The 56006-nt window shown below is 58.7% G+C and carries 53 protein-coding genes (2 of these 53 running past the window's edge); 37 read left to right on the forward strand and 16 right to left on the reverse strand.

The features are described from left to right. The 4 genes from dnaE to ACEWMW_RS10650 form a co-directional block, all read left to right on the forward strand. Positions 1 to 2640: the 3' portion of a DNA polymerase III subunit alpha gene (gene dnaE, locus ACEWMW_RS10635; protein ID WP_409413907.1), read on the forward strand. It extends 870 nt beyond the left edge of the window; the window shows 2640 of its 3510 coding nt (coding positions 871-3510); the start codon falls outside the window, past its left edge; it ends in the stop codon at positions 2638 to 2640. Between the two features lie 24 nt (positions 2641 to 2664). After that, positions 2665 to 4263, forward strand: a complete 1599-nt coding sequence (locus tag ACEWMW_RS10640; protein ID WP_409413908.1) for a long-chain fatty acid--CoA ligase — start codon at positions 2665 to 2667, stop codon at positions 4261 to 4263. 2 nt (positions 4264 to 4265) lie between these two features. After that, positions 4266 to 4706, forward strand: a complete 441-nt coding sequence (locus tag ACEWMW_RS10645; RefSeq protein WP_409413909.1) for a DUF1330 domain-containing protein — start codon at positions 4266 to 4268, stop codon at positions 4704 to 4706. 76 nt (positions 4707 to 4782) lie between these two features. Beyond that, positions 4783 to 6033: an aromatic ring-hydroxylating oxygenase subunit alpha gene (locus tag ACEWMW_RS10650; protein ID WP_409413910.1), complete on the forward strand. Its 1251-nt coding sequence runs from the start codon at positions 4783 to 4785 to the stop codon at positions 6031 to 6033. On the opposite strand, the gene ACEWMW_RS10655 is transcribed toward ACEWMW_RS10650, so the two are convergent. After that, positions 6030 to 6773 (reverse strand): hypothetical protein, encoded by a 744-nt coding sequence (locus tag ACEWMW_RS10655; protein ID WP_409413911.1) that lies wholly within the window; start codon positions 6771 to 6773, stop codon positions 6030 to 6032. The genes ACEWMW_RS10650 and ACEWMW_RS10655 overlap by 4 nt on opposite strands. 46 nt (positions 6774 to 6819) lie before the next feature. Further along, the gene (locus ACEWMW_RS10660; protein WP_409413912.1) at positions 6820 to 7899 is read right to left on the reverse strand and encodes a PA0069 family radical SAM protein; all 1080 of its coding nucleotides are present in this window, start codon (positions 7897 to 7899) and stop codon (positions 6820 to 6822) included. A gap of 78 nt (positions 7900 to 7977) precedes the next feature. Between ACEWMW_RS10660 and ACEWMW_RS10665 the strand changes: the two genes are divergently transcribed. Beyond that, a complete protein-coding gene (locus ACEWMW_RS10665) occupies positions 7978 to 8496 on the forward strand; it encodes a YcxB family protein (protein ID WP_409413913.1) in 519 nt (172 codons plus the stop codon). Positions 8497 to 8505: 9 nt separating this feature from the next. Here the strand turns inward: ACEWMW_RS10665 and moaB are convergent, their stop codons facing one another. Genes moaB through ACEWMW_RS10680 form a run of 3 tightly spaced genes read right to left on the reverse strand, consistent with a single transcriptional unit; the run spans position 8506 to position 11584 of the window. Further along, complete coding sequence (gene moaB / locus ACEWMW_RS10670) at positions 8506 to 9033, reverse strand: molybdenum cofactor biosynthesis protein B (RefSeq protein ID WP_409413914.1); 528 nt, start codon at positions 9031 to 9033, stop codon at positions 8506 to 8508. Continuing rightward, positions 9033 to 10808, reverse strand: a complete 1776-nt coding sequence (locus ACEWMW_RS10675; RefSeq protein ID WP_409413915.1) for a transglycosylase SLT domain-containing protein — start codon at positions 10806 to 10808, stop codon at positions 9033 to 9035. The genes moaB and ACEWMW_RS10675 overlap by 1 nt, the downstream gene beginning before the upstream one ends. Further along, positions 10781 to 11584, reverse strand: coding sequence for a uracil-DNA glycosylase family protein (locus tag ACEWMW_RS10680; protein WP_409413916.1), 804 nt, complete (start codon positions 11582 to 11584; stop codon positions 10781 to 10783). Before ACEWMW_RS10680 ends, ACEWMW_RS10675 begins: the two co-directional genes overlap by 28 nt. A gap of 82 nt (positions 11585 to 11666) precedes the next feature. Here ACEWMW_RS10680 and ACEWMW_RS10685 point away from each other — a divergent pair, with 82 nt between their 5' ends. From ACEWMW_RS10685 to ACEWMW_RS10710, 6 genes are all read left to right on the forward strand, one after another. Next, complete coding sequence (locus tag ACEWMW_RS10685; RefSeq protein WP_409413917.1) at positions 11667 to 13328, forward strand: electron transfer flavoprotein-ubiquinone oxidoreductase; 1662 nt, start codon at positions 11667 to 11669, stop codon at positions 13326 to 13328. Positions 13329 to 13545: 217 nt separating this feature from the next. Continuing rightward, a complete protein-coding gene (locus ACEWMW_RS10690) occupies positions 13546 to 14358 on the forward strand; it encodes a 4-(cytidine 5'-diphospho)-2-C-methyl-D-erythritol kinase (protein WP_409413918.1) in 813 nt (270 codons plus the stop codon). Continuing rightward, positions 14358 to 15092 carry an N-formylglutamate amidohydrolase gene (locus ACEWMW_RS10695; protein WP_409414453.1) on the forward strand — a complete coding sequence of 245 codons (735 nt, stop codon included), beginning with the start codon at positions 14358 to 14360 and terminating at the stop codon, positions 15090 to 15092. Before ACEWMW_RS10690 ends, ACEWMW_RS10695 begins: the two co-directional genes overlap by 1 nt. Positions 15093 to 15186: 94 nt before the next feature. Then, a complete protein-coding gene (gene ilvD, locus ACEWMW_RS10700) occupies positions 15187 to 17028 on the forward strand; it encodes a dihydroxy-acid dehydratase (protein WP_409413919.1) in 1842 nt (613 codons plus the stop codon). Positions 17029 to 17030: 2 nt separating this feature from the next. Beyond that, a complete protein-coding gene (locus ACEWMW_RS10705; RefSeq protein ID WP_409413920.1) occupies positions 17031 to 18434 on the forward strand; it encodes an NAD(P)H-hydrate dehydratase in 1404 nt (467 codons plus the stop codon). Then, positions 18431 to 19627 (forward strand): class I SAM-dependent RNA methyltransferase, encoded by a 1197-nt coding sequence (locus ACEWMW_RS10710; protein ID WP_409413921.1) that lies wholly within the window; start codon positions 18431 to 18433, stop codon positions 19625 to 19627. Before ACEWMW_RS10705 ends, ACEWMW_RS10710 begins: the two co-directional genes overlap by 4 nt. On the opposite strand, the gene ACEWMW_RS10715 is transcribed toward ACEWMW_RS10710, so the two are convergent. After that, positions 19617 to 19925 (reverse strand): acyl carrier protein, encoded by a 309-nt coding sequence (locus ACEWMW_RS10715; protein WP_409413922.1) that lies wholly within the window; start codon positions 19923 to 19925, stop codon positions 19617 to 19619. The two genes, ACEWMW_RS10710 and ACEWMW_RS10715, sit on opposite strands and share 11 nt — an antisense overlap. Positions 19926 to 20026: 101 nt before the next feature. Between ACEWMW_RS10715 and ACEWMW_RS10720 the strand changes: the two genes are divergently transcribed. Genes ACEWMW_RS10720 through ACEWMW_RS10730 form a run of 3 tightly spaced genes read left to right on the forward strand, consistent with a single transcriptional unit; the run spans position 20027 to position 23048 of the window. Further along, positions 20027 to 21556: an acyl-CoA ligase (AMP-forming), exosortase A system-associated gene (locus tag ACEWMW_RS10720; RefSeq protein ID WP_409413923.1), complete on the forward strand. Its 1530-nt coding sequence runs from the start codon at positions 20027 to 20029 to the stop codon at positions 21554 to 21556. Continuing rightward, positions 21553 to 22779: a pyridoxal-dependent decarboxylase, exosortase A system-associated gene (locus ACEWMW_RS10725; protein WP_409413924.1), complete on the forward strand. Its 1227-nt coding sequence runs from the start codon at positions 21553 to 21555 to the stop codon at positions 22777 to 22779. The genes ACEWMW_RS10720 and ACEWMW_RS10725 overlap by 4 nt, the downstream gene beginning before the upstream one ends. 53 nt (positions 22780 to 22832) lie before the next feature. Next, positions 22833 to 23048 carry a hypothetical protein gene (locus ACEWMW_RS10730; RefSeq protein WP_409413925.1) on the forward strand — a complete coding sequence of 72 codons (216 nt, stop codon included), beginning with the start codon at positions 22833 to 22835 and terminating at the stop codon, positions 23046 to 23048. On the opposite strand, the gene zapE is transcribed toward ACEWMW_RS10730, so the two are convergent. Genes zapE through ACEWMW_RS10745 form a run of 3 tightly spaced genes read right to left on the reverse strand, consistent with a single transcriptional unit; the run spans position 23045 to position 25426 of the window. Next, on the reverse strand, positions 23045 to 24163 hold the full coding sequence (gene zapE / locus ACEWMW_RS10735) for a cell division protein ZapE (protein ID WP_409414454.1): 1119 nt from the start codon (positions 24161 to 24163) through the stop codon (positions 23045 to 23047). The genes ACEWMW_RS10730 and zapE overlap by 4 nt on opposite strands. A gap of 4 nt (positions 24164 to 24167) precedes the next feature. Next, positions 24168 to 24635, reverse strand: coding sequence for a PaaI family thioesterase (locus ACEWMW_RS10740; RefSeq protein WP_409413926.1), 468 nt, complete (start codon positions 24633 to 24635; stop codon positions 24168 to 24170). 8 nt (positions 24636 to 24643) lie between these two features. Further along, complete coding sequence (locus tag ACEWMW_RS10745; protein WP_409413927.1) at positions 24644 to 25426, reverse strand: succinate dehydrogenase iron-sulfur subunit; 783 nt, start codon at positions 25424 to 25426, stop codon at positions 24644 to 24646. 173 nt (positions 25427 to 25599) lie between these two features. Here ACEWMW_RS10745 and ACEWMW_RS10750 point away from each other — a divergent pair, with 173 nt between their 5' ends. Beyond that, positions 25600 to 26343, forward strand: a complete 744-nt coding sequence (locus ACEWMW_RS10750) for an SDR family NAD(P)-dependent oxidoreductase (protein WP_409413928.1) — start codon at positions 25600 to 25602, stop codon at positions 26341 to 26343. A 19-nt stretch (positions 26344 to 26362) separates the two neighbouring features. Here the strand turns inward: ACEWMW_RS10750 and ACEWMW_RS10755 are convergent, their stop codons facing one another. Next, the gene (locus ACEWMW_RS10755) at positions 26363 to 27367 is read right to left on the reverse strand and encodes a D-alanine--D-alanine ligase family protein (protein WP_409413929.1); all 1005 of its coding nucleotides are present in this window, start codon (positions 27365 to 27367) and stop codon (positions 26363 to 26365) included. Positions 27368 to 27461: 94 nt separating this feature from the next. Between ACEWMW_RS10755 and ACEWMW_RS10760 the strand changes: the two genes are divergently transcribed. Next, positions 27462 to 28946, forward strand: coding sequence for a hypothetical protein (locus ACEWMW_RS10760; RefSeq protein WP_409413930.1), 1485 nt, complete (start codon positions 27462 to 27464; stop codon positions 28944 to 28946). Positions 28947 to 29100: 154 nt separating this feature from the next. Continuing rightward, the gene (locus ACEWMW_RS10765; protein ID WP_409413931.1) at positions 29101 to 29691 is read left to right on the forward strand and encodes a class I SAM-dependent methyltransferase; all 591 of its coding nucleotides are present in this window, start codon (positions 29101 to 29103) and stop codon (positions 29689 to 29691) included. A gap of 70 nt (positions 29692 to 29761) precedes the next feature. Here ACEWMW_RS10765 and ACEWMW_RS10770 read toward each other — a convergent pair whose 3' ends face one another. Beyond that, on the reverse strand, positions 29762 to 32425 hold the full coding sequence (locus ACEWMW_RS10770; RefSeq protein WP_409413932.1) for an Rne/Rng family ribonuclease: 2664 nt from the start codon (positions 32423 to 32425) through the stop codon (positions 29762 to 29764). Between the two features lie 395 nt (positions 32426 to 32820). Here ACEWMW_RS10770 and ACEWMW_RS10775 point away from each other — a divergent pair, with 395 nt between their 5' ends. The 5 genes from ACEWMW_RS10775 to ACEWMW_RS10795 all read left to right on the forward strand — a co-directional run bounded on the left by ACEWMW_RS10775 (position 32821) and on the right by ACEWMW_RS10795 (position 39620). After that, the gene (locus ACEWMW_RS10775) at positions 32821 to 33708 is read left to right on the forward strand and encodes an N-acetylmuramoyl-L-alanine amidase family protein (protein WP_409413933.1); all 888 of its coding nucleotides are present in this window, start codon (positions 32821 to 32823) and stop codon (positions 33706 to 33708) included. Between the two features lie 29 nt (positions 33709 to 33737). Further along, positions 33738 to 36248 carry a penicillin-binding protein 1A gene (locus tag ACEWMW_RS10780; RefSeq protein WP_409413934.1) on the forward strand — a complete coding sequence of 837 codons (2511 nt, stop codon included), beginning with the start codon at positions 33738 to 33740 and terminating at the stop codon, positions 36246 to 36248. An 83-nt stretch (positions 36249 to 36331) separates the two neighbouring features. After that, on the forward strand, positions 36332 to 37459 hold the full coding sequence (gene prfB, locus ACEWMW_RS10785) for a peptide chain release factor 2 (protein WP_409413935.1): 1128 nt from the start codon (positions 36332 to 36334) through the stop codon (positions 37457 to 37459). Then, positions 37456 to 38208, forward strand: coding sequence for a class I SAM-dependent methyltransferase (locus ACEWMW_RS10790; protein WP_409413936.1), 753 nt, complete (start codon positions 37456 to 37458; stop codon positions 38206 to 38208). Before prfB ends, ACEWMW_RS10790 begins: the two co-directional genes overlap by 4 nt. A gap of 5 nt (positions 38209 to 38213) precedes the next feature. Beyond that, positions 38214 to 39620, forward strand: coding sequence for an NAD(P)H-dependent flavin oxidoreductase (locus ACEWMW_RS10795; RefSeq protein WP_409413937.1), 1407 nt, complete (start codon positions 38214 to 38216; stop codon positions 39618 to 39620). Here ACEWMW_RS10795 and ACEWMW_RS10800 read toward each other — a convergent pair. The 3 genes from ACEWMW_RS10800 to ACEWMW_RS10810 form a co-directional block, all read right to left on the reverse strand. Continuing rightward, the gene (locus tag ACEWMW_RS10800) at positions 39617 to 40066 is read right to left on the reverse strand and encodes a response regulator (RefSeq protein WP_409413938.1); all 450 of its coding nucleotides are present in this window, start codon (positions 40064 to 40066) and stop codon (positions 39617 to 39619) included. The genes ACEWMW_RS10795 and ACEWMW_RS10800 overlap by 4 nt on opposite strands. 14 nt (positions 40067 to 40080) lie before the next feature. Beyond that, positions 40081 to 40410, reverse strand: a complete 330-nt coding sequence (locus tag ACEWMW_RS10805) for a hypothetical protein (RefSeq protein WP_409413939.1) — start codon at positions 40408 to 40410, stop codon at positions 40081 to 40083. 166 nt (positions 40411 to 40576) lie between these two features. Continuing rightward, a complete protein-coding gene (locus tag ACEWMW_RS10810; RefSeq protein WP_409413940.1) occupies positions 40577 to 41593 on the reverse strand; it encodes a 2-hydroxyacid dehydrogenase in 1017 nt (338 codons plus the stop codon). A gap of 139 nt (positions 41594 to 41732) precedes the next feature. Between ACEWMW_RS10810 and ACEWMW_RS10815 the strand changes: the two genes are divergently transcribed. Beyond that, on the forward strand, positions 41733 to 42149 hold the full coding sequence (locus ACEWMW_RS10815) for an SH3 domain-containing protein (RefSeq protein ID WP_409413941.1): 417 nt from the start codon (positions 41733 to 41735) through the stop codon (positions 42147 to 42149). Between the two features lie 64 nt (positions 42150 to 42213). Here ACEWMW_RS10815 and ACEWMW_RS10820 read toward each other — a convergent pair whose 3' ends face one another. Both ACEWMW_RS10820 and ACEWMW_RS10825 read right to left on the reverse strand, forming a co-directional pair. After that, positions 42214 to 42603: a hypothetical protein gene (locus ACEWMW_RS10820; RefSeq protein ID WP_409413942.1), complete on the reverse strand. Its 390-nt coding sequence runs from the start codon at positions 42601 to 42603 to the stop codon at positions 42214 to 42216. 74 nt (positions 42604 to 42677) lie between these two features. Beyond that, a complete protein-coding gene (locus ACEWMW_RS10825; RefSeq protein WP_409413943.1) occupies positions 42678 to 43874 on the reverse strand; it encodes a thiolase family protein in 1197 nt (398 codons plus the stop codon). A 143-nt stretch (positions 43875 to 44017) separates the two neighbouring features. Here ACEWMW_RS10825 and ACEWMW_RS10830 point away from each other — a divergent pair, with 143 nt between their 5' ends. From ACEWMW_RS10830 to nuoI, 14 genes are all read left to right on the forward strand, one after another. After that, positions 44018 to 45448 carry a coniferyl aldehyde dehydrogenase gene (locus ACEWMW_RS10830; RefSeq protein WP_409413944.1) on the forward strand — a complete coding sequence of 477 codons (1431 nt, stop codon included), beginning with the start codon at positions 44018 to 44020 and terminating at the stop codon, positions 45446 to 45448. After that, the gene (locus ACEWMW_RS10835) at positions 45445 to 46707 is read left to right on the forward strand and encodes an SMP-30/gluconolactonase/LRE family protein (protein ID WP_409413945.1); all 1263 of its coding nucleotides are present in this window, start codon (positions 45445 to 45447) and stop codon (positions 46705 to 46707) included. The genes ACEWMW_RS10830 and ACEWMW_RS10835 overlap by 4 nt, the downstream gene beginning before the upstream one ends. 138 nt (positions 46708 to 46845) lie before the next feature. After that, positions 46846 to 47220: an NADH-quinone oxidoreductase subunit A gene (locus ACEWMW_RS10840; RefSeq protein WP_409413946.1), complete on the forward strand. Its 375-nt coding sequence runs from the start codon at positions 46846 to 46848 to the stop codon at positions 47218 to 47220. Next, entirely contained in the window at positions 47211 to 47762 is a 552-nt protein-coding gene (locus ACEWMW_RS10845) for a NuoB/complex I 20 kDa subunit family protein (RefSeq protein ID WP_409413947.1), read from the forward strand. The genes ACEWMW_RS10840 and ACEWMW_RS10845 overlap by 10 nt, the downstream gene beginning before the upstream one ends. 1 nt (position 47763) lies before the next feature. Next, positions 47764 to 48615, forward strand: a complete 852-nt coding sequence (locus ACEWMW_RS10850; RefSeq protein WP_409413948.1) for an NADH-quinone oxidoreductase subunit C — start codon at positions 47764 to 47766, stop codon at positions 48613 to 48615. Then, the gene (locus ACEWMW_RS10855) at positions 48612 to 49823 is read left to right on the forward strand and encodes an NADH-quinone oxidoreductase subunit D (RefSeq protein ID WP_409413949.1); all 1212 of its coding nucleotides are present in this window, start codon (positions 48612 to 48614) and stop codon (positions 49821 to 49823) included. The genes ACEWMW_RS10850 and ACEWMW_RS10855 overlap by 4 nt, the downstream gene beginning before the upstream one ends. Then, entirely contained in the window at positions 49820 to 50002 is a 183-nt protein-coding gene (locus ACEWMW_RS10860) for a hypothetical protein (protein WP_409413950.1), read from the forward strand. Before ACEWMW_RS10855 ends, ACEWMW_RS10860 begins: the two co-directional genes overlap by 4 nt. Continuing rightward, on the forward strand, positions 49995 to 50663 hold the full coding sequence (gene nuoE, locus ACEWMW_RS10865) for an NADH-quinone oxidoreductase subunit NuoE (protein WP_409413951.1): 669 nt from the start codon (positions 49995 to 49997) through the stop codon (positions 50661 to 50663). Before ACEWMW_RS10860 ends, nuoE begins: the two co-directional genes overlap by 8 nt. After that, a complete protein-coding gene (locus ACEWMW_RS10870; RefSeq protein WP_409413952.1) occupies positions 50663 to 50806 on the forward strand; it encodes a hypothetical protein in 144 nt (47 codons plus the stop codon). The genes nuoE and ACEWMW_RS10870 overlap by 1 nt, the downstream gene beginning before the upstream one ends. Further along, complete coding sequence (gene nuoF, locus ACEWMW_RS10875; protein ID WP_409413953.1) at positions 50803 to 52089, forward strand: NADH-quinone oxidoreductase subunit NuoF; 1287 nt, start codon at positions 50803 to 50805, stop codon at positions 52087 to 52089. The genes ACEWMW_RS10870 and nuoF overlap by 4 nt, the downstream gene beginning before the upstream one ends. Then, complete coding sequence (gene nuoG, locus ACEWMW_RS10880) at positions 52089 to 54077, forward strand: NADH-quinone oxidoreductase subunit NuoG (protein WP_409413954.1); 1989 nt, start codon at positions 52089 to 52091, stop codon at positions 54075 to 54077. The genes nuoF and nuoG overlap by 1 nt, the downstream gene beginning before the upstream one ends. Beyond that, positions 54074 to 55120 (forward strand): NADH-quinone oxidoreductase subunit NuoH, encoded by a 1047-nt coding sequence (gene nuoH, locus ACEWMW_RS10885; RefSeq protein ID WP_409413955.1) that lies wholly within the window; start codon positions 54074 to 54076, stop codon positions 55118 to 55120. Before nuoG ends, nuoH begins: the two co-directional genes overlap by 4 nt. Next, positions 55117 to 55623, forward strand: coding sequence for a hypothetical protein (locus ACEWMW_RS10890; protein WP_409413956.1), 507 nt, complete (start codon positions 55117 to 55119; stop codon positions 55621 to 55623). Before nuoH ends, ACEWMW_RS10890 begins: the two co-directional genes overlap by 4 nt. Next, positions 55620 to 56006: the 5' portion of an NADH-quinone oxidoreductase subunit NuoI gene (gene nuoI / locus ACEWMW_RS10895; protein WP_409413957.1), read on the forward strand. Its footprint extends 102 nt past the window's final position; the window shows 387 of its 489 coding nt (coding positions 1-387); it begins with the start codon at positions 55620 to 55622; its stop codon lies beyond the right edge, outside the window. The genes ACEWMW_RS10890 and nuoI overlap by 4 nt, the downstream gene beginning before the upstream one ends.

Here is a 56006-nt window from a genome sequence, read left to right on the forward strand (position 1 = left end):
GAGGGCGAGGCGCGCATGCTCGAAGAAGACGCGCGCCGCGGGCTTGCCAAACGGCTTGAGCCCTATGGCGAGATGTCGGATGAGGAGCTGAAAGTATATGTCGACCGGTTGGAGTATGAAGTCGGCATCATCAACCAGATGGGCTTCCCCGGCTACTTCCTGATCGTTGCCGATTTCATCAAATGGGCCAAGGATCAGGGCATTCCGGTGGGGCCGGGGCGCGGTTCAGGTGCAGGCTCGCTTGTCGCTTGGTCGCTTACCATTACCGATCTCGATCCGATCAAGTTCGGACTTCTGTTCGAGCGTTTCCTCAATCCGGAACGCGTCTCGATGCCGGACTTCGATATCGACTTCTGCGAAACGCGGCGCGGTGAGGTGATCCGCTACGTCCAGCAGAAGTACGGTGACGATCACGTCGCGCAGATCATCACTTTTGGTAAGCTCAAGGCGCGCGCAGTGCTGCGCGATTGCGGCCGCATCCTGCAGATGAGCTACGGCCACGTCGATCGGCTGTGCAAGATGATCCCGAACCATCCGACCGATCCGTGGACGTTGCCGCGCGCGCTCAACGGAGCGTCGGACTTCAAGCGCGAATACACCAACGACAATGAAGTGAAACGGCTAGTCGATCTGGCGATGCAGCTTGAAGGATTCCCGCGCAATTCCTCGACCCATGCGGCGGGCGTTGTGATTGGAGATCGGCCGCTCGCGCAGCTCGTCCCGCTCTATCGCGATCCGCGCTCGGACATGCCGGTGACCCAGTTCGACATGAAGCACGTTGAGAGCAGCGGGCTGGTAAAGTTTGATTTCCTTGGTCTGAAGACGCTGTCGGTACTGCAAAAGGCCGTCGACCTCCTGGCCAAGCGAGAAATCGATATCGACTTGTCAGCGCTGCCGCTTGATGATCCGACCGTCTACGAGCTGATGAAATCGGGCAATACTGTCGGCGTGTTCCAGCTGGAATCCGAAGGCATGCGGCGTACCCTGACTGCGGTGAAGCCAACCAAGTTCGAAGACATTATCGCGCTTGTCTCCCTTTATCGCCCCGGTCCGATGGACAACATCCCCCTGTTCGGCAAGCGCAAGGCTGGCGAGGTGCCGATCGAATATCCGCATCCAAAGCTCGAAGGGATATTGTCCGAGACGTATGGCATTTTCGTCTACCAGGAACAGGTGATGCAGGCGGCGCAGATCCTCGCGGGCTATTCGCTTGGAGACGCCGACTTGCTCCGCCGCGCGATGGGCAAGAAAGTCCAGGCGGAAATGGATGTGCAGCGCGACAGGTTTGTCGATGGCTGCAAGGAAGTGTCTGGTATCGATGCGAAGCAGGCCAATGAGCTGTTCGACTTGATCGACAAGTTCGCCGGTTACGGCTTCAACAAATCTCACGCGGCCGCTTACGCCCTGCTGGCGTATCAAACCGCCTGGTTGAAGACGCATTATCCAGAAGAATTTTTCGCCGCATCGATGTGTTTCGACCTGCATCACTCAGAAAAGCTGGCGGTTTTCGTAGACGATGCGCGCCGCTATCCTGCGAGCATGGGCGGACCGGTCGAGGTGCTTGCGCCATGCATCAATGTCTCACAAGCGCAATTCACGGTTGAAGAAGCCGACGGTGTTTTGGCAGTCCGCTATGCGCTCGCGGGCATCCGCAACGTCGGTGAGAAGGCGATGGATGCGATCGCGCAGGAACGTGAGGAGAACGGTACCTTCATCAGTCTGCAGGACCTGTTCGAACGGCTCCCGAAGGGTGCAATGAACTCGCGCCAGCTCGAAGGCCTGATCTGCGCAGGGGCTCTCGACGAGCTGGAACAGGATCGCGCCAAGCTGTTCGCCAATATCGACCTCCTACTGGCGGTGGCCGATCATGCCGAGCGCGAGCGGGAAAGCGGGCAGGCGGGTCTCTTCTTTACCGAGGAGAAAGAGGCCGACACGCTACGGCTCGCGGAAGCAGAGCCTTGGTCCCGGGCCGAGATGATGGCGAAAGAGCGCGAGAATTTCGGGTTCTATTTCTCCGCCCATCCGGTGCAGCAATTCTGGTCAATCGCCAGTGCCAATGGTGCGCGGAGCCATGCCTCGCTGATGGAAGGCGGGGCGCCTGCAGGAGGGCGATCACCGGCAGTTATGGCGGCGATGGTCGAGAATGTCAGACGGGGTAAGACCAGGCGCGGCAAGGATTTTGTACGAGCGGATTTCTCCGATAATTCGGGCCAGTTCAGCGCGGCCTGTTTCGAGGAAGCTATGGTGGAGAAGTTCGAGCAGTGGGCAGCCGACGGCACCTGCATCCTGCTCAATGTCGAACTCGACAGCCCCAGTCCCGATGAACCGCCGAGAATCACTGTGCGCGGCGGCCGCCCGCTTTCCGAAGTGACAGAAAGCTCGCGAATGATGCTGAAGCTCGATGTGCAAACGCCCGAAGCTCTGCTCGATCTGGAAAGAGAGCTGACGACAGGCAAGCAAGGACAGGGCGAAGTGCTCATCCGCCTCATGACGATGACTTCGGAAGAGCCAGTTATCAGGCTTGGCCGCGACTTCGCACTCGATGGCGAAATCGCTGAACGCTTGGCAAACATCGATGGGCTTGCCAATGTATCGCTAACCACACGGCGAGGAGCGAGCCATTTGCGTCTCGTCGCCTAGTTAGGAAAGATTGAGGAGAGAAGCATGCTCGGAGCCATGCAGGACTGGACCATGCGCGTGACGCACGTGATCGACCATGCCGCGCGAGAAGCGGGTGAGCGTGAGATTGTCTCGCGCTGGGCCGATGGTAGCGAAACGCGCACAAATTGGGCCGGAATCAGGGCCGACGCGCTCAAGATGGCGCAGGCGTTGCAGGCGCTTGGTCTAAAGCCGGGCGACAAGGTTGCGAGCCTTGCCATGAATCACTCGCGCCATTTGGTCAGCTGGTACGGCGTCGCAGGAATGGGCGGGGTGCTCCATACGGTCAATCCGCGGCTGTTCGACGACCAGCTCGAATACATCGTCAATCACGCTGAAGACAAAGTTCTGTGTTATGACGCAGCCTTCCAGCCCATTGTCGACAAAATGCGCGAAAGGTGGACCACGGTCGAGCACTACATTTGTTACGACTCAGGTGAGCATTCGCCCGCCTTCGAGGACTGGATCGGCGAACAGGATGGCAATTTCGAATGGGTAACTGGCGCTGAAACCGATCCCTGCATGATCTGCTACACAAGCGGGACAACGGGCAATCCCAAGGGTGTGCAGTACGAACACCGCTCGACGGTCCTGCATGCGATGGCATCGCTCCAGCCATCGGTATTCAATTTCAACGCGTCCTCGGTGATGTTGCCAGTGGTCCCGATGTTCCATGCCGCGAGTTGGGGCCTGCCTTATGGTGGCGCTATGGCGGGCATCAAATTCGTCTTTTCGGCAGTCAACGATCCAGCCGTGCTGCATGAGCTAATGCTGCGTGAAGGGGTGACGGACAGTGCTGGTGTGCCTACAGTCTGGCTCGCGCATTTCCAATACTGCGACAAAGAGGGCATCGACCTGCCGCCGCTGAAGGCCGCAACCATCGGCGGATCGGCCTGTCCCCGCTTTATGATCGAACGGTTGATGAAGAATGGTACGCGAGTGCAGCATGCCTGGGGGATGACCGAAACCTCGCCGATAGGCACCGTTGGCGGACCCACGGCGAACTGGGACCAGCTAAGCTTCGAGGAGAAAGTCGATGTCACAGCGATGCAGGGCCGCCCGGTCTTCGGGGTAGAACTGCGTATTGTCGATCTAGATGATATGGCCACCGAACTGCCACGCGATGGCAAGCATTCCGGCGCGCTCCAGATCCGCGGGCCCTGGGTTCTCAAACGCTATTTCAAGGCCGAGCAGGATGCCGCCAACAATGAAGGCTGGTTCGATACCGGCGATGTCGGCATCATTCATCCCGATGGAACGCTTCAGCTGACCGACCGGACCAAGGATGTGATCAAGTCCGGCGGCGAATGGATCAGTTCGGTCGAGCTTGAGAATGCTGCCGTCGGCCATCCCGGAGTTGCCGAAGCCGCGGCCGTGGGCATGCCTCACCCCAAATGGGACGAGCGCCCGGTCCTGTTCGTGGTCAAGGCGGATGGCTCCGATGTGAGCGCGGCGGATGTCACCGAATACCTTACCGACAAGGTCGCCAAATGGTGGCTGCCCGATGCAGTCGAGTTTGTCGACGAGATACCGCACACCGCGACGGGAAAAATTTCCAAGAAAGACCTCCGCGATCAGTTTGCTGACTATAAACTGGAGGCCTGAGGGTGCCAGACGTCTACATCGATCCCAGCCCGGAGAACTTCCAGGCTTTCAAGGATCTGCCGCGCGATGAGCCGATCCATATGCTCAATCTGCTCCGCTATCGCGAGCTGGCAGAGTATCCCGAGGAGCATGAGCATCACGGCAATGGCTGGAGCGGCAGACGGGCCTACGAGGAATACGGCAAGACCAGCGGGCCGATTTTCCAGCGCGTCGGCGGCAAGATTGTCTGGCGCGGCGCATTCCAGACCATGGTCACCGGACCCATGCCGGACGACAAGCTGTGGCACGATGGATTCGTCGCGGAGTATCCCAACTCGGGCGCATTCTTTGAGATGATCAAAGACCCAGACTACCAGGTCGCGGTCCAGAACCGTACCGCAGCTCTGGTCGACAGCCGCTTGATGCGATTCAAGCCATGCCAAGCCGGAGAAGGATTCGGCTAGAGGCGCAGTGTCGCATTTGTACGTTGCATCCCTATTGGATTGACTTAGGCTCCCGCTCGACGGTGGGAGAAAGTCGATGAAGCATTCGAAGCAGGTGGAAATCCTCAAGGAGCTGATGAGTCAGCTCGACGAGAACCGCAATGTAGACGCCGGTGCCCAGTATCGATTGCCGACCTCAGACTATATCTGCCCCGATCTGGCGCAGCGGGAATGGAACGCTTTCTTCCGCGAGCATCCGCAGATCATCGGGTTGAGCGGCGATCTGCCTGAAAATAGCAGCTTCTTCACGATTGACGATTTCGGCGCACCAGTGTTGGCAACGCGCGGCAAGGACGGAGTTTTCCGCGCTTTCCTCAACGCCTGCCGCCACCGCGGCGCGCGGGTCGCGCAGGAGCCGAAGGGCAAAGCCGCGCGCTTCACTTGCCCGTTCCACAGCTGGACCTTCGCCAATGATGGGAAGCTGCTGGCGATCCCGGAGCAGGATCATTTCGGCCCGGTCGACAAGAGCTGCATGGGGCTGGTCGAACTGCCCGCCGCCGAAGTTGCCGGGATGCTGTTCGTCCATCCGCAGCCTGCGGCAACGCTCGATGTCGAAGCGCTTTTGGGCGAGGAACTGCTGGAAGAGCTCGAGGGGTGGGGCTTCAAGGACTACATCCATGTCGCCGATCTCGACATAGACAAGAAGCTGAACTGGAAGCTGGCCAATGACACATTCGGGGAAACCTACCACTTTCCCAAGCTGCATAAGAACACGCTGGGGCACGTCTTTTATGGTAATAATTTGGCTTACGAGGAGTTTGGCCGCCATCACCGCTTTGTCACTGCGAGCAAGCTGATCGATGCCCTGCGCGGCCTGCCGGAAGACCAATGGACGATCACCCCGGCCACGTTTGTCCTCTACTACCTGTTCCCCAACATACAGGCGGTGTGCGTCAGCACGGGAATGAATATGGCGCGGATCTATCCGGATCCCAACAATCCCGGCCGCTCTCTAACGCGCGTTGCGGGATATTTTTCGCCGCAAGCACTTGCCATATATGAGGAACAGGTTGCCAATGGTGGGAGTGAAGGCAAGTTGCTCAAGATTGAAGAATTTTATGCCCGGGCGGCTGAGCCCGACATCATCCGGACTCCCGAAACCGCTGTAGAGGCGTTCTCTAGTACCGTCTCAGCCGAAGACTATGTGATGGGCGAGCATCAGCAGTTCGCGGCCTCGTCAGGCCAACTCGAATATTCGCTATTCGGACGTAACGAAGCACCGTTGCACCATTTCCACTCGAACTACCGTGATGCCTTGGGCAGGCCGCCGCTGGAGAAGATTGGCTAGCCGTCCGTCGGGATAACGATCCTGTCAGCGCTTGGATCGTAGCGAATATCCACCCCGAGATCGCGCAGCCGGTTGAAACTCAAATAATCATCGCCTGATGCCGTGCGGATCTTCTCCGCCTTGGCCGTGTCATTCTTTGCAACCAGCTCGGCAATTTGTCCGCGGTCGGCAAAAATTTGCGCGGCTCCGTCGATCCGGATCGCCAGCTTGCCGCTCGGCGCACCGCCTATGGCCACAGGCTTGTCGACGCTGATCGCGTTGGAGGATTTCGCACCGCCTTCGAGGTCGAACTTGACATTGATCAAGCCGTTCTTGCCAGGTTTGGGGATTGGCGTCAGGTTAGCTGTGCGCACGCCGCGTTGGGTTATGCCAAATGCCCGGTCAAACTCACCTGGCTGAAGCCTTCTTGATAGGTTCTGGGGTGTGCCCGTCTCTGCTCGCTCTGCGAGGGCAGCAGAGACTAACTCGACATTCTCGCCCATCAATACCGGGGGAGGGCGACGAACTACTTCTGCTAGCCTTTCAGGAATGATCAGCCGAACCGGATAGCCATTCTCGTCGGCTTCCATGGTTTGTGCCGTCACGACGATGTCGATACCGAGCACTGTTACGCCCAAACCGAGGACGCCCACGGTAAAGACACCGAGGCGCTTGTCCTCACCGCCTTCGAGGCGATCCCGTCTTTTGAGCCAGCCGATCACTGTTCGTGCCCCGGTTCCTTCGCATGCAATCGCGCGCACTATATCCAAGATCGCTGAACTTGGCGCTACAAATTTGCAAAGTGTCTCAAAGCAGGAGCAACTGCCCGTCGATCGATGGCCTGCGGAATCGTGAGCAATCCAGGTTGATTACGGGTTTGGGCAAGCCGGCGCGTTTTCGTGCAAGTGCAAAGCGCGCGCGGAAGAGCTCGGCCCACACACCTTTCGGACGCATCCGACTGAAAAAATTGGGATCGTTGTCGTGCCCGTCGCGGATCGAGCGAATGATGCTCATAACCTTGGATGCGCGATCCGGGAAATGTACTTCGAGCCATTCCCGGAATAGCGGCGCGACCTCATGCGGGAGCCTGAGTGGTATCCAGCCGGCCGAACCCACGCCTGTTTTCGCCGCAAGTGCGACAATCTGCTCCATAAATTGGTCGGTAATCGCCGGAATGATGGGAGAGATTGAGCAATGGGTTTGGATCCCCGCGTCCGACAATTTTCTCAATGCATCAAGACGCTTAAGCGGTGAAGCTGCTCGCGGTTCCAATTTGCTGGAAAGCACAGGATCGAGGGTAGTTACCGAGATTGCCGCAGCGACGAGGTTGCGCTTTGCCATCTCTCTCAGGATGTCGAGATCGTGCAGGATCCGGTCGGATTTGGTGGTGACAGTGATCGGGTGCCGGGTTTCGAGGCAGATTTCGAGTATCTGACGGGTAATTTTGTAGCGTGATTCGATCGGTTGGTAGGGATCGGTGTTGGTACCCATGGCGATCGGCGCTGGCCGATATTTCGGGCGCGCGAAAGTGTGCCGCAACAAGTTAGGCGCATTCGGCTTGGCGAAAAGCTTGGTCTCGAAATCGAGACCGGGCGAAAGATCGTGATAGGCGTGGGTCGGGCGAGCGAAACAGTAGATGCAGCCGTGTTCACAGCCGCGATACGCATTGATAGATCGATCGAACGGAATATCAGGTGAGGAATTGAAAGTGATGATCGTCTTTGGGCGTTCCTCGGTTACTATGGTCCGGAGCTTCGGTGGAGTTCCGCCAAGAATTGCTACGTGATCACGCCACTCACCATCGGCCTCTCGTTCGGCAAGGCCGAAGCGTTGTGATACTGCGCCGGATTGCGCGCCTCGACCGGCTATCTTTTCGCGGATTGGCATGAGTTGCAGATAGAACAAATACGGAACATAGCAAGCGCCGCTGATTGAAAAGCCGTAGCAAACGGGTATGCAGGGGAAATGGATGAGCAAGTCGGAAACCGCGCCGAGTTCACGATCACGGAAGCTCAGGTCATCGCGGGCACTCGTGAGGCGATGAAGCGCCACTTCACCCGCATGCCTTATAGCGGGATCTTAACGGCTACCTATGTCCTCGTGGTGGCGCTCCTGGCGTTTCTGCTTGATTCTCGCAGCCTCGTGCCGCTGCTGGCGGCGGCGGTTATAGCGCCGCCAATCGCCTACTGGCTCATCATGAAATTTTCCGTACCGTGGCAAGCAAGGCGGCATTTTCGACAAGCCGCTTTGCTATCGGATCGATCCTATGTCGAATGGGATAGTGAAGGCATTACCTTGGGCGGGCCCAAGGGACAGGCGCGGCTAGGGTGGCACGATTTCTATGCCTGGGACCGCATCGCGGAATTGGTAATGCTCTACCAGAGCGAGGCGATGTTCAACATGATCCCGGTTGAAGCGATTGGTGAGGTTGGAGCCGACCAGATTGAGGGCTATTTGCGCGCTTCAGGTGTGAAGTGGCGCTGATGTAGCGCGTCAAACCTCTTTCAGGCGCGGCATCAACTCAACGAAGTTACACGGGCGGTTGCGGCTATCGAGTTGCTCGTCGAGGATATTGTCCCAGCCATCCTTCACCGCTCCGTTCGATCCGGGCAGGGCGAAGATATATGTCCCGCCGGCCAGCACCGCCAAAGCACGGGATTGCACCGTGCTGGTACCGATCGTGTTGAAGCTGACCCATCGAAACAGCTCTCCGAACCCTGGAATTTCCTTGTCCTTGATCCGCTCCAGCGCTTCCGGAGTCACGTCGCGGCCCGTCAGCCCCGTGCCGCCAGTGCTGACGATCGCATCGATATCGGGATCGGAAATCCAGCCATAAAGATGTTCGACGAGCACATCCGCGTCGTCCTTCACGATAGAGCGAGCGGCAAGATTGTGGCCCTTGTCGGTGATCCGCTGAGCAAGGATATCACCCGAAGTATCATCGGCTTCGGTGCGGGTGTCGGACACCGTCAGCACCGCGATATTGATCGGCTTGAATTCCCGGCTTTCATCGATTGCCATCAGTAGCGTCGTCCCGTCGTTTGCATCCCGGATCGGGCTGCGCCGGGGAAGCCCGGCCATTCATTTTCCGCCATGCTCTTACGCGCCGGCGAGTCCTGACCGGCATTGCGCTGGTACATCCAGTAATTTCGCATCACGATCGCTACATAGCTGCGCGTTTCCCAATAGGGGATCGATTCCATGTAGAGCAATGGATCATCAAGATCGCGGACTTCGCTGTTCCAGCGTGTCACCGGCGTAAGGCCTGCGTTGTATGCGGCCATGATTTTGGGGAGTTTGCCCTCGGTAGCGCGCGTATCACGCAGCATTTCGAGGTTCTGCTGCCCGAACGCCAGGTTGATGCGCGGATCGTCGAGGTCACCGTAATCGGCATTGAGGTTGAGGCGCGGGGCATGCTCGCGCACGGTTATGGGTGTGATCTGCATCAGTCCGCGCGCCTGGGCGGGACTAATCGCGCCGGTGTGGAAGCGCGATTCCTGCAATGCATGGGCGAAGGCGAGCGAGGGATCGACCCGCCAGCCATTGGCCGGCTGCCATTTGGCGACAGGATAGCGCAGCGCCCGATTGGTGCTCGAGCCCCGCGGGCGGTTGTGGGCGAGATAGAGTTGGGTCGATGGCAGGCCCATCGCGCGGGCCAACTTGGCGATTTCATTGACGTCCCTAGCATCGCCGATGCGCGCCTGGTGACGCAATACCTCGTCCGCGAGCACATCCTCGCCGATTTCGGACAAGGCAGCGGCGATCCGCACGTTTTGGTCGCGCGAAATGGCGCGCCAATCATCGCCGTCAAACTCGAGGCCAGAACCGCGATCGGGCAAGCGCTGCCCCAACTGCTCGGCGGCGAGCATGCCATAGAGCGTTTCGTCGTTGCTGGCCGCCTTGCGAAGCGCTTCCTGTGCCTCGCCCGGCTTGCGGCAGCGCACCAGCGCACGGCTCGCCCAGTAGTTGGCCGCACCTCTCAGTTCGACATTCTCAGCGCCAGCTGCTGCGCGCTGAAATCCGGCGGCAGCATTAGCACAGTCGCTGAGCCGCCATGCTGCAAGTCCGGCCGTCCAATCGGCTTCGGCCACCCACGGCCCCGAGCCTTCGCGCGCCTGCAAAGCCATCGCATAAGCTGAAGCATCCTGGTTCTCGATATAGTAGCTCCATGCCACTTTCTGGCGCCATTCAGCGCGCGCTGCCATGCTGAGCGAGGCGTCGATCCCGTCAAGCAGCAGACGCGCACCGGACGGATCGTCATTGACGATATGTTCCTGGATCGCCTGCGCGATATCTCCCGGCATTGACCCGTCATCTACCGATTTCGGGCGTACACGCAGCGGGGCGCTGCCTTGCCAGGTGAAGCGATTGACTTCGGGCAAATTGGGCTGGCTTGTGAGACCCCGCCTCTGGCCGAGCCGCATAATCTGTTCAGCCTGCGGGAGATCGTAATGGCTCTCCAGCCAGCTTTCGATTTGTGGCAGTTCGATTCGCGGGCTATTGGCGTGGAGATAGTATTCGGCGAGCGCCAACCCCGTCAGCAGACCGCTTGGCCGTTTCTCCAGCTCGGAGAGGAGCGTATCCCAATCCTCGCGATCCAGCGCTGCAAACACCGCGCGATAATAAGCACGCTCGTCGTTGGACAGGACCACCGGAACTTGGGCGTTCACCCGCACCTGCGCGCTCGACAAGTCGGGCGCCTGCGCCAGCGCGATTTGGGCGCTTGCCGCCAGAACCCCCCCGATGATTGCGAAACCGATACGACCCATCATCCGCTCCGTTGCGTGGCTGTCCATTCGAGCCAATCATGCCACAATCGCTTCCTGCGCTGGGCCGAGCGAAACAATTCCTCCAGCCCGGGCACCGCAAGCACCGGCAATTCGCGATTCATGCCCTGAGCGCCGTCAAGTGCGTGAGCCCCTTGCGCCTGATCGTGGCCAAGCAGCGGCAGGACGTTGCGCGCGAACACCAGCAGTCGTTTCGGCTGGACCAGATTGATATGATGGGCAGTCAAACCGCCCAATCCTGCCGCCTTGAGCGCGTTCCAGTCAGGCAGGGCAACTGCGCGCGGTAGAGCACTAGCAAGGCAGCAATCCTCGATCGCCAAGCCCGCAGCGCGCAGGAAACCTGCCAGCAGCTTGCCTTGCTGCCCGGAGAGCAGGGTTTCCCGATCGACTTCCTCAGGCTGCGAGACGATCACCATCAATTCAGGTTGTGCGCGGCCCCGAGGCGCAATTCTTGGCCCCGTGCCCCCCAGCTCCACCGACTTCTCGTCGAGCCACCATTCCGCGAATTCGTCAAGCGATTGCGGCCAATGCTCGCTTGCCATGACTTTCGCGATCGCGGCACTGGGTGCGGGCGCAAGCTTTGCTTTCGCGGTTGCCACAACCGGCTTCTCTTCGGGCTGGACAGGGTTCTCCTGAGCCCGCTGTTCCTCCGCCTCGGCAATACGATCGACCGGATCATCAACGAAATCGCCGTCTATCCCCGCCTCGCGCCACCATTCGATCGCGCCTTCCAGCTCGCTTTTCAGGCTGCGTTTGTCGCGGTTTTGGGAGTTTTCAGGTGTCATCGCGCGTGCAACTGGTCTTGACCTGAGAAACGCCAGCAATCAAGGCATTGCAGCAAATCAGATGGTGGAAGGACCGGACCGAATGAGCACCGAAACTGTTGAACGCGAATCGATGCCCTGCGACGTGGTGATTGTCGGCGGCGGACCTGCGGGCCTTGCTGCGGCAATCCGGCTCAAGCAGATCAACGATGCGCTCGAAGTCGTGGTGCTGGAGAAGGGCTCCGAGATCGGAGCGCATATCCTGTCCGGCGCGGTGGTCGATCCCAAGGCGCTCGACGAACTGCTGCCCGAATGGCGCGAGCAGGGCTGCCCGATGGCCGAGACCCCTGTCACCGATAACTGGCATTGGGTGCTTACCAAGAATGGCAGCTATTCGATGCCGCACCTGATGATGCCGCCATTCATGTCGAACCATGGCTGCTACACCGGCTCGCTCGGCAGCATGACGCGCTGGCTGGGCGAACAGGCCGAAGCGCTGGGCGTGATGGTTTTTCCCGGCTTTCCCGCCGCCGATGTTATCATTGGCGAGGATGGCGCAGTCGGCGGCGTGATAACGCAGGACATGGGTATTGCCGAGGATGGATCGCACAAGGGCGATTACCAGCCCGGAATGGAAATCCATGCAAAGTACACCGTGTTTGCCGAGGGCGCGCGTGGCAACCTCACCAAGCAGATGAAAGCCAGGTTCGATCTGGAGGCCGATTGCTGCCCGCAGGTCTACGGTCTCGGCATCAAGGAATTGTGGGATATCGATCCGGACAAACATGTTCCGGGCCGCGTGCTCCACACGCAGGGCTGGCCGCTTTCCGAAAGCGATACTTGGGGCGGAGGCTTCCTCTATCACCAGGCCAATGGCCAGGTCGCGCTCGGCTTCGTGACCGCGCTTGATTACGCCAATCCCTATGTCTCGCCTTACCAGGAATTCCAGCGCTGGAAGCAGCATCCGGCGATCCGCGAATATCTCGCAGGCGGCAAGCGCGTCGCCTATGGCGCGCGCGCCATCAACGAGGGCGGGTGGCAGAGCGTGCCCAAGCTGGCGTTCCCGGGCGGCGCGCTGATTGGCTGCGCCGCAGGCTTCGTCAACGTACCCCGGATCAAGGGCAGCCATACCGCGATGAAAAGCGGGATGCTGGCTGCGGAAAGCATTGCCGCTGCCATTGCCGACGGCAAGGAGAAGACCGAGCTGGCCGATTATGATGCTGCTGTGCGTTCTAGCTGGATCGCTGATGAGCTGAAGCTGGTCCAGAACGCGCAGCCGGTGATTGCCAAGTTCGGTGGCGATTACGGCACGGTGCTGGCGGGTATCGACATGTGGATGCGTACGCTCAAGATCGGGCTACCGATCTCGATGAAGCACACGCCCGACTATGCGCATACCGGACGCGCCGATCTCTACAGCCCGATTGCATATCCCAAGCCCGATGGCGTGATCAGCTTTGACCGGCTGACCAACGTGGCCTTCAGCTTCACCAACCATGCCGAGGACCAGCCTTCGCATCTCAAGGTGAAGGATCGCGAGCTCCAGAAGGAAAGCGAACTGGCGGTCTATGCCGGTCCGTCAACGCGCTACTGCCCCGCGGGCGTCTACGAATGGCTCGAGGACGAGGATTCGGGCGAGATGCGTTTCCAGATCAACTCGCAGAACTGCGTCCACTGCAAGACCTGCGACATCAAGGACCCGAACCAGAATATCAATTGGACGACGCCCGAAGGCGGCGGCGGCCCGAACTATCCGAATATGTGATGGGCGATACTGAATTTGGTTTCATCTGCGTCGCAGCATGCGTAGTGGGCGTTTGGATGGCGCAGTACAGTCTTAGGACTGGAGAGAGTGTCACTCCCTGGCCCATCGGGCCTGTTACCCGAGGAGAAAGGCCGGTACTTTTCTGGTTTGATTTCATCACTTATTGCATCATAATCCTGCTGACTGGCTACATTGCAGTACGATTGCTGGCCTGAGTTTGACCATCAAAGAAACCGCTTACGCCAAGATCAACCTTGCGCTGCATGTCCGCAGGCGGCGCGAGGACGGCTATCACGAGCTTGAGACATTGTTCGCATTCGTGGATTGCGGCGATTTCCTGACCGCTCGTAGTGCCCAGCACGACAGCGTGGAGACGATTGGTGAGTTCGCGGGCGGAATCGAGAACCCGTTCGACAACCTTGTCGCCAAGGCGCTCAGTGTCTTGCCGCACCCCGATGGACTCGCGATCACCCTTGAAAAGAACCTGCCCATCGCAGCGGGTCTCGGAGGCGGTTCGGCCGATGCTGGCGCTGTGTTCCGGATTGTCCGCGAGCGCCACGGCCTGCCCGATGACTGGCGCGAGCGCGCCGCAAAGCTCGGCGCAGATGTCCCGGCCTGCGTCGAGAGCGTTGCCTGCATTGGTCGCGGCACCGGCACGGAACTTCTGCCGGTCAAGAACGATCTGTCAGGGATGCCCGTCTTGCTCGTCAATCCGCGAAAGCCGGTGTCAACCGGGCCTGTCTTCGCCGCATGGGACGGGGTGGATCGTGGCCCGATGCCGGAAGGAACGGTCGATGACATCACGCGCAAAGGTCGCAACGATCTGTTGTTTCCGGCGCAGCAATTCTGTCCCGAAATCGCGCAAGTGCTGGAAGACATGAACGATAGCGATCCCTATCGTGTAGGGATGTCGGGCTCTGGGGCAACGTGCTGGGCGATCTACAAGACGGCGGATCACCGCGACAAGGCGGCGAGAGAGCTTGCGGAGCAGGAACCCCAATGGTGGATGATGAGAGGTAACTTGCGATGATGATGGACGGACTGCCCTATCGCCAGGTGGGCGAGGTGATCCCGGGGCGGATCGTATGCGTGGCCGATCATGCGTCGAATTACGTGCCGGAAGACATCAACTTGGGCGTCCCTTCCAGCCTGCTGGAAGAGCATATCGGATGGGATATCGGGGTTGAAGGTATCGCCGACCGTCTCTCACGCAGGCATAATATCCCGGCCCATATCGCGACGGTCAGCCGTCTCGTGTGCGATATGCACCGCGAGGAAGAGCATCCCAATGTCGTTCCGATGTCGAGCGACGGGCATACGATCGCAGGCAATATCGGCGCGGATGTCGAAGCTCGGCTCGATCGCTTTCACCGGCCTTACCACAAGGCGCTGGGCGAATGGCTGGAGACAGCAAATCCTGCGCTGATCCTGTCGCTTCACAGCTTTACGCCGAAGCTCAAGACCGAGCCCGATGAGGAGCGTCCGTGGGAAGTCGCGCTTCTTTACAACGAGCGGGGCGAACCGGCGCAGCACGCAATCCGCCTGCTGCGCGAAGAAGGCCTCACAGTCGGCGAGAATGAGCCTTATTCGGGCAAGGATCTCAATGCGACGATGAACCGCCATGCCGAGGCACACGGGCGGCCATATCTGGCGATCGAGATCCGTCAGGACGAGATCATCAATGAAGCGCAACAGGCGCGCTGGGCGGCGCTGATCGTAGATATTGCCAACCGAACATTGCTAGCGATGAACGCTACAGCCTAGCGAACCTCTGGCGCTGCCAAGATTTCCCTTTTTGCAGCGCGCTCCGCTTGGTCTAAGACGGGGGCAAGCGATTTATTGAGCAAGGCCCAAGAATATGCCCGAACTGCGTTCCAAGACATCGACCCACGGCCGGAACATGGCCGGTGCCCGCGGATTATGGCGCGCGACGGGTATGAAAGACGAGGACTTCGGCAAGCCAATCGTCGCCATCGTCAATAGTTTTACGCAGTTCGTGCCGGGGCATGTCCATCTCAAGGACCTCGGCCAGCTGGTTGCGCGCCAGGTCGAAGCTGCAGGCGGTGTAGCCAAGGAATTCAATACGATAGCGGTGGATGACGGTATCGCTATGGGTCACGATGGCATGCTCTATTCGTTGCCCAGTCGGGACCTGATCGCCGACAGCGTCGAGTACATGGTCAATGCGCACTGCGCTGACGCGATGGTGTGTATCTCGAATTGCGACAAGATCACCCCTGGCATGCTGATGGCCGCGATGCGCCTCAATGTGCCGTGCGTGTTCGTTTCCGGTGGCCCGATGGAAGCGGGCAAGGTCGTGCTCAAGGGCAAAGAAGTCGCCTTGGATCTCGTAGATGCGATGGTTGCGGCGGCAGACGAATCGTATACCGACGAAGAAGTGACCGAGATCGAGCAGAATGCCTGCCCGACTTGTGGCTCATGCAGCGGAATGTTCACCGCCAATTCGATGAATTGCCTGACCGAAGCGCTTGGTCTGTCATTGCCCGGCAATGGGTCGACTCTCGCCACGCATGCCGATCGCCAGCAGCTCTTCGAGCGGGCTGGGCGGCTCGTCGTCGCGCTGGCCAAGCGCTACTACCACGAAGACGATGAAAGCGTGCTGCCGCGTTCGATCGCGAGTTTCCAGGCGTTCGAAAATGCAATGAGCCTCGATATTGCGATGGGCGGATCGACAAACACGGTACTGCACCTGCTGGCGGCCGCATATGAAGCCGGGATCGATTTCACGATGGAGGACATCGACCGGCTGAGCCGCAAAGTGCCGTGCCTTTCCAAAGTCGCACCTGCAAAAGACGATGTGCACATGGAGGACGTCCACCGCGCTGGCGGGATCATGGCAATCCTTGGCGAGCTTGAAAAAGCCGGATTGCTTCACACGGCGCTACCCACCGTTCACAGCCCGACCATGGGTGATGCGCTAGATGATTGGGACATTGGCCGCACGCAGAACAACAAGGTGCGCGAATTCTACTCGGCAGCGCCGGGCGGTGTTCCGACCCAGACAGCATTCAGCCAGTCGCGCCGGTGGGAATCACTCGATCTCGACCGCGAGAATGGCGTCATCCGCAGCAAGGAGCACGCTTTCAGCCAGGATGGCGGACTTGCCGTACTCTACGGCAACGTCGCGCGCGATGGCTGTATCGTTAAGACTGCAGGTGTCGATGAGAAAATATTGAAATTCTCTGGTCCGGCTGTTGTGTTCGAGAGCCAAGACGATGCGGTAACAAGCATCCTTACCGAGCAGGTGAAAGAAGGGGATGTCGTCGTCATTCGCTATGAGGGGCCAAAGGGCGGGCCGGGCATGCAGGAAATGCTCTATCCAACGAGTTATCTCAAATCGAAGGGATTGGGCGCAGCCTGCGCGCTACTGACAGATGGGCGTTTCTCAGGCGGTACTTCGGGACTTTCCATCGGGCATGTTTCGCCCGAAGCGGCCGAAGGCGGCGAAATCGGCCTGGTTGAGAATGGCGATATCATCGAGATCGACATCCCGAATCGGACGATCCATCTGGCCGTAAGCGACGAGGATCTTGCATCCCGCCGCGCAGATCGGGACGCCACAGGCTGGCAGCCCGCGCATCAACGAAAGCGCAAAATAACCCCAGCATTGAGAGCTTACGCGGCGATGACTACCAGCGCCGCCCGCGGCGCAATCCGCGACGTCGATCAGCTGGGCTGACTGTGCCCGAAGCACACGATCAGATACTCACCGTCGCGCAGATGCAGGCGGCGGAGCAAACGCTGATCGATGCCGGGACAGACGTGCATGCCTTGATGCGCATTGCCGGTTCGGGCGCAGCCGAATGGATATGGCGGATGGCTGCCGGTCGATCGGTCACGGTGTTGTGCGGGCCAGGCAATAATGGCGGTGACGGCTACGTGATTGCACAACGCCTTGCCGAACGCCGGCTTGCCGTGAGAGTAGTGGCTCCGATCGATCCAAAGACCGATGCTGCGAAGCGTGCGCGAAAAGAATTCGGCGGTGAGGTATCGTCTTCGGGCAAGGATGTCAGCGGCGAAATACTGGTCGATTGCCTTTTCGGCTCGGGGCTGACGCGGTCGTTGTCGGCTGAATTGGAATTGATGTTGCGCGATCTGGCGCAGCGCCATCCCTTCCGCATCGCTGTCGATTGCCCCTCTGGGGTTGAGAGCGACAGCGGGAAACTGCTCAACGAGGGACTGCCGCAATACGATCTCACACTGGCACTTGGCGCTTGGAAATCCGCGCATTGGCGAATGCCTTCACGGGCGAAGATGGGTCAATTGCGACTGGTTCCTATTGGCGTTCAGTCAGTCGGCGGCGCAGCCCTGGCGGCTGTCAGACCCCTATTGTCTGCTCCGGCTGCTGATAGTCACAAATACCGGCGCGGACTGCTTGCCATTATCGGTGGTGAGATGGCCGGCGCAGCGATGCTCTCAGCGCAATCGGCGATGCGCGCAGGGGCAGGATATGTGAAATTGTTCAGCGAGCATTCGCATCCCGATGCACCCGCAGGACTGGTCGTGGACGATGCTGCGCTGAACGATGCACTGTCAGACGAAAGGATCAACGCTCTGCTAGTCGGCCCGGGCCTCGGACGCGGTGAGCAATCCCGTAAGCGCCTCGCTGCGGCGCTTGAGACCGATTGCGCAAAGGTGCTCGACGCGGATGCTTTGCACTTGCTTGATTCCGATGCTCTTGCAGACTGCAATGCGAGCCGTATCCTTGTCACGCCGCACGAAGGTGAACTGGTGCAGCTATGTAAGGCGTTCGGGGTGATTGGGGATGACAAGCTTGGCAGGGCGCAAAGTCTCGCGAACATAACGGGATTAACAGTACTGGCAAAGGGCTCCGACACGATCCTGTGCGCACCGAGTGAGCCACCCACTTTCTTTCCTGCAGCACCGAGTTGGCTATCCGTCGCGGGCACCGGTGATGTTCTCGCCGGAATTGCCGCAAGCCGGATGGCTAATGGTTCCGATCCGGCGCAAGCTGCGGAAGAAGCTGTCTGGATTCACGGCGAAGCTGCGCGCCTGTGCGGACCACCCTTTACGGCGGACGACCAAGCCGCGCAGGTCTCCACTGCGTTCGCCAGGTTCTTGTGAGCGAAGGCGAACCCATAGTCCGCATCGCAGCGCGCGGAGACGGCGTGACAGCGGATGGCAAACATGTTGCTGGCGGCGCGCCGCAGGACCGTCTTCTTGCCGATGGTACTTTGGCTTACGGTCTGCATCACGTCGAACCACCTTGCCCCCACTTCGGCAAATGTGGCGGCTGCCAGCTGCAGCATTGCGACGAGGAGGTGCTGCGTGAATTCGTGACATCAAGGGTTCTCAACGCCGCAGCATCACAAGGGCTTGAGCCCGCCCATGTGTTGCCAACGCATCTTTCGCCCCCGATGAGCCGTCGCCGGGCTACCTTGCATGCGGCAATTGTCGCCGGAATACCTGTATTGGGCTTCCGCGAAGAGGGTTCGCACAAGATCGTCGGAATGCAGGAGTGCCATATCCTGCGCCCCGAACTCCTTGTCCTGATCGGACCACTCAAAAAGCTATTGCGAGCCAGGACAGGCCGCTTCGCTGCCGATATCACTCTTACGTTGGTAGATCAGGGGGTCGATTGCGCAATCAAGGGTCTCTCGATGGAAGGCCTGGAGGAAACCGAGGCGATGCTCGATTTCGCTCGCGAAACCGGATTAGCCCGATTGACGCTCGATCAGGGCTACGGTCCGGAAGCCCTTTGGGAACCTGACCAAGTTACGGTGACCATGTCCGGTGTGAAGGTCGGCTTTCCCGTCGGCAGTTTCCTCCAGGCGACAATGGACGGCGAGCAGGTGCTGGTAGAGCAGACGCTTGAGTGGTTAGGCGAAGCGGGGCTTACTGCGGACTTGTTTTCGGGCCTCGGGACTTTCGCATTCGCAATGCGGGATGGACGCCGAGTCCTCGCAGTCGAGGCCGCGCGAGATGCGCATCTGGCCTGCAAATCGGCTTCGGGTTTGGCCGGAAACACGGTTCATGCCTTGCACCGCGATTTGTTCAGAAATCCGCTCCTCCCCCAAGAACTGGCGAAGTTCGAAGCGGTCGTACTCGATCCTCCGCGCGCCGGGGCCAAAGATCAGACTGTGCGCCTCGCCGAAAGCGAAGTCCTCAAGGTGATCTACGTCAGTTGCAATCCATCAAGCTGGGCGCGCGATGCAGCGCGACTGATCGAGGGAGGTTTTCGGTTGGAAGCGGTTCGTCCGGTCGGGCAATTCCGCTGGTCGACGCATGTCGAGTTGGTGAGCCTGTTCACCCGGTGACGAGCTTCGCTTCGATGAAAGCGAACAAAGCACCGTAGGTTTCGAGCATTTCTGCATCGACGTCGTCGTCATCGATATGGAAGCCGTAGCGATCCTCGATCTCCGTCAAAAGCGTTGCGACGGCCATCGAATCGAGCTCGGGCAAATGGCCGAACAGGCCGGTGTCACCATCGAATTCGGCAACTGCCTTCGGATCGAGCGCCAATGTATCTACAAGTATAGCGCGCAGGGTCTCGTCCGCTTCGCTGCGGCTAGGGGGCAAAGACGACTTACCCGCGAGATTCTGGCTTGTAGTCATTTACAGACTGGCTCCTGCTCCATCGCGGGGACCGCTTAGCTATCGTTGGTTGCCGCCGCAAGGCGCTTGCATCCTCGCTATCGCGCGGGAATAGCGCTGCAATGACCGATTTGCCCGATCCCCGGCCATTGCCCCTCGATCATCTCTCGCTTCGTGGCAAGGATGGTGCGCCTGCACTGGTGCTGAAAGATCGGTTGCTGACGTTTACGGAGCTCGATCAGCGGGTCGGCCAATTGGCCACTTGGCTGACCGAAGCGGTTCCCGAGAAGGGAGCACGGGTTGCCAGTTGGGCTGCGAAGGGGGAAGCGACTTGCCTGCTGCCGTTGGCCGCCGCACGGGCAGGGTTAGTACATGTGCCAATCAACCCCCTGCTCAAGCGTGCGCAGGCGGCACATATCCTCGCCGATAGCGGGGCGGCGATGTTGATTGGCACCGAATCGCGCCTCGCATCGCTGGAAGATGGTGATCTGCCTGTTTCCTGTAATGCTATCGGAGAGAAAGAAATCTGGGGAAGGGTCGGCGCGGTTGCAGGAAGCTTGGGCCCTTGCGACGCCGATCCTGACGATCTGGTCGCGATCCTCTATACAAGTGGCTCGACGGGACGGCCCAAAGGCGTGATGCTCAGTCATGCGAACCTATGGCTCGGAGCGGCCAGCGTGGCTCACTACCTCAAGTTGGAGCCGGACGATGTGACACTCGCGGTTCTTCCGCTGAGTTTCGATTACGGTCAGAACCAGTTGCTATCGACCTGGTACGCGGGAGCAAAAGCGGCGCCGCTCGATTATCTCTTCCCAAAGGACGTTGCCAAGGCTTGCGCGCGTCACGGTGTCACAACGCTCGCTGCTGTCCCTCCGCTGTGGGTCCAGCTGACCGAGATCGATTGGCCGGATGACGCTACATCCAATATGCGGCGCCTGACCAATAGCGGTGGGGCGTTGACGCCGACCCTGATAGAATCGCTCTGCACAATCTTTCCGACCAGCCAGATCTATCCGATGTACGGTCTGACAGAGGCATTCCGTTCAACTTATCTTGATCCATCGCTGGTCGCCAAGCACCCTGCATCGATGGGCAAGGCGATACCTTTCGCCGAGATACTAGTGGTCAACGACAGTGGTCAGATTACAGCCGACGGCGAAGAAGGTGAGTTGGTACATTGCGGACCGCTCGTGGCCCAAGGCTATTGGCAAGACCCGGAGCGGACCGCCGAACGCTTCAAACCCGCACCGCAGGCCTCTGAATATGGCGGCACGGCGGTTTGGTCAGGCGACCGTGTGGTCCGCGACGATACGGGATTGCTCTATTTTTCCGGACGCCGCGATGCCATGATCAAGAGTGCGGGCAACCGGATCAGTCCGCAGGAGATCGAGGAAGCAGCTCTGACGAGTGGAATAGCCAAGCAGGCAGTTGCCTTGGGATTGCCCGATAATCGACTTGGCCATGCGATCCATCTGGTCCTGCGCGGCGATGCAAGCGGCGAGGATGAACTGCGCAAGAAACTCAAGTCCGATCTGCCGAACTTCATGCAGCCGTCGGTGATCCATTGGCGAGACGCCATGCCGACCAATCCCAACGGGAAGATCGATCGCGTAGCGCTCGCGCGTGAACTGCAAACGGAAGATGCAGGATGAAACCGATTGGACCCATTCCCCCCGGCTTCGAAGCCATCGATGGAGAACTTGCCATCGGCGGGTACAAGGCGTCGGCCCTGGTCGAGCAGGCGGTACGTACGCCATTGTTTGTGTACTCACAGGAGAGAATAGCAGCGCGCATCAGTCACCTACGTGCCGCGATGCCCGCCGCCATACGGATCCATTATGCCGTCAAGGCTAATCCCTACTTGCCGCTGCTCGAATTCATGCGCGGCCAGGTCGATGGCTTCGATATTGCGTCGAGCGGCGAACTATCGCTGGTCCAGACTGCCGGGATCGATCCCGCCATAGTCAGCTTTGCAGGCCCGGGGAAACGTGACGAAGAGCTCGAAGCGGCTGTTGTCGCAGGTGTGACACTGAACTGTGAGAGCGAAGGCGAGGGACGGCGCATAATTTCCTGCGCTGAGCGCATGGGCGTTACACCGCGCGTGGCCGTCAGGGTTAATCCGGATTTCGAGCTGCGCGGCTCGGGCATGAAGATGGGGGGCGGAGCCAAACCGTTCGGTGTTGATGCCGACCGGGTACCGGATCTGGCTCGGCAATTGATAGACGCCGGCGTGAAGTGGCGAGGGTTCCATATTTTCACCGGCAGCCAAGCACTGTCTTCCAAAGCGATTATTGAAGCACAAGCGAATGTTCTAGAACTTGCAGGGAGGCTCGCCAGCGAGCTTGGGCACGCAATTCCCAAGCTCAATATGGGCGGCGGCTTCGGTATTCCCTATTTTGACGGCGATGCAGCGATCGAGCTCGCGCAAATTGGCGAGGCACTGCATGCGCGGCTCGGCGACCTGCCGGATGAGCTGCAAAATACCGAACTATGCCTCGAACTGGGGCGTTACCTCGTTGGGGAGGCCGGAGTCTACCTGACACGCATTGTTGATCGTAAGCAGAGCCACGATGCGACCTTCCTCGTCACCGACGGGGGGCTGCATCACCAGCTCGCCGCTTCTGGCAATTTCGGAACTGTCGTGCGCCGCAACTACCCCGTCGCGATAGCTACGCGCTTCGGTGCCGAACCGGAAGAGGAAGTCAACGTGGTGGGATGCCTTTGCACCCCCCTTGATCGCCTCGCCGACAATGCGATGATGCCAAAAGCCGAGGTGGGCGATCTGGTCGCGGTTTTCTGTGCGGGTGCTTACGGCGCGACGGCATCTCCAGCGGCCTTCCTTGGCCATGGAGCCGCAGCAGAATTGCTCGTTTGACCGAACCTCAAGCCTAATCGGATGTTTACCCTTGGCTGCTAGCTCTTGGCGCCATGGAACTCGATCCGGCCACACTCGACACCATGCTCGCAGAGGGCGAAGCCCAGCTTGAAGAGCTGCGGCGCGGCGTGCCCGCCGGGCGTTCGGATCCCCGTATCGATGCTTTGGAAGACCGGCTCGATCAGCAGGAATCCGTCATCCGGCATACCCTGACAATGCTGATCGAATGGATCGAGAGCCAAGACCGGGACGCGGCCAACCCTAACTAGGCAGTCTCTCCATGACCCAACGCCATATACTCGGCGCTTTGCATCTCATTTAGCCTGCTAACCGTCCGTTCGAATTCGAAGGCGCCGTCGCCCTTCATATACAGTTCTTCGGGCGCAGTTGCGGCGGTGGCGAACAGCTTGACCCTGTTTTCGTATAGCGCGTCGATCAGCTTGATGAAGCGGATAGCTTCATTGCGGTTTTCAGGGCCCATGCGCGGAATGCCAACAACAATGATGGTGTGATAGTGTTGCGCAATGCTCAGGTAGTCAGCCGCACCGCGATTCTCGCCGCACAATCTTTTGAAACTGAACACCCCCACGCCTTTGAGGCTTTTGGGAACATGCAGGGCGCGGCCGCCGCCCAGATCGAGTTCGGCGGATGGGACGTTATCGGCATCTTCCGGTTTGTAGTCTGTAAGGCGGAAGAAGGCTTCCCGGACTTGCGCAGTGGCTTCATCTCCGAGTGGGCTGTGCCATGTGCCAAGGTCGCCGAGCCGGTCGAGGCGATAGTCGGTCGGCCCGTTAAGCTCGACTACATCGAGTTGCGCGTGCACCAAGTCGATGAAGGGCAGGAATAGCGATCGGTTGAGCCCATCCTTGTATAGGTCGGATGGCGGCCGGTTCGAAGTTGTGACGATTGTGACATGGTGCTCGACGATCAATGCAGTGAAGAGCCGTGCCATGATCGCTGCGTCTGCGGTGTTGGTAACGACCATTTCGTCGAAAGCGAGGCAACGGATGCCCTGCGCAAGCTCGGCGGCGACCAGACCGATCGCGTCCTGCACCTCCTTGCTCCGCTGCTCCCGGATCATTTGATCCACTTCGAGCATGAATGCATGGAAATGGACGCGGCGTTTGGCTTTCAGCGCCAGCGTCTCGATGAACAAGTCCATCAGCATCGATTTGCCGCGCCCCACGCCGCCCCACATATAGATTCCGCGCGGCGGTTTGGTCTTGTCGCCGAATAGGGAAGAGAGGAATCCGCTTTTCTGCTGGCTCGATTCCAGCTGGTTCTGCAAGTCGTTGAGTTGTCTGACAGCGTTTCTCTGCGCAGGATCAGGCTGCAATTCTCCCGCAGCGATCAGCGATTCGTATCGGGCGAGAACGCCGCTCATCATATCACCGTGGAACGAACTTGCGGATGATGCCGGAAAAAGCGCATATACGGTCGTCTTCCTGTACGACTTCACCGCGCACGAAAACGAGCTTTCCCGTCTCGCGGATGATCTCGGTCACGGCATCGAGTGGCCGTTTGGGGTCGCCGCCGCCCACAAACTGGGTGGACAGCTCCAACGTCACCGATGGGCCTGCATTTCCAGTCCCGATGATGTGCATGGTGGTGAAGAGCGAGATGTCGATCAGTGCCAAGCTCACCGCACCGTGTATGATGCCCTGCAGGTTCTCGTGCTTGCGCTCAGGGAACATCCGCAAGCGACATTGTTCGCCTGTGGGACCTTGCTCGCGGCGCGTGATGAGTTTGCCCATCACCGCACCGTTGAACAGCGTGTCGTCTTTCAGATTCCAGTGATGCCAACCCGGATTTTCTGGATCCGGCTTGTGATCGAACACATCGTCGCGAAGCGCCATGATGCGCCTCAGATGGCTCGCTCGGCCATCATCTTCTTGGTTTCAGCGATTGCCTTGGCGGGCGAGAGGCCTTTGGGGCAGACATTCGCGCAGTTCATGATCGTGTGGCAACGGTAGAGGCGGAACGGGTCTTCTAACTCGTTAAGGCGTTCGCCCGTCATCTCGTCACGGCTGTCCGCTAGCCAGCGATAGGCCTGGAGCAGGATCGCCGGGCCGAGGAATTTATCCGAATTCCACCAGTAGCTCGGGCAAGCGGTCGAGCAGCAAGCACAGAGGATGCACTCGTACAAGCCGTCGAGCTTTTCGCGCTGTTCAGGGGACTGCAGGCGTTCCTTGCCGCTCGGCGTCGGGCTGACGGTTTGCAGCCAGGGACGGATTGAGGCGTATTGCGCGTAGAAGTGGGTAAAGTCCGGAACCAGGTCCTTGATCACATCCATGCTGGGCAAGGGGGTGATGCGAATATCGCCAGGGAGATCCTCTATCGCAGTGGTGCAGGCCAAGCCGTTTTTGCCGTTGAGGTTCATCGAGCACGAACCGCAAATGCCTTCACGGCACGAGCGGCGAAAAGTCAGCGTGGGATCGATCTCGTTCTTGATCTTGAACAATGCATCGAGAACCATCGGGCCGCATTCATCGAGATCGATCTCGAAAGTGTCGTAACGCGGATTCTCGCCGCTATCGGGATCGTAGCGATAGATCTTGAACTTGCGAATACGAGCTCCGCCGGAAGCCTTGTATTCGCGGCTTTTGCCGGTGATCTTCGAATTCTTGGGTAGCGTGATTTGCGCCATCTGTTCATTATCCTGCGAAAGCCTGCGCACTATCTAGCGGCTCGTTCAGCAAGGGCAAGTCGCGGAATGTTGAGAGTTCTGCCAGGGCCCTTGCGGATATCGCGATTGATCGGCCAGAGTGCCTGACTAGGGTTTCGGAACCATCGACCTGAACCGTTCGTCTCACTGGGGTCATGTCAACACTAAGCAAACCTATTAATTGGCCCAATTCTGCGGTGGTTTTCGGTGCCTCGGGCGGCATCGGGGCATCCTTTTGCGAGCATTTGGTGCGAGAGGGAACCGCACTCGTCTACGCTGGAAGCAGGGGGGAGTTGGCTCATAAGCATCCCTCGATCCGACACTTTAGTTTTGATTTGGCAGAGGAGACGACAATCGCTCGGTCAGCGGAGATGCTGGCAAATGACCCTCCATCGCTCGTCATCGTTTCAACAGGCGTCCTCACCCACGATAACGGGGTGGGCCCTGAAAAGAGCTTCAAGCAAATCGATCAAGATGCGATGTTGCAGTCTTTCCGCCTCAATACCGTCGGACCGGCCCTCATCGCGAAGCATGTTTTGCCGATCCTGCCGCGGGACAGAAGAGCGGTATTTGCTGTGCTTTCGGCGCGGGTCGGATCGATTCGGGACAACCGCCTTGGAGGCTGGCACAGCTATCGTGCCTCGAAGGCTGCGCTCAACATGTTGGTGCGCACCTTCGCAATCGAGATGCGACGGACGCACCCAGAAACCATTATCAGTGGGTTGCATCCCGGCACGGTCGACACGGGACTTTCTCGACCGTTTCAATCAAATTTGGCGGATGGCCAATTGACTGAGCCGAGCGAGGCTGCCGCTAATTTGCTCTCTGTCATCGCCAGCCTAACAAGTGAGAACAGCGGCTATGTATTCGATTGGAAGGGCGATCGCATCCCGGATTAGGGTGTGTCGGAATCCCAGATCAGCTCATCAACCCCTGCCTGCGATAGCTGTCGGCCAGGATGGTTTCGATCAATTCTTCCTGCGTCCAGCCAAATCGCTCCGCTGCTAGGCCGAACACCTTCTTGGACCAGAGGTTACAGTTGAGATTGACCTCCAAGTAGGTGATCTCACCGGTTTCCTCATTCACCCTGAACTCGAACCGACCGTAATCGAACGGACGATACTCGTCCCAAAGCCGCCTGGTGTACTCGGCAATCTTCTCTTCAAGTGTCGGGTTCTCGAAGAAATCGAGCGAGTATTTCTGACTGCGGTCAACGAGATCGCGCTTTTCGTAGTAGTTTCGCAGGTGGCTGGGATCGGCTTGGCGAAAGATCATCATCGGCAGGATCACAGGATCGCCGACTGTGACGACTGGAACTTCAACGTCGCTACCTTTCAAAAACGGCTCGACGATCGCATCGTGTCCGAGTTCGTGCACGGCATCGATTGCTTCGGCGACTTGATCTAGCGAATGTGCGTCGTGCACGCCCCAGCTGGCCGAAGACGCGTTGGGCTTGATAACGAAACGTTCGCCCTCTGGCACCTTTGCGAGATCGACAGGACCACCGTTGCGAAAAATCGCCCAGGGTGCAGTCGGAACTCCGACTTGCTCCGCCGCACGTTTGGCTAAGTGTTTGTCATCGGAAAGCCCTCGCAGGATCGGGCTAGCCCCTAGGTAGGGAATTCCCGCGCGCTCGCACAGCAATGGGCACAGCATTTCAGAATTGAAGAATCCTGCACGGTTCAGCAAAGGAAAGACGAAATCGAACTCGGGTTTCCCATAGAGAATGTCGAACTTATCAGTCACCGTGAGATTGAGCTTCAGGGCCTCAAGGACCTGCCGCATCTCACGATGGTAATAGGCGTGATTGCCGTCCTCGGGCTGACCTTCGCCGTTCCACAGCGCATTCTTTGCAAGAAACAAAACCTTCAGGCGTGCCCGAGTTTCCTCATCGATCTTGAGGGGGGCGATTTCCGCGCTCATTGGAGGCCTTTCAGAATTGCAAGCTGGCGTGGCCCCATAAATCCGCTATCGCGCGCAACCAAGGCAAAAAGAGACCGTTCTTCGAAAGATTTCCATGGTTGAGAGCAGCGGAACGCCAGATTTCCCTGATATGGACAAGAGTGCCTTGTCTTTGCGGCATGCGCGTGAAGCGATTGCGCTGCTCTCGAGTGGTGGAGATGCACGCATTGCCATAGATTCGGATACGGGGCTCAATCGCTATCTGTCCGCTCCCTATCCCCGTCAAACATTGGCTTATGCCTCATCAACCGCAAATGATTTGAGTGGGGCTGCCTTCGAACATGCTTGCCGGAGGATTGGGCAGGGGCTTCCCTGCTACGAGGAAGCACTCGACAGCATCAGGCAGCAGATCACCGATGCATATGGGCTCGATGCGTCGCAATCAGTCGTCTTTGCCGCGTCGGGTACCGATTTGGAGTATGTCGCGTTGGCGGCGATCTATGATCGAGCCGAAGCCGGAGTGCACAACGTCCTTCTAGGCGCCGATGAAGTCGGAAGCGGTTGTCCGTTTTCCGCGGCCGGGAAGTACTTTGCGGAGCAGACTTCACTTGGCATCGAGACAGTCAAAGGTGAGCCGGTTCCAGGACTTGAACACGTAAGCCTCGCGGATATCGCCGTGCGTTGCGAACAAGGTAGGGCGCTTGCGTCTGCGCAAATCAGTGCGGCCATTGAAACCGAGCTCGAGCTTGCACGATCGATGCGGCAACATGCGCTGGTACATGTGGTCCATGGGTCAAAGACAGGCCTCATCCTCCCGGATATGGCGCATCTCGACTACCTGAAGGCCAAGTGGGGCAGTCAACTTACCTTCGTGGTCGATGCATGCCAGGCGCGGATCACACCTCAGGCAGTACGAGATTACCTAGACAGAGGTGCGATTGTTTTCGTCACCGGGTCCAAATTCATGGGCGGTGCGCCGTTCAGTGGCTTCGCTCTGATTCCACCCGCAATTATGGAAGAAGTGATCACTTTGCAGGAAGGATTGCGGGGGATCTTTCGCAGAGGTGAGTGGCCATCGTGCTGGCCGGGGCGTGATGCATTGAACAACAGCGAGAACCCGGGTCTCGCCCTTCGTCTCGATGCAGCAGTTTTCGAACTGCAGCGATTTCAGCAGCTAACGCTCCCTCAGGTCGAGCGAGTTATTGTCGCTTTTGAGGCCTCGCTTAAAGCACGCTTGCTCGATGCCCACGATATGTCGCTCGTCAAACCATACGCTTTGGGCGCGCGCGAAGAAGCGGTCACCCATCCGATCGAAATGCGTACGCTTGCCACCCTGGATGTGTCCCGGCTTTCGGGCCTTCGCACCTTTGATGAATGCCAAGATTTCCACCGTCGAATGGCGCTGGCGGGTGTCCGCCTAGGCCAGCCGGTCAAATGTGTTCACCTGGATGATGGACGCTGGGGCGGAACGCTCAGGATCGGGCTGTCGATGCCTCAGATCGTCGAGTTCTCGGCGCTTGAAGACGCGGAGCTGAAGGCGCGGTTCGACAGCGATATGCAGCGCCTCGCAAATGCTCTCGTTACTGAGTACGCGGAATAGTCGAGGGAAATATTGTTCTGCTTCAGTTGTCTCCGTTGCAATTTTGTTTGTGTTTCTCAAAGGCTCGGCTAGCTTTCCGCAATTCCGTAGCCGGGGATCGGAGAGGGTTGCGATGGGATTGGCGAGTTGGTGGGATCGGCATGGGGCCCCGCGCATGATCGAGCTGTGCTGCGGCATGCCTGCGATCGAGAAGCTGCGCGGCAAAGTTGTTCCTTTGGCCACAGGGCGCATATTCGAAATCGGATGCGGTGGAGGGCTCAACCAACCTTTCTATGACACGAACCAAGTGACCGAATATTGCGGAATTGATCCAAACGAACGGTTGCTCGAGAGCGCGCGGCGCAGGGCAAGGGAGAATGGCTGGGCCAGTGAGATCAAAGAGGGAGTAGGGGAAGATATCCCGTTCGCCTCATCCAGTTTTGACATGGTCGTGTGCACTTACACGCTGTGCTCGGTGCAGGACCATTCGAGAGTCATTTCAGAGCTCAAGCGTATCCTGAAGCCAGAGGGGCGATTGCTGTTCCTCGAACATGGTCGATCGCCGGACGCAAGCGTGGCGAAATGGCAGGACAGAATCGAACCGATATGGAAGCCTGTTGCCGGTGGCTGCCATTTGACCAGACCGATCGGTCCAGCGCTCAGGGCGGCACGCTTTGCGGTCGAGCCACTGGGCCAACGCTACATTCCGAAAACGCCAAAGTTTGCAGGTTGGATGGAGTGGGGCATCGCCCACAAGCGGCATTGAGCCGTCATAGCTTTTTCAGAGCTAGTTGACGAGGCGGCGGAGCGTGTGTCGCTCCGCCGATCACTCTTGCTTAGCTTTCTTCGCCGAAAGTGCGCTGCCACCATCCGCGGCGTGGCGCTACTCCGCTGGCGTCGCTTGAATCCTTGGCAGGTTCAGCAACCGGTTCAGGGCTAGATTCTTCGGTTGCGGTCGCACTTTCCGCTTCCTTGGCCGCAGCCTTCTTGGCGGTGGCTTTGCGAGGTTTCCTGGCCGGCTTTTCTTCAGCAATATCTGTCTCGGCTTCGGCAGGTTTGGCCTCGGCCTTCTTCGCCCGGCTCTTGCGCTTGGGCTTTGGTTTCGCCGCCGCTTCTTCTTCAGCCTCGCTTTCCGGAGTTGCTTCCTCAGCCGATTCTGAATCTACCTTCTTCTTGCGAGGAGCGCGCTTCTTCTTTGGCTTCTTTTCCTCGTCATCGTCTGATGGGGCTGGTTCAGGCAGTTCGGTTCCGACAACCGGCATGTCTTCTTCGACCTGTTCTGCCACCTCCTCGAAAGCTTCGGCATCTTCATCTGACGGCACGACATTCTCGTCTTTGCCCTTGCCGCGCCGACCCCGGCCACCTCTGCGGCGACGCTTCTTGGGCTTGTCTTCTTCATCAGCTCCGGCATCCGCTTCTTCCGCGGAATCCTCGGCATCATCATCCCGGTCATGATCTTCCGAATCGCTCGGACGTTTTTTGTTACGTCCGCGGCCACCGCGCCGGCGACGTTTACGCTTCTTCGGACGATCATCGTCGTCGTCGGCGAAATCCGAAGCATTGTCATCGATCTCGTCTTCGTCGTCCTGATCATCGACGATCGGTTCGAATTTGGGGGCAGATGTAGGCCGCGGCCCACTACTCCGCACGCTCATCTTTGCGCCTTCGTCCTCGCCTTCGGGAATGACTTCAACGGCTACCGCGTAGCGCTCTTCGATTTCACGCAAATCCGCACGCTTTGAGTTCAGCATATAGATTGCTGCCTCGGTGCTTGCCGACAAAGTGATGACGCTGCCTCTGCCCTTTGCGGCTTCGTCCTCGATCAGGCGTAGCGCCGACAATCCGGCGCTCGAAGCGGTACGAACCAGGCCAGTGCCATCACAATGCGGGCACTCGCGCGTCGTCGCCTCAAGCACTCCTGTCCGCAGCCGTTGTCGGCTCATCTCCATGAGTCCGAAGCTGGAAATGCGGCCAATCTGGATACGTGCACGGTCGTTCTTGAGTGCATCCTTCATCGCGCGTTCGACTTTGCGGATGTTGGAGCTGTAATCCATGTCGATGAAATCGATCACGACCAGCCCGGCCATGTCACGTAGGCGTAGCTGACGCGCGATCTCTCGCGCCGCTTCGATATTAGTCGCAACGGCCGTTTGCTCGATGCCGTGCTCCTTGGTCGAGCGGCCCGAGTTGATGTCGATCGAGACCAGTGCCTCGGTAGGATTGATAACGAGGTAGCCACCCGATTTCAGTTGGACCTCGGGATCGTACATGGCGCGCAACTGGTCTTCCGCTCCGTAGCGCTGGAACAGTGGAACCGGGTCCGAATAAGCTTTTACCCGCCGGGCGTGGCTGGGCATCAGCAGCTTCATGAACTGTTTCGCAGCCTTGTAGCCGTCTTCGCCTTCGACCACGACTTCTTCGATCTCGCGATTGTATATGTCGCGGATCGCTCGTTTGATAAGATCTGAGTCCGAATGGATAAGCGAGGGCGCGGTCGAACTGAGAGTTCGTTCCCGGATTTCGTCCCATAGCCGCGCGAGGTAATCGAAATCGCGCTTGATCTCAGGCTTTGTGCGGCTGAGGCCGGCGGTCCGAACGATCAGCCCCATTGTCTTGGGAAGGCTCAGGTCTGATACAATTTGCTTAAGGCGCTTGCGGTCAGACGAATTGGAGATCTTGCGACTGATCCCGCCGCCATGGCTCGAATTCGGCATGAGTACGCAATAGCGGCCAGCAAGGCTGAGGTAAGTTGTAAGAGCAGCGCCCTTGTTGCCGCGCTCTTCTTTAACAACCTGCACCAGCAGGACTTGCCGGCGTTGAATAACGTCCTGGATCTTGTAGCGACGACGCAGTTCCATTCGTTTGGAACGCAGTTCGTCTGCCTTCTTGGCCTTGCCGCGGCCTCCCTTGCGTCCACGACCCTGGCGACGGCCGCGTCCACTGCGGCGAGGCTTTTCATCCTCTTCTTCAGAAGCCAGCTCTTCCTCTTCGCCATTCTCGACATGGCCTTCTTCTATGGTGGCGACGTCGTCCTTCTCGGAAGTGTCGATCTCTTCGAGGCCTTCGTCACCTTCAGCGAGGTCTTCGGCTAGCGCTTCGCTGCTTTCTTCATCCTCGCCGTCGTCGTCGGCATCATCTTCTGTTTCATCGTCGCCATTGTCATCCGCGTCTTCGTCATCCTCCTCGGCACGAAGCTTCGCCTCTTCCTCGGCGTGTGCAGCTTCCTCGGCAAGAAGTGCCTCGCGGTCCGATTGTGGAATCTGGTAGTAGTCAGGGTGGATTTCGCTGAAAGCTAGGAAACCATGCCGGTTGCCGCCGAAATCGACGAACGCAGCCTGCAAAGAGGGTTCGACCCTCGTGACTTTTGCTAGGTAGATATTGCCTTTAATCTGCTTGTGGTCAGCAGATTCGAAATCGAACTCTTCAATCCGGTTGCCCTTGAGCACCGCCACCCGCGTTTCTTCCGAGTGGCGCGCATCGATTAGCATACGCGTTGACATTATAAATTCTCCGAGCGCATGGCGGCGGGGAAGCCCCGGCCAGCTCTATGCGCGATCTGTTGGGATAATTGCCCTGGCTGTTGGCCAGGCCAATTGGAACGAACCGACGGACGCGCTCTGCCGCGCCTGGTCGGAATGATGTGTCTGCATCAATGAAAATGCGGGAATGCCTCGCTGCTCTGCCAGCAACATGCGCAGCGCCGCGTAAAAGCGGAGCCTGCGGTTGCGGGGAGAAGCTTCTCATTGATGCATCAACCTGTTGTAAGGTCCGGGCGATACGGCCCGAAATGGATGCCGGATACGAAAGCAGCCGGTGAGCGGTTCGCTAGCACCCCCCGTTTTAATGAGCAACCATATTGCAATAGATGCGGGCAGCACTTTAACCAGATGACGCAATGAAACTGCGTAATCAGATATTGCTTGCGGCGATATTGCCAGTGGTCGTGCTTGTAGCGCTGAGCGTCACCGGGCAGCGATTGTCGGTGCCGTTTCTCGGCCGTGACTACGTCGTTCGGCTCTCGTTGACAGGGGCGGGTGACATACTCGAACTCCCCAGAGTTTCTGGCCCGGACGGAGCAGACTTTCCGCTGATAATTATCGATCCGGGGCACGGCGGTTTCGATTATGGCGCTACAGGTGGGCAATATCGCGAAAAGGATATCGTGCTCGGTCTCGCGCTCGAATTGCGAGAACGCTTGCTGGAAGGGGGTGATATTCGTGTCGCCATGACGAGGGATAGTGACCGATTTCTCGCTCTGGAAGAGCGGCTCGCAGTGACCCATGAACTCGGGGCCGACCTTTTCCTTTCAATCCATGCGGATTCGGCAGGTGAAGCTACCGATGTCGCAGGAGCTAGTATCTATACTCTTTCCGAAGCTGCATCGAGCGCTGCGGCGGCACGTTTTGCTGCAAGGGAAAATGCGGCAGATCGTGTCAACGGTGTTAAGCTTTCCGGGCATGGCCGCGAAGTCGATACCATCCTGTTTGACCTGTCACGAAGGCGCACACAAACCCAATCCGCCGCATTAGCCGAATTGATAGAGCGATCGGGTGAGGGTCTGATCGGGTTCCATCCCCAGGCGCAACGTTCGGCATCTCTTGTGGTGCTGCGCTCGCCCGATGTGCCGTCGGTGCTGTTCGAGGCTGGATTCGTGACAAATGAGCAGGATGCCGAGACTCTTGCGTCTGAGGAAGGCCGAGAGAAATTTGCCGAAGCAACGGCCAATGCCATTCGCGCCTATTTTCTCCGTCAAGATCCCGTCAATCTTGCTGGCGATAGCTGAGCAACGCGTGCTAGAGGCTGGGACGAGGCATGATTGAACTTGCGAATCTTGACTATGCCAAGGCCAGGCTGCGCAACGATCCTATCGTCCTGCGTGATTGGTTTCTCGCAAATTGGCGAGAGAACCGTTGGTTTCGCTGGATTTCTTCGCTTGGAGGCGCGGCAGTTGCGCTTGCCATAGTTTTGTGGCTCGTGCTGGCAAGCAATCTGCCCGACGCTGACAGCCTGCTCGATTACGAAACGCCGCTGCCAACGATGGTACGCGGGGGGGATGGCGAGATAGTCCATTCGTATGCGCGCGAACGCCGGGTCCAGTTGCAATACCAGGATTTCCCTACCCAGCTAATCGAATCTTATCTGGCCGCCGAAGACAAGACATTCTTCAGCCACGGCGGGGTCGATATAACCGGTACGATCAACGCTGCGTTCGACTACATCACCAAGTACGGATCTGGCGAGCGGGCGGTAGGTGGATCTACCATCACCCAGCAGGTGGCCAAGAACATTCTTCTTGGCGATGAGTATTCGGTTACGCGCAAACTGAAGGAGATGATCCTCGCTCGCAGGATCGAGGATGCCCTCTCGAAACAAGAGATCCTCACCCTTTATCTGAATGAGATTCCGCTCGGTCGCAGAAGCTTTGGCGTGCAGGCAGCTAGTCAGGCCTATTTCTACAAGGACGTCGACGAACTTGAGCTCCATGAGATGGCGTTCCTTGCTATCCTTCCTAAAGCTCCTGAACGATATGGCCGCCGCCAGAACCAGGAACTGGCCGTCAGCCGTCGCAATTTTGTCCTCGACCAGATGGTCGACAATGATTTCATCAGCGCGGAAGATGGCGAAGCTGCTAAACGTTTACCTCTCGGGCTGAGGCCAATCCGGTCGGCGCATGCTTCGGTCGATGCTGGCTATTTCCTGGAAGAAGTCCGGCGCGAACTAATCGACCGCTTTGGGGAAACAGCCGAAGAAAGCGGCAACAGCGTCTATGCGGGCGGATTATGGGTCAGAACTTCGCTCGATTCAGAGATGCAGGACGCCGCTCGCAATGCCCTGCGGGCAGGGCTGATGCGCTACCAGGGCGGAAGGGGCTGGGGTGGCCCAATCGCGACCATCGATATGGATGCCGGTAGCTGGGCGAGCCAGCTGGCCAGTTCCTATCTCTCGATCGGTTACGAAGACTGGCGTGTGGGAGTGGTAACGCAGCGCTCGGGTAATAATGGGCGGATCGGGTTCTCGGATGGATCCGAGGCGCCGCTGTCGGGCATGCCCGATGCTCTCAGGATCGGACATGTGATTGTCGCGTCTCCTTCGGGAAACGGTTACCGGGTGAGAACAGTACCGAGTGTTTCCGGCGGCTTCCTCGCACAGAACCCACAGAGCGGTCGTATCTTGGCGATGCAGGGCGGATTCGATTCACGATTGGGGGATTTCAACCGTGCCACGCAGGCTGATCGGCAGCCGGGATCGACCATCAAGCCCTTCGTCTACGCAACTGGTCTTGAAAGCGGAATGACGCCTGCAAGCGAAGTTCCGGACCAGACATTCTGTTATTATCAGGGTGCAAATCTAGGCGAGAAATGCTTCCGCAATTTCGACGGTAAGGGCGGCGGCGTCCATACGATGCGCTGGGGACTCGAACAGTCACGAAACCTGATGACGGTGCATATCGCTATGGATGCAGGTATGCCCAATGTAGTCCAGACGATCGATCGGGTCGGCATCGGCGATTACGAGCCTTATCCTGCCTTCGCGCTTGGCGCGGGCGATACGACCGTCAAGAAGATGGTCAGCGCGTATTCGGCTCTTGCCAACCATGGCAGGCAACGCGCGGCCACGACTATAGACTATGTGCAGGATCGCCGCGGCAAGGTCCTGTGGCGCGCCGACAATCGCAAATGCACCGGCTGCAATATGGCCGAATGGGATGGCCAGCCCATGCCCCGGCTGCAACCTGCGGGTGAGCAGGTGCTCGATCCACGTACCGCGTTCCAGGTCATCCATATGCTACAAGGTGTCGTCCAGCGCGGCACTGCCGTTGTTCTGCGCGACCTTGAATTGCCACTGTTCGGCAAAACCGGCACGACCAACGGGCCGACTAATGTCTGGTTCGTTGGCGGCTCGCCCGATATCGTCGCAGGCGTTTACATGGGTTTTGACCAACCCAAGAACTTGGGCGGATATGTGCAGGGCGGCACTTTTGCTGCGCCCATGTTCAAGCAATTCGTGAGCGAAACCAGAGACCGCTGGAGCGACGAACCATTTGTAGCCCCTCCTGGCATTAGGATGGTCCGGATTGATCGCAGGAGCGGTAAGCGGGTGTTCGATGCGTGGCCAACGGACGATCCGCGCGCAGATGTGATCTGGGAAGCATTCAAGCCTGATACAGAGCCGGACCGCAGCACGCGGCTTGATGAAATCGCTGCCAAACGGGATGAGATCCTCGACCTGATCCGTCGCGCACGCGATGCTGACGCCTCAAGAAGTAGGGGGCGCGATGATGAACCGTCCGATTTCGTCGAGGACCAGGGCGGCATTTACTAGCCGCGGTCGATAGTAGTCCCGCCAACCTTTTACATTTGTAGACCGTCCGCTAAGCGGGCCGCCAGTCTTGCGGAGTTTCAGTGATGCGTGCCGAGGGGCAGGCCCATATTGATCGGATCGAAGCAGCGCTGGCGCTCGTGCGGCAGTCGCTTGATTGGGAACGTGCACTGCGCCGTCTCGACGAGCTGAATGCGCGCGTGCAGGATCCAACCTTGTGGGATAATCCAAAAGAAGCGCAGGCAGTTGGCCGCGAACAGAAGCTGCTTGAGACAGCGGTGAATACCGTGAACGAAATCTCTGCGGAGATGGGCGATGCCATCGAGTACATCGATATGGGCGAGGCAGAGGGCGATGACGATACGGTCCGTGAAGGGCTGGCTAGCCTGGCCAAGCTTGCCGACCGCGCCGATGCCGACAAGGTCCAGGCATTGCTTTCGGGCGAGGCTGACGGAAATGACACCTACCTTGAAATACACGCGGGGGCGGGAGGCACCGAGAGCCAGGACTGGGCCGAAATGTTGTTCCGCATGTATGCGCGCTGGGCAGAGCAGCGCGGCTACAAGGTCGAAACGGTTGAATACCAGGCAGGTGATCAGGCAGGGATCAAGTCTGCGACACTACTGCTAAAGGGTGAGAATGCCTACGGCTACGCGAAGACCGAGAGCGGTGTACATCGTCTTGTCCGCATCAGCCCATATGACAGTTCAGCACGCCGGCACACCAGCTTCAGCTCGGTCTGGGTCTACCCGGTGATCGATGATGACATCGAGATTGAAATAAATGAAAGCGACCTGAAGATCGATACTTACCGTGCGTCCGGCGCGGGCGGACAGCACGTTAACACTACCGATTCTGCCGTCCGCATCACGCACCAGCCCACCGGGATTGTGGTTGCAAGTCAGAATGATCGCAGTCAGCACAAGAACCGGGCTACTGCAATGAACATGCTCAAAGCGCGCCTTTTCGAGCGCGAGATGGCCGAGCGTGAAGCGGCAGCCAGCGGCGAGTATCAGGAGAAGACTGACATTGGCTGGGGGCACCAGATCCGCAGTTATGTCCTCCAGCCCTACCAGATGGTGAAGGACCTTCGGACAGGCGTCACCTCGCCCAATCCCGACGCGGTGCTCGACGGTTCGTTGGACGAATTCATCTCTGCGGCACTCGCGCAGCAGGTGACCGGGGAGACGGTCGAAGTCGAGGATGTCGAATGAGGCTCCAAAGTATCACTGCTTTTGGAATAGGGTTCGCGATTGCCGCTTGCGTCCCGGCTAACACCAACGACGAGGAAACCCGCGAATTCCCGCTGCCCGACCGTCCGGTATCCGATCTCGGCTCGAACCAGTTTTCGACGGAAGATGCCCGCGACCGGGTAGGCGAAGCGAAGACGGTAATGGACCTGGCAGAGATCGAGCCAGGCATGACCGTGGCGGATATTGGCGCGGGCAATGGCTACTACACGGTGAGGCTCGCGGAACGGGTCGGAACTGATGGCCGTGTGCTTGCACAAGACATCGATCCCGAAGCACTGCAACGGCTTGGAGCGCGAGTGGAACGCGAGCGGCTCGACAATGTGTCGATCAAGCTCGGTGAGCCGGATGATCCGATGCTACCCCCTGACAGTTTTGACCGGATATTCCTGGTTCACATGTATCATGAAGTGCGCGAGCCATATGCTTTCCTCTGGAGTCTGTGGCCCTCTTTAACCGAAGGCGGGCAGGTGATCGTGGTCGATACCGATCGTCCGCCGGATCAGCACGGTATCCATCCGCTCCTGCTTTCCTGCGAATTCATCCGCACTGGCTTCGAACTGGTAGCGTTCAAAGACGCGCCTGAGATCAGCGGCTACTATGCACAGTTCAAGGCAGCGGCTACGAGACCAGAACCGCGTGACATAAGGCCGTGCCGCGGTACGGGCGATCAGGCTCTCAAGCCGGAAAATAAGAAGCAAAGCAAGGACTAGCATCAATGTCATTCAAGGGGCTCAGCCCGATTACTTACGGGGGCCGGGAGGTCTGGCCGCTCGTAGAAGGGGGCAAGGGGGTCTCGGCGACCAATCATGCCAGTTCAGGCGCGTGGGCCGCCGCCGGCGGCATCGGCACGGTCAGCGCGGTCAATGCTGACAGCTATGATGCAGATGGCAACGTCATCCCGCAGATCTATCCGCAAGCGACGCGCAAGGAGCGTTTCGAGCAACTTGTACAATACGGGATCGACGGGGCGACCGAGCAGGTCAAACGCGCTTACGAGATCGCCAACGGCCAGGGCGCGATCAATATCAATGTGCTTTGGGAAATGGGCGGTGCGCAGCAGGTCCTCGAGGGTGTGCTAGAGAATTGTAAGGGGCTGATAACGGGCGTCACCTGCGGCGCGGGCATGCCTTACAAGCTGGCTGAGATCGCAGCCCGATTCAACGTCCACTACCTTCCAATTATCAGTTCAGCGCGGGCATTCCGTGCGCTGTGGAAACGCAGCTATTCCAAGGTACCCGAGCTGATGGCAGCCGTGGTCTACGAGGATCCCTGGCTCGCTGGTGGCCACAACGGATTGTCAAACGCCGAAGACCCACGGAAGCCAGAGGATCCGTTTCCTCGCGTGAAAGCGCTCCGCGAAACCATGCGGAATGAGGGTGTGTCCGAAGATACTGCCATCGTCATGGCGGGCGGCGTGTGGTTCCTGCGCGAATGGGAAGAATGGATCGACAATCCTGAGCTTGGCAAGATCGTATTCCAGTTTGGTACGCGCCCGCTCCTGACGCATGAAAGCCCGATCCCGCAAGTCTGGAAAGATATGCTGCGGACCGTTGAACCGGGCGATGTGCTGCTGCACAAGTTCTCTCCCACCGGTTTCTATTCCAGTGCGGTCAAAACGCCGTTTCTGTATGATCTGATTCATCGTTCGGAACGCCAGATCCCGATCTTCAAGCGGGACGAAGAAGAGGGGACAATTCCCCTACTCGATCACGGCAAAGCGAAGTATTTCTTTGTTCACCCGGGGGACCAGCGCAAGGCGCTGGCGTGGATCCACGAGGGCTTTAGCGAGCCGATGAAGACCCCCGACAGCACGGTTGTCTTTGTCACTCCCGGAAGCGCCGAGCAGATCCGCGCGGATCAGCAAGGATGCATGGGATGCCTGTCGCATTGCCAGTTCTCCAGCTGGAAAGATCACGACGATCACACAACCGGCCGCCTTGCCGATCCGCGTAGCTTCTGCATCCAGAAGACGCTGCAGGATATCGCTCACGGCGGCGATCCGGACGAGAACCTCGCCTTTGCCGGGCATGCAGCTTATCGCTTCAAGCAGGATCCGTTTTACTCGAACAACTTCACGCCGACAGTCAAGGAACTGGTCGAACGCATTCTGACCGGCGATTAGGCGGCTCCGACGCGGGCGAGTTTCGCAAGCATTCCGTCGCGATCGAATGGCTTGACGATCCATTCGTTGGCGCCTGCTGCCGCGCCTCTCTTGACGTCATCAATGTTTGATTTGGATGTACAGAAGACTACTTTCGGCCCGTCTCCACCCGGTATGGCGCGCAAGGCTGTGACGAATTCTATTCCGGCCATCACCGGCATATCCCAATCAACGATCACCAGCTCGGGCATGCGAGAAGAGCAGCGCGACAGAGCCTCCTTACCGTTCTCGGCCTCCGTGACATCGTAGCCCAACTCGCTGACTATGCGCCGTGCCAGCCCCCTGATCATGCGCGAATCGTCAATAATCAGGCAGGTGCGATGCCCCTTGCCGAGTTGCTCCGCAGGGACATCTGGATACGCAAGCCGTTCCCGTGACGCGTCCGCATCAACCGTACCCTTGGGCAATATTGTGCGCTTGATCAGGTCTTGAATGGGTCGAACTCCAGCGTGTCGAAGGTTCTTGCCAAGTGGCTTGATTGACTGGTCGCAGTTCCTTGAGACGGATCGAACTCTTTCTGATTTTCATCATGAACTGTTTGCTGTTCCGATGGCGTCATTCGCACGTGCAGGTATGGAACCCAAACGTCGCCGTAGTCCGCCTGCTGGTACCAAAGATCGATCACATCGTAAGATGCCCAGTATCCATTTGGTTCAAGCAGGCGGATGCCTTCGCCAATTCGCGGGACCGCCGCAAACCGCAATCGCTGCTGCGTTTGATGTGTTTCGTTCTGGATTTCGACTTCGATCAATGTCGCATCACTCTCGCTTCGCGAGCGAGTCTATGAGCAATTGCTTGCCGAATTACAAACGCGGCGCTTGTGAAAATTTAACCAGTTTGAATGGGTTACGCCCAATTCGATGCCGGTTCTATAAGAGCGGCGAAGCAGGAGAGAACCGCTCGCCGACCTTTCGATCCTAGACCAACCCTTCCAACACTTGGTCAGGCGGACGATGACCATCGACCCAAAAGCGAATATTGGCGATGACCTTCTCGCCCGAAGCCTCGCGTCCCTCGATTGTCGCGCTACCAATATGGGGCAGGGTCATTACGTTGGGGTGCTCCAACAGCCTGTGATCGACCTGTGGTTCGTCGGGATAAACATCGAGGCCAGCTCCTGCGAGGTGACCTCGCTTTAACGCTGAAATCAAGGCTTCCTGATCAACCAGTTCGCCCCGGGCAGTGTTGATCAGGGCAGAGCCCGGTTTCATAAGCGCGATCCTGCGCTCATCGAGCAAGTGAGTTGTATCGGTGGTGTGCGGGCAGTGGAGACTGAGTATGTCAGCCTCGGCGAGCAGGGCATCAAGGTCGGCGACGTAACGCACTCCGAGCATGCGTTCGACAGCTTCGGGAAGTTGCTTGCGATTGTGGTAGGCAATCTCAAGTCCGAATGCCTTGGCGCGGTGGGCGACCGCCTGACCGATCCGGCCCATGCCGACAATGCCCAGCACTTTGCCACCGAGCTTGCGGCCCAGCAGCCGCGAGGGTGCCCAACCGGTCCATTCTCCACGCCTCACGAGGCCGACACCTTCGCGTACTCTACGAGGCACGCCGATGATCATTTCCATCGCAATATCGGCGGTATCATCAGTGAAGACACCGGGTGTGTTGGTGACCACTATCTTGCGGTGTGCAGCGGCGGCAAGATCGATGTGATCGGTTCCTGCGCCGAAGTTGGCTATGAGGCGTAGGCGGTCTCCGGCTTGGCCAATGAGATCCGCATCGATTTCATCGGTGACCGTTGGGACAAGGATATCACAGTCTTGCATCGCTTTGCCGAGTTGTTCGCGATTGAGCGGCGTGTCGTCCATGTTGAGCACGCAATCGAAGAGCTCTTTCATACGGGCTTCGACGCTGGGCATGAGGTGCCGGGTCACGACAACACGCGGTTTGCCTTCGATCCGCCGTGTAACCTGTTCTGCGTTGGTTGGCATGCTTGTGTCGCTAGGACCAGTGCGGCGCGTCGGTCAAGCAAATCGCATGACATCGCTTGAACGAAATGGGGAAGGGGAGCTATGCGAACTGCAAATGCGCTTCCGGATTCTCTTTATACTTGCGGCACTTCTTGGCAGCATGGCGGCTGCACAGGATCGGGAAGTTCCTTACTGGGCCAGCATGCGCGCGACGGAAGTGAACATGCGGGTTGGCCCAAGCGCGGACTACCAGATAGACTGGGTCTACAAGCGCAAGGGCATGCCGGTAAAGGTCATTAGGTTACGCGAAGGCTGGCGCCTGATCGAAGATGTCGATGGAGCGCAAGGGTGGGTCGTCGCTCGCTTGCTGACGCCCGAGCGGGGAGCATTGGTTATCGGTGAAGGCGAGGCCGAAATGCAATCCGAGCCTGGCGGTTCCGGCACGATACGATGGCGATTGGCCCCTGGCGTGGTCGGCGTATTGGGCAAATGCCAAGGACAATGGTGCGAACTGGATGTTCAGGGCCACAAGGGCTGGGTTAGCGCCGAACGCTTGTGGGGAGACGGCGATCCCTAAGGAAAAAGGCGGCCCCGAGGGACCGCCTTTTCGTTTACTCAGTTGGTTCTGTAAGGTTTAAGGCTCAGCCTTCCGCAGCTGCAGGCCGCACGGTTACGACTTCACCGTCGTCGCTGGTTGATGTGAAGCTGCCATCTTCGCCAACTTCACTATTTGTCCAGCACATCGCGCCTTCCTCGTCACCATCAGCATCGAAGCACGTCTTGCCGTCAGCCTCGGTTATCGTGCCGGTGGAGGCGTCGTCGCCTACTTGGGCACTGAATGTCCCGTCTTCATTCGCAGTGAAGGTTCCGACGCTGCCATCCGAGTATGTTACTTCATAATCGCCTGGACCGCCGGGGACAGCGATAGTCTCCGCAGCAGCCACTTCTTCTTCGACCATCGCTTCCTCAGCTTCTTGCTCGGCGCAAGCGGTGAGTGCGAGAATTGCAGTTGCAGCAAGTAGTTTTTTCATGTCCATCTCCCAATTGGAAGCGGCGTGCTAGCACGCAACGCACCGCATGGCGAATCATGGCGAGGCGGACGAACTCAGATGAGTTCGACTGCTACGGCAGTGGCTTCCCCGCCGCCTATGCATAAACTCGCGATACCCCTTGTTTTACCTTGCTTCTTGAGCGCGTTGAGGAGTGTGACGATGATACGCGTGCCGCTCGCTCCGATCGGATGACCCAGCGCGGTGCCGCCTCCATTTACGTTGATTCTCTCGTGCGGGATGCCGATGTCGCGCATCGCGAACATGGCGACGCAGGCAAATGCTTCGTTGACTTCCCACAGGTCGACTTCTTCGGCAGTCCATCCTGCAGATTCAAGGACTTTTTCAATGGCACCGATCGGTGCGGTGGTAAACTTGGCGGGCTCATGAGCATGCGCTGCCATGGCGACGATCTTGGCAACAGGTTCGAGACCTTTGTCCTTCGCCACGCTTTCACGAGTAAGAACAACCGCGGCAGCGCCATCGGAGATCGAACTGGAAGTTGCTGCGGTGATCGTACCGTCCTTCGCGAATGCTGGCCGCAATGTGGGGATCTTGTCTGGCTTGCCGCGGCCCGGCTGCTCGTCGTGCTCGACTATGGTTTCACCCCGGCGGCTTGTCACCGTGACCGGCACAACCTCGTCAGCAAAGGCGCCGCTTTCGATCGCGGCATTGGCGCGCCGTAGGCTTTCGATGGAGTAGTCATCCATCTCTTCGCGGGTCATTTGGTATTCATTGGCGGTTTCCTGCGCGAATGTGCCCATCGCACGGCCTTCTTCGTAAGCGTCTTCGAGGCCATCGAGGAACATGTGGTCGTATGCGGTGTCATGCCCGATCCGCGCCCCCGAACGATGCTTCTTGAGCAGATAAGGCGCATTGGTCATGCTTTCCATCCCGCCGGCGACAACCGCATCAATGGTTCCACTGGCGAGTGCTTCCGCCCCCATGATGACAGTCTGCATCCCGCTTCCGCAAACCTTGTTGACCGTCGTAGCTTGGACTGACTTGGGAAGTCCCGCCTTGATCATAGCCTGGCGAGCGGGGGCCTGGCCGAGGCCGGCGGGAAGAACGCAACCCATGTATGCGCGGTCGAATTCTTCCGGAGCGACGCCGGAGCGTTCGACGGCAGCCTTCACTGCGGTCGCTCCCAGATCGGTCGCGCTTACATCGGCGAGCGCGCCTTGCATTCCCCCCATCGGGGTGCGGGCATACGACAGGATAACAACGGGGTCAGAAGCGGAGAAATGGGGCATTTTAGATACTCGCCTGAGTGGGGGATAGGTCTGCTTGCCTAATGCTGCACTGCAGTAAAATCAATCGGAGAAGCTCTGTGCTTGTCACAAGCGGCGCTTTCGGCAAAGACAATGGCAAATCGAAACTAACCGGAGAGCAAGCCATGGCAGATGATCAGAAAATGGAGATGGAGCGCGTCCTCAGGCTGCAGCGCACTGCTCACACCGCGAACCGTCCCGAACCGATGGCTCTCCGCAAGGATCGAATAAAGCGTGCCATGTCACTGCTGAAAGAGCACGGGGATACACTGTGTAAGGCCATGGGAGCCGATTTCGGAAATCGCTCACCACGCCAGTCGATGCTGACCGATATCGCCGGCACGATCAATTTCGGCAAGTATTGCCTCAAGAACATGGACAAATGGGCCAAGACCGACAAGCGCAGCGTTCAATTCCCGCTTGGGCTGCTGGGAGCCAAGGCCGAGGTGCGCTACGAGCCCAAGGGCGTCATTGGCATTCTCAGCCCCTGGAATTTCCCGGTTAATCTTTCCATCGGGCCGCTGATGCAGGTTCTAGCAGCGGGCAACCGCGCAATGATCAAGCCGAGCGAGTTTACCGAGCGCACCAGCCTGCTGACGAAGGAACTGATCGAGGAATATTTTACTCCCGATGAGGTCGCGGTTTTCACGGGCGGCCCTGAAGTCGCCCACGCGTTCTCAGGCCTTCCTTTCGATCACCTCGTCTTTACCGGCTCTACTGCCACTGGCCGCAAGGTGATGGAGTCGGCCGCAGCAAACCTTGTTCCAGTCACGCTGGAATTGGGTGGGAAATCCCCGGTGTTCTTGGGTCGCAGCGCCGACTACGAAAAGGCCGGGGAGCGCATTGCCTTAGGCAAAATGATGAACGCCGGACAAATTTGTCTTGCGCCGGATTATCTCTACGTGCCCGAGGATCGCGAAGACAGCGCTATCGCTGCCGTCGAGCTTGGCGTGCGCAACATGTATCCGACGCTGCTCGATAACGATGATTATGCTTCGGTCGTGACCGACAGGCATTTCGACCGGCTCCAATCGATGGTTGCCGACGCCAGGGACAAGGGCGCCGAAGTAATAGAAATCAATCCGGGCGACGAGGATTTCTCCAACACAAACGCTCGCAAGATGCCTTTGACGGTCCTGCGCAACGTGACGGACGACATGCAGGCAATGCAAGAGGAGATTTTCGGTCCGGTGCTGCCGGTAAAGACCTACAAGAATGTAGACGAAGCGATCGACTATGTGAACGAGCGCGATCGTCCGTTGGGTCTGTATTACTTCGGTGAAGACAAGGGCGAGCGCGAACGCGTGCTGACCAAGACCATCTCCGGCGGCGTCACCGTGAATGATGTGATTTTCCATGTCTCGATGGAGGACCTGCCATTCGGCGGTGTGGGACCATCGGGCATCGGGAGCTATCACGGGGTTGAGGGCTTCCGCGAATTCAGCCATGCACGCAGCGTCTATACACAACCGAAGATCGACGTGGCCGGGCTAGGCGGGTTCAAGCCCCCCTATGGCGAGAAAACTGACAAGGCGCTCAAAGCCATGATGAAATGAGGATCGCATCGGCGATCTTTGCGGCCGTTCTTCTGGCCGGATGCGTCACCATTCCCTCCATTGCGCAGCCGGAACCGGAAGCCGCCAGCGCAGTGGCAACGTGGCGATCGGTCGATGCCGAGACAGGCCAGATCCGCGACATTGAAGGGCTTGAGCAGCTTGCTCGTGATTTCCCCAATAGCGGAAATGTGCGACTTCGCTTGCTGCAGCCTTATCTCGCGGCGGGCGAAGCAGAGAAAGTCCTTGAGACGCTCGAATGGCTTTATGATCGCGGATACGTTTTCGGCGAAGTTCCTCAGCGACAGATACCTAAGCTTCTCGAAGGTGTCGATCCAGGGCGCATCGCCGAACGGCTGATCGCCGAAGCGGAAGTAATTGAAAGAAGCAAGGTGTTTGCTGAGACACCGTCAGAAGTCGGGCTCGGGGAAAGTGTCATTCGAGACCCCAAGGATGACCGCCTCATCGTCACCAGCGTTTCCGAAAATGCGATATTTGGCCGGAGGGCAGGGCAGGATTGGGACGGATATAGCCCCCAAGGCGCCGCGAACATCAGTGGTATTGTGCTGGATCAGCAGCGACATATTGTCTGGCTTGCCTCGGGCCATATCGATGGCTCCGAAAGCGCTGACGGATTTACTGGACTTATCGGACTCGACCATCGCAACAGTTCCGAGATCCGCATCCCGGCACCCGAAGGTGTAAACATTTCTGATCTCACCATCGCGCCGGATGGAACTGTCTTCGGCAGCGACCCACTCGGTGGCGGAATCTACGCAGCGCGTCATGACAGTGCGGAGATGGTCACAATAATCTCGCCGGGTACCATGCGCTCACCTCAAGGGCTGGCGCTGAGTTCAGACGGATTGCGGCTCTATGTGAGCGATTACCGCTACGGAATCGCTGCGATCGAACGAGACTCGGGAAGAGTTTTGCGGCTCGCTAGCGACATCCCGATCATACTGGACGGGATTGATGGACTATGGCGCTTTGGTGACGAGCTTGTCGCAGTCCAGAACGGCACCAGTCCGATGCGGATTGCAGCTTTTCGGCTGTCTGCAGACGGGATGCGTGTTGTTGGTCATCGCGTGCTGGAGCAAGCCCATACGCAGTGGACCGAGCCTCTTTCAGGAAGTGTAGACGGCGATAGCTTGCTGTACATCGGGAACGGCCAGTGGGATCGTTTTGTCCAAGGTGAGCCGGCGCAAGATAAAGCAGCACTTCCTACCCAGATTCGCCGGTTGCCCTTGCATCGGGATTGACGCGTTGGACCGATCAGGCTGACCTTGAGCACCGAATTTCTTTCGCAAATTCCTGATTCCCGCCCAGCCACCCCTTGCGCCTTGGTGTACGGCGGATTAGGGCGCGCCTCGAACCCTTAAGCTAGACGAGTCCGAGCCTTGGTCGATCTCAGCGAATATCTACCCATCCTGATCTTTCTCTTCATTGCGGTGGGACTCTCGGCGGCATTCGTGTTCCTTCCAATGGGTGTTTCTCGCCTGACGGGCACGCATAACCCGGATGCGGAAAAGCTCAGCGAATACGAATGCGGTTTCCCGGCATTCGATGATGCCCGCAGCCGCTTCGACGTACGCTTCTATCTCGTTGCCTTGCTTTTCCTGATTTTCGACCTCGAAGTCGCCTTTCTATTCCCTTGGGCAGTGAGCCTTGAGCACACAGGGTGGACGGGCTGGATCGCGATGATGATCTTCCTCGTCATCCTGACCGTGGGCTTTGCCTACGAATGGAAGAAAGGTGCTCTCGAATGGGATTGAATGAGACACTCCCTCGGGCAGCCAAGCCCGGCGAATTGCGTCAGCCCGATAAGGATTACTTTCGTGCGCTCCAGAGCGAGGTGAATGACAAGGGTTTCCTCGTCACCAGCACCGAAGATGTTTTCCAATGGGCGCGTACCGGCAGCCTCTGGTGGATGACGTTTGGCCTGGCGTGCTGCGCGGTCGAGATGATCCACGCCAACATGCCGCGCTATGACATGGAGCGGTTCGGTGCCGCGCCGCGCGCCAGCCCGCGCCAAAGTGACCTGATGATCGTCGCCGGGACGCTGTGCAACAAGATGGCGCCGGCCTTGCGCAAGGTTTATGACCAGATGTCCGATCCCAAGTACGTGATCAGCATGGGCAGCTGCGCCAACGGCGGCGGGTATTACCACTACAGCTATTCCGTTGTTCGCGGTTGTGACCGTATTGTGCCGGTCGACATCTATGTCCCGGGTTGCCCACCGACTGCAGAGGCACTTCTCTATGGCGTGATGCAACTGCAGCGGAAGATCCGCCGTGCGGGGACAATTGAGCGTTAAGATGGCTACCATCCTTCACTCTGCACCGAAGTATTCTTCGAACGAAGGCGTGCGCGATGCGCTGGCAAAGGCGCTGGGCGACATGGTTGTCGATCACCGCGAGGAGCATGGCGAGATTCTGCTGACGGTCAGGCGTGAAAGCCTCGCTGATGCGCTCAAGCTTCTGCGCGACGATCATGCATACCAGCAACTGATGGAAATCGCCGGAGTTGACTTCCCGAGCCGCCCGGAGCGGTTTGAAGTCGTCTACATGCTGCTCAGCCTGACCAAGAACCACCGGATCATGGTCAAATGCAGCATCGATGAGGCAACTCCGGTGCCAACGGTCACCACGCTGTGGCCGAATGCCGGTTGGCTTGAGCGCGAAGTGTTCGATATGTTCGGTGTGCTGTTTGACGGCAATACCGACTTGCGCCGGATTCTCACCGACTATGGCTTCGAGGGCCACCCGTTCCGCAAGGATTTCCCGCTCACCGGCTATGTCGAACTTCGCTATTCCGAGGAAGAAAAGCGGGTGGTTTATGAGCCGGTGGAGCTTGCCCAGGACTTGCGCCAGTTCGATTTCATGAGCCCGTGGGAAGGGGCAGACTACGTTCTGCCGGGCGACGAGAAGGCCGAAACACCTCCGATCGATGAGCCCAAGACCACCGAGGATACCGAAGACAGCGGCGCAGGCGATGCCACTGACGAGAAAGCAGCCGAGAAAGTCAGCGCCGGCTCTCCTGCCGAAGTCGACACCGATGTCGATGTCGAATCTCCCGAAGCGACCGAGGATCGCGAAGATCGTTCGGAACGCGAAGCCAGCGAGCGCGATACCAAGGGTGCGACCGAGCCGAAGGAGGAGGGCGAATGAGCGTGCAGCTTGAACAGTCGCCCACCACCGGCGACGAAGTCATCACAAACTACACGATCAATTTCGGGCCTCAGCATCCGGCGGCGCACGGTGTGTTGCGCATGGTGATGGAGCTCGATGGCGAGGTTATCGAGCGGATCGACCCGCATGTCGGCCTACTTCATCGCGGCACCGAGAAACTGATCGAGCATAAGACCTATCTGCAGGCGCTGCCGTATTTCGACCGGCTCGATTACTGCAGTCCGTTAGCGCAGGAATACAGCTACGTTCTCGCGATCGAGAAGCTGCTCAACATCGAAGTGCCGGAGCGCGCACAGTACCTCAGGGTGCTGTTCACGGAGCTGACCCGCATCAGTAACCACATGCTCAACATGGGCGCGCATATCCTTGATGTGGGTGCGTTCTCGCCGAACCTTTGGATCATGGACCTGCGCGAAGATTGCATGAACTTCTTCGAGCGGGCTTCGGGCGCACGCATGCACAGCGCTTATTATCGTCCTGGCGGCGTTCATCAGGATGTGCCGCTCAAGCTGCTGGCCGATATTGGCGACTGGATCGACGGGCGTTTCTTCCCGTTGTTCGAGGATGCAATGAGCCTGGTGATGGACAATCGCATCTTCAAACAGCGCAATGTCGATATTGCGGTGGTTTCCAAAGATGATGCGGTGGCCTGGGGATTCTCAGGTCCGATGATCCGCGCTGCCGGCATTCCGTGGGACCTGCGCAAGTCGCAGCCTTACGATGTCTATGACCGGATGAATTTCGACATTCCCGTCGGCACCAATTCGGATTGCTATGACCGGTTTATGGTGCGCGTGAAGGAAGTCTACGAAAGCGCCAAGATCATCAAGCAGTGCCTCGCTGAAATGCCCGAAGGCCCAATTGCATCGGATGATCGCAAGGTCGTCCCGCCCATGCGCGGCGAGATGAAACAATCAATGGAAGCACTGATCCATCATTTCAAGCTCTATACCGAGGGCTTCCATGTACCCGCGGGCGAAGTCTACGTCGCCACCGAAAGCCCCAAGGGCGAGTTCGGCGTCTACCTCGTAAGCGACGGCTCGAACAAACCCTATCGCTGCAAGATTCGCCCGACTGCGTTCTCGCACCTGCAAGCAATGGATTTCATGAGCAAGGGCCACATGTTGCCTGACGCGACTGCCATTCTTGGCGCCATCGATGTCGTTTTCGGGGAGTGCGACCGGTGATTATCCGCGAAATCTTCATCTTCGTTGCGGCTTTCGCAGCGTTCGCGTCCGCCATCGCGGCCTATCTCGCCGTATTCCACGGACAAGTGGCTGTGAAAGAAGTGCTTTCGACCGCACTTGCCGCCGTCATCGGCCTCTATGTCGGGCGTTATCTCCAAGCGAGGCTCACCCATGGCTGACCGCAATCCCGCTCCCGATACGCCCGAACTGCGCGAGCGGTGGGGCAACTGGTCGTTCTCAGCCGAGAACCAGGCCAAGGCCGACAAGCATATCGCCAAATATCCGGACGGTCGCCAGCGCTCGGCGGTGATGCCGCTGCTCGATCTCGCCCAGCGCCAGGTTGGCGAGGAAACCAGCACCCAGGGTTGGCTGCCGCTGCCGGTGATCGAATATGTCGCCGACTATCTTAGCATGCCCGCGATCCGCGTGCTTGAAGTGGCAAGCTTCTACTTCATGTACAACCTCGTGCCGGTCGGGAAATACCACGTGCAAGTCTGCGGCACGACGCCGTGCATGCTGCGCGGATCGGACGATTTGCTCGAGACCTGCAAGAAACGCGGCATGAGCAAGGGCCATACCTCGGACGATGGTCTTTGGACCCTCACCGAAGTCGAGTGCATGGGCAATTGCGCGACCGCGCCGATGGTCCAGATCAACGACGACAATTACGAAGATCTGACGGCGGAGCGGCTTGACGCAATCTTGGATGCACTGGCCAAGGGCGAGCAGCCCAAGACCGGCACGCAGGAGGCGGGTCGCCATACGAGCGAGCCTGTTGGTGGGCCATCATCGCTCAAGGAAATGGTCGACGCAAATCACGACTACCGGAGCACGTGGTAATGGAGATCGGCACCATCATCGTGGCACTCATCGGGATTTTTATCGCCTGGAAGGTGCTGTCCGGCCTGATCAAACTTGCGACGGTCGCGATCATCGTTGTCGGTGGTTTGTGGTTCCTCAATAGCGGAGTGATCGCGGCATGACTTTGCAAGACAAGGACCGCATCTTCACCAACGTCTACGGCTTCCAGGATTGGGGGCTGAAGGCGGCGCAGGAGCGCGGCGATTGGGACGATACCAAAGCGCTGATCGGACGCGGCCAGGACAATATTATTGAGGAAATCAAGTCCTCCGGCCTGCGCGGGCGGGGCGGGGCAGGTTTCCCGACCGGCCTCAAGTGGTCGTTTATGCCGAAGGAAAGCAAGGATGGCAGGCCGTCATTCCTTGTCATCAATGCCGACGAATCCGAGCCGGGATCGTGCAAGGACCGCGAAATCATCCGCCACGATCCGCACAAGCTGATCGAAGGCGCGCTGGTCGCCGGTTTCGCGATGCGCGCTCGCGCCGCCTATATCTATATTCGCGGGGAGTTCATCCGCGAGGCTGAAACGCTGCAGGCGGCAATCGACGAGGCATACGATGCGGGTCTGATCGGCAAGAACGCCAGCGGCTCCGGATTTGATTTCGACGTGTTCATGCACCGCGGTGCGGGCGCATACATCTGCGGCGAAGAAACCGCGATGATCGAAAGCCTCGAAGGCAAGAAGGGCCAGCCCCGCCTCAAGCCGCCATTTCCGGCGGGCGCGGGCCTTTATGGCTGCCCGACCACGGTCAATAATGTCGAGAGCATTGCGGTCGTGCCGACGATCCTGCGCCGCGGCGCGTCATGGTTCGCCAGCTTCGGGCGCGAGAACAACCACGGCACCAAGCTGTTCCAGATCAGCGGCCACGTGGAGAAGCCCTGCGTTGTCGAAGAAGCGATGAGCATCCCGTTCAAGGAGCTGATCGATAAGCATTGCGGCGGCATTCGCGGCGGGTGGGACAATCTTCTCGCAGTGATCCCGGGCGGATCGTCGGTCCCGCTGGTCCCGGCTGCCGAGATCATGGACGCGCCGATGGATTTCGACGGTCTCAAGGACCTCGGCTCGGGCCTCGGCACAGCCGGCGTCATCGTGATGGACAAGTCGACCGATATCGTCCGCGCGATCAGCCGGATCAGCTATTTCTACAAGCATGAAAGCTGCGGCCAGTGCACGCCGTGCCGCGAAGGCACGGGCTGGATGTGGCGCGTGATGGAGCGCCTACGCACCGGCGATGCAGCGATCGAAGAGATCGACATGCTGCACCAGGTCACCAAGCAGGTCGAAGGCCACACGATCTGTGCTCTCGGCGACGCAGCCGCGTGGCCGATCCAGGGCCTGATCCGCCACTTCCGCCCCGAGCTTGAGCGCCGGATCAACGAAAATGTGCGGGAGGCCGCTGAGTAATGCCTAAGGTCACCGTAGACGGACAGGAAATCGAGGTTCCGGACGGCGCGACCGTGCTGCAGGCGTGCGAGCTTGCGGGCAAGGAGATCCCGCGCTTCTGTTATCATGAGCGCTTAAGTATCGCCGGTAACTGCCGGATGTGCCTAGTAGAAGTGAAGCCCGGCCCGCCCAAGCCGCAGGCCTCCTGCGCACTTCCGGCCACCGAAGGCCAAGAAATCCGTACCGACACGCAAATGGTCCAGACGGCGCGTGAAGGCGTGATGGAATTCCTCCTCATAAACCACCCGCTCGACTGCCCGATCTGCGACCAGGGCGGTGAATGCGACTTGCAGGACCAATCGGTGGCTTATGGACGCGGCGCCTCGCGCTATGACGAGAACAAGCGCGCAGTGACCGAGAAGTACATGGGTCCGCTGATCAAAACGGTGATGACCCGCTGCATCCATTGCACCCGCTGCGTGCGCTTCTCGGAAGAGATCGCGGGCGTGGACGAGATTGGCGCGGTGGGCCGCGGCGAGGACATGCAGATCACCACCTATCTCGAGCAGGCGGCCGAACACGAGTTGTCGGCCAATGTGATCGATCTGTGCCCGGTTGGCGCGCTCACCTCGCGGCCTTATGCTTTCGAGGCGCGTCCATGGGAGCTCAAGAAGACGCTCAGCATCGATGTTTCGGACGCAGTCGGCGCGAATATCCGGCTCGACAGCCGTGGCCGCGAAGTGATGCGGGCGCTGCCGCGCATCAATGACGACGTCAACGAGGAGTGGATTTCGGACAAGGCGCGCTACCAGGTCGATGGCCTGCTGCATCGCCGCCTGGACAAGGTCTGGATCCGCAAGCGCGGCAAGCTGCAAGCGGCGAACTGGGACGAGGCGTTCAAGAAGATCGCCGCTGCCAAGCCGGGTAAGAAGATAGCCGCCATCGCGGGCGACATGGTCGATTGCGAAACGATGTTCGCGGCGAAGAAGCTGCTTGGCGCGCTTGGGTCGGACCTGCTCGAAGGCCGCCAGACCGGCATGGATTATGACGTATCGAACCTCGCAGCGGTCAATTTCAACTCGACCTTTGCGGGTATCGAGAATGCCGATGCGATCCTGATCGTCGGCAGCCATATCCGCTGGGAAGCGCCGCTGGTGAATGTGCGCATCCGCAAGGCGGTGAAGCGCGGTGCGAAGATATTCGTGGTTGGGCCGGAATGGGAGACCACTTATCCGGCGAGCTTCCTCGGCAATGACCTGAGCGTTCTCAATGACTTGCCCGCCGAAGTTGCCGACGCGTTTGAATCGGCCGGCAGGCCTGCGGTTATCGTCGGCGGTGCGGCGCTCAAGGGCGCACATGGTAAGGCACTCGCGCTCGCTTCTAGCTGGGGTGCCGACTTCAATGTGCTGCATTTCTCGGCTGCGCGGATGGGTGGGCTTATGCTCGGCTATTCGCAGAAGGGCGGGATCAAGGATATCGTCGCGGCCTCACCCAAGGTGGTGCTGGCGCTCGGCGCTGACGAGATGGACTTCGGTGCGTTTGGCGATGCGCTCAAGGTCTATATTGGCCACCACGGCGATAAGGGCGCGCATGCGGCGGATATCATCCTGCCCGCTGCTAGCTATGCCGAGAAGGACGGGACCTACGTCAATACCGAGGGCCGGGTGCAGTTCGCCGAGAAAGCCGTCTTCGCTCCTGGCGACGCGCGTGAAGACTGGACGATCCTGCGCGCGCTGGCCGATGCTCTGGGCGTCAAGGTTGGGTTCGACAGCTTTGCCGAGTTGCAGGCCGCGATGATCGCGGAAGTGCCGGCGCTGGGCGAAGAAGGCCTTGCTGACTACGGCGCGCTCCCGGACGCGGATGAGTCAGCGAAAGCAGAAGGTGTGCTGGAAACCTATCCGATCAAGGATTTCTACCTCACTAACCCGATCGCGCGCGCCAGCCAGGTGATGCAACAATGCTCGGCCGAATTGCTCCATGGCGATGAAATGCGGGAGGCGGCTGAATGACCGAGTTCTTCCAGTCACTCGGCATGTCCTACGAATGGGCATGGTTCGTTGCCACGGTCAGCGGGATCCTGCTGATCGCGCTGCCGCTGATGCTGGCGGTGGCGATGATCATCTATGTCGACCGCAAGGTTCTAGGCGCGATCATGATGCGGCGCGGCCCCAATGTGGTTGGCCCGCTCGGCCTGCTGCAAAGCTTTGCCGATGGTCTCAAGGTATTCCTGCAGGAAACCATTATCCCGAGCGCGGCGAACAAGGGCATCTTCCTGCTCGCGCCGATCATCACTTTCACCGTGGCATTGCTCGCCTGGGCAGTAATCCCGTTCGATGCGGGCGTGGTGCTGGCCGATATCAATGTCGGCCTGCTCTACGTGCTCGCGATCAGCTCGCTGGGTGTCTACGGCGTCGTGATGAGCGGGTGGGCGAGTAACTCGAAATACCCGTTCTTCTCGGCCATGCGCGCCGCAGCGCAGATGATCAGCTACGAAGTTTCGATCGGCTTCATCCTGATCTGCGTCGTGCTGTGGGCCGGCACGTTCAATCTTTCCGAGATCGTCGAGGCGCAGCGCGGGCACGGGCTCGGCATCGTCAACGGATACTTCTTCAACCTGCTGCTGTTCCCGATGTGGGTGGTGTTCTTCATCTCCTGCCTGGCGGAAACCGCGCGCGCCCCGTTCGACCTGACCGAGGCCGAATCCGAACTCGTCGCGGGCTTCCAGACCGAATATTCATCGATGAGCTTCGCGCTCTTCTGGCTCGGCGAATATGCCAACATCCTTCTGATGTGCATGCTCAACGCGCTGCTGTTCTTCGGAGGCTGGTTGCCGCCGATTGACTGGGAGCCGCTTTATGCCGTGCCGGGGATCATCTGGCTGTTCGGCAAGACGTTCTTCTTCTTCTTCCTCTTCAGCTGGATCTGGGGAACCGTGCCGCGTTACCGCTATGATCAGCTGATGCGCCTGGGCTGGAAAGTCTTCCTGCCGATGAGCTTGCTTTTCGTATTCCTGATTTCCGGTTACCTCATGGCAACGGGGCATTTCGGATGATGGCACTTTTTTTCATTGCTATGCAGCAGGTCACAGTCGTTACTGAGATTCCGAAAGTGCCCGAACTAACTCCTGCCTATTTGACCAAACCGATCCATCAATATTCTTGCCGAATGATCGGTAAGTCTGGTGAACCTTTTGACTTGGTTTGGCAGTGGATCGGTCAACGCGGTTATTATGATGGGCCTATAATGGAAGATGGGATCCGGGCTGTTAGTAGGACTTCTGCCTCTGCGAAGTTGATCTCAGATAGCTCGGGGCTTTTCTCTTCGATGCGCTTTGAGAGGCTTGGTGGCCTCAGGGTGCTCGGATGGCAATTCGCAGATGGCACCGGGAACAGGGTGACTTTTCGATCAAGTCGACCAGAAAACTTTCCAAAAGCTTCTCTCGCCGCTTACTACTATGAAGAAGGCGCAGTCACACCCCAAGTATTTGCGGGCCCCTGTGATGTGATCGAGATCGACCAAGTACCACTCCAAAGTCCTCCGGACAAATCCGAATGAGCACGCTCTCTCACTTCATCAAATCCTTTACCTTGTGGGAAATCCTCAAGGCGCATGCGCTCACCTTGAAGTATTTCTTCAAGCCCAAGGTGACGATCAACTACCCGTTCGAGAAGAACCCGCTCAGCCCGCGTTTCCGCGGCGAGCATGCTCTGCGCCGCTATCCCAATGGCGAGGAACGCTGCATTGCCTGCAAGCTGTGCGAGGCGGTCTGCCCAGCGCAGGCGATCACAATCGAGAGCGAACCGCGCGATGACGGCTCGCGCCGCACGACGCGCTATGACATCGACATGACCAAGTGCATCTACTGCGGCTTCTGCCAGGAAGCCTGCCCGGTTGATGCGATCGTCGAAGGGCCGAACTTCGAATACGCGACCGAAACG

The sequence above is a fragment of the Litorerythrobacter xanthomarinus genome, from assembly GCF_046254955.1.
Lineage (GTDB): Bacteria > Pseudomonadota > Alphaproteobacteria > Sphingomonadales > Sphingomonadaceae > Qipengyuania_C.

What these genes read in the sequence shown, in the direction of transcription:
- ACEWMW_RS10640 (WP_409413908.1), top strand. Translation starts at nt 2,665, where the DNA reads ATGCTCGGAGCCATGCAGGACTGGACCATGCGCGTGACGCACGTGATC.
- ACEWMW_RS10650 (WP_409413910.1), top strand. Translation starts at nt 4,783, where the DNA reads ATGAAGCATTCGAAGCAGGTGGAAATCCTCAAGGAGCTGATGAGTCAG.
- ACEWMW_RS10660 (WP_409413912.1), bottom strand. Translation starts at nt 7,899, where the DNA reads ATGCCAATCCGCGAAAAGATAGCCGGTCGAGGCGCGCAATCCGGCGCA.
- ACEWMW_RS10665 (WP_409413913.1), top strand. Translation starts at nt 7,978, where the DNA reads ATGGATGAGCAAGTCGGAAACCGCGCCGAGTTCACGATCACGGAAGCT.
- moaB (WP_409413914.1), bottom strand. Translation starts at nt 9,033, where the DNA reads ATGGCAATCGATGAAAGCCGGGAATTCAAGCCGATCAATATCGCGGTG.
- ACEWMW_RS10675 (WP_409413915.1), bottom strand. Translation starts at nt 10,808, where the DNA reads ATGGACAGCCACGCAACGGAGCGGATGATGGGTCGTATCGGTTTCGCA.
- ACEWMW_RS10680 (WP_409413916.1), bottom strand. Translation starts at nt 11,584, where the DNA reads ATGACACCTGAAAACTCCCAAAACCGCGACAAACGCAGCCTGAAAAGC.
- ACEWMW_RS10685 (WP_409413917.1), top strand. Translation starts at nt 11,667, where the DNA reads ATGAGCACCGAAACTGTTGAACGCGAATCGATGCCCTGCGACGTGGTG.
- ACEWMW_RS10695 (WP_409414453.1), top strand. Translation starts at nt 14,358, where the DNA reads ATGATGGACGGACTGCCCTATCGCCAGGTGGGCGAGGTGATCCCGGGG.
- ilvD (WP_409413919.1), top strand. Translation starts at nt 15,187, where the DNA reads ATGCCCGAACTGCGTTCCAAGACATCGACCCACGGCCGGAACATGGCC.
- ACEWMW_RS10715 (WP_409413922.1), bottom strand. Translation starts at nt 19,925, where the DNA reads ATGACTACAAGCCAGAATCTCGCGGGTAAGTCGTCTTTGCCCCCTAGC.
- ACEWMW_RS10720 (WP_409413923.1), top strand. Translation starts at nt 20,027, where the DNA reads ATGACCGATTTGCCCGATCCCCGGCCATTGCCCCTCGATCATCTCTCG.
- ACEWMW_RS10725 (WP_409413924.1), top strand. Translation starts at nt 21,553, where the DNA reads ATGAAACCGATTGGACCCATTCCCCCCGGCTTCGAAGCCATCGATGGA.
- ACEWMW_RS10730 (WP_409413925.1), top strand. Translation starts at nt 22,833, where the DNA reads ATGGAACTCGATCCGGCCACACTCGACACCATGCTCGCAGAGGGCGAA.
- zapE (WP_409414454.1), bottom strand. Translation starts at nt 24,163, where the DNA reads ATGAGCGGCGTTCTCGCCCGATACGAATCGCTGATCGCTGCGGGAGAA.
- ACEWMW_RS10740 (WP_409413926.1), bottom strand. Translation starts at nt 24,635, where the DNA reads ATGGCGCTTCGCGACGATGTGTTCGATCACAAGCCGGATCCAGAAAAT.
- ACEWMW_RS10745 (WP_409413927.1), bottom strand. Translation starts at nt 25,426, where the DNA reads ATGGCGCAAATCACGCTACCCAAGAATTCGAAGATCACCGGCAAAAGC.
- ACEWMW_RS10750 (WP_409413928.1), top strand. Translation starts at nt 25,600, where the DNA reads ATGTCAACACTAAGCAAACCTATTAATTGGCCCAATTCTGCGGTGGTT.
- ACEWMW_RS10755 (WP_409413929.1), bottom strand. Translation starts at nt 27,367, where the DNA reads ATGAGCGCGGAAATCGCCCCCCTCAAGATCGATGAGGAAACTCGGGCA.
- ACEWMW_RS10760 (WP_409413930.1), top strand. Translation starts at nt 27,462, where the DNA reads ATGGTTGAGAGCAGCGGAACGCCAGATTTCCCTGATATGGACAAGAGT.
- ACEWMW_RS10765 (WP_409413931.1), top strand. Translation starts at nt 29,101, where the DNA reads ATGATCGAGCTGTGCTGCGGCATGCCTGCGATCGAGAAGCTGCGCGGC.
- ACEWMW_RS10770 (WP_409413932.1), bottom strand. Translation starts at nt 32,425, where the DNA reads ATGTCAACGCGTATGCTAATCGATGCGCGCCACTCGGAAGAAACGCGG.
- ACEWMW_RS10775 (WP_409413933.1), top strand. Translation starts at nt 32,821, where the DNA reads ATGAAACTGCGTAATCAGATATTGCTTGCGGCGATATTGCCAGTGGTC.
- ACEWMW_RS10780 (WP_409413934.1), top strand. Translation starts at nt 33,738, where the DNA reads ATGATTGAACTTGCGAATCTTGACTATGCCAAGGCCAGGCTGCGCAAC.
- prfB (WP_409413935.1), top strand. Translation starts at nt 36,332, where the DNA reads ATGCGTGCCGAGGGGCAGGCCCATATTGATCGGATCGAAGCAGCGCTG.
- ACEWMW_RS10790 (WP_409413936.1), top strand. Translation starts at nt 37,456, where the DNA reads ATGAGGCTCCAAAGTATCACTGCTTTTGGAATAGGGTTCGCGATTGCC.
- ACEWMW_RS10795 (WP_409413937.1), top strand. Translation starts at nt 38,214, where the DNA reads ATGTCATTCAAGGGGCTCAGCCCGATTACTTACGGGGGCCGGGAGGTC.
- ACEWMW_RS10810 (WP_409413940.1), bottom strand. Translation starts at nt 41,593, where the DNA reads ATGCCAACCAACGCAGAACAGGTTACACGGCGGATCGAAGGCAAACCG.
- ACEWMW_RS10815 (WP_409413941.1), top strand. Translation starts at nt 41,733, where the DNA reads ATGGCGGCTGCACAGGATCGGGAAGTTCCTTACTGGGCCAGCATGCGC.
- ACEWMW_RS10820 (WP_409413942.1), bottom strand. Translation starts at nt 42,603, where the DNA reads ATGAAAAAACTACTTGCTGCAACTGCAATTCTCGCACTCACCGCTTGC.
- ACEWMW_RS10825 (WP_409413943.1), bottom strand. Translation starts at nt 43,874, where the DNA reads ATGCCCCATTTCTCCGCTTCTGACCCCGTTGTTATCCTGTCGTATGCC.
- ACEWMW_RS10830 (WP_409413944.1), top strand. Translation starts at nt 44,018, where the DNA reads ATGGCAGATGATCAGAAAATGGAGATGGAGCGCGTCCTCAGGCTGCAG.
- ACEWMW_RS10835 (WP_409413945.1), top strand. Translation starts at nt 45,445, where the DNA reads ATGAGGATCGCATCGGCGATCTTTGCGGCCGTTCTTCTGGCCGGATGC.
- ACEWMW_RS10845 (WP_409413947.1), top strand. Translation starts at nt 47,211, where the DNA reads ATGGGATTGAATGAGACACTCCCTCGGGCAGCCAAGCCCGGCGAATTG.
- ACEWMW_RS10850 (WP_409413948.1), top strand. Translation starts at nt 47,764, where the DNA reads ATGGCTACCATCCTTCACTCTGCACCGAAGTATTCTTCGAACGAAGGC.
- ACEWMW_RS10855 (WP_409413949.1), top strand. Translation starts at nt 48,612, where the DNA reads ATGAGCGTGCAGCTTGAACAGTCGCCCACCACCGGCGACGAAGTCATC.
- nuoE (WP_409413951.1), top strand. Translation starts at nt 49,995, where the DNA reads ATGGCTGACCGCAATCCCGCTCCCGATACGCCCGAACTGCGCGAGCGG.
- ACEWMW_RS10870 (WP_409413952.1), top strand. Translation starts at nt 50,663, where the DNA reads ATGGAGATCGGCACCATCATCGTGGCACTCATCGGGATTTTTATCGCC.
- nuoF (WP_409413953.1), top strand. Translation starts at nt 50,803, where the DNA reads ATGACTTTGCAAGACAAGGACCGCATCTTCACCAACGTCTACGGCTTC.
- nuoG (WP_409413954.1), top strand. Translation starts at nt 52,089, where the DNA reads ATGCCTAAGGTCACCGTAGACGGACAGGAAATCGAGGTTCCGGACGGC.
- nuoH (WP_409413955.1), top strand. Translation starts at nt 54,074, where the DNA reads ATGACCGAGTTCTTCCAGTCACTCGGCATGTCCTACGAATGGGCATGG.
- ACEWMW_RS10890 (WP_409413956.1), top strand. Translation starts at nt 55,117, where the DNA reads ATGATGGCACTTTTTTTCATTGCTATGCAGCAGGTCACAGTCGTTACT.